Origin of the sequence: Serratia sp. NPDC078593, from assembly GCF_050268245.1 — a bacterium.
Taxonomy (GTDB): domain Bacteria; phylum Pseudomonadota; class Gammaproteobacteria; order Enterobacterales; family Enterobacteriaceae; genus JBNNGK01.
On record NZ_JBNNGK010000011.1, the window covers coordinates 115,344 to 164,945 of the forward strand.

The window sequence follows — 49,602 nt, forward strand, 5'->3', positions numbered from 1 at the left end:
CAGGATGTTTCAGGATTGAAACCAAGGACACCTCCAGGATGGAGATTGAGAGCCGGCAAAGGAAGGTTGGTGGGTCAGGAAGACTAAGGAACCACATCAGGACGATGTTTAAAGGAATATAGCAAGGATTGTTTGGTCAGGATGACTGAGGGAAAAGTTTTCAGGGATCGAGCAGGGAGCACACTTTGTAGCGGGATAGCTATAAAACGAACCGGGGGCACTGTTAACGCAGTGCCCCCAACTTTTTGCGCCTATCTGATGGCTCCCTAGAGCAATGCATTGGCGAGATATGTCACATGCTGCTCGGCTTATTTTGCAACCAATACCGCGCGGTTTATCTGCTCGGCACGTAATGCCCCCCTCCTAAGGCGCTGTTGCGCTGAATCGTTAGCCCCTGGTTCGTGCCTTTATCGTCTGACTCGGCGTGTCTATCCTTAGTGTTGTCGCAACGCTACGCTTGGCAGTTTGGATAGTTGGGCTCTGGCAGGTTAAATGCTATGCTCTGCCGCCATTCAGCCGCTGCGCTGAGCTTTAGGGTTAAACAGATCGGGAATGCAGATGAGTATACAAAATCAGGTTCGCCATAATTTGCAGGCGATAGAACAATCCATGCGTGACTTGGCGTTGTGGCAGGCGACTCCTCCTGCACCTGAGGCGTTCAGCAGCACTGAGCCATTTTGCATTGATAGCATGCAGGCGGAGGAGTGGTTGCAGTGGGTTCTGTTACCACGAATGTATGCATTGCTGGACGCAGATGCTCCGTTGCCAGTTCGCTTCGCTATTACTCCCTACTTCGAAGAAGCGTTAAAAGATAAAGAGCCAAGCTGTCTGCCATTGCTGGTGTTGCTACAGCGTCTGGATACGACGCTGAATAAAGATGCGCAATGATGCTAGAGATACTTTATCAGGATGAGTATTTGGTTGCGGTGAATAAACCCGCGGGTTGGTTGGTGCATCGTAGTTGGCTCGATCGCCACGAAACGGTGTTTGTGATGCAAACGGTACGCGATCAGTTAGGTCAGCATGTCTTTACCGTGCACCGTCTCGATCGGCCTACATCTGGCGTGTTGCTGATGGCGCTGTCCAGTGAGGTTGCGCATCAGCTGTCGCAGCAGTTTGAACAGCATCAAGTAGAGAAAACGTATCATGCCGTTGTACGCGGTTTTGTGAATGAAGCGGCGCGGCTTGATTATCCGTTGACACAAGAGTTGGATAAAATCGCCGATAAGTTTGCTGAGGCAGATAAAGCACCGCAGCCTGCAGTGACGCATTATCGCGCGTTAGCACAGGTAGAAATGCCCGTCGCCATCGGCCGTTATGACACCGCGCGTTACAGTCTGATGGAGTTGCGCCCGGAAACGGGGCGTAAGCATCAATTACGGCGTCATATGACCCATTTACGCCATCCCATTATCGGTGACAGCAAGCATGGCGACCTACGCCAAAACCGGGGAATGGCGCAGCATTTTGGCTGTTCGCGGCTGATGCTACATGCGAGTCATTTGCAGCTTACACATCCTGTCACCGGCGCACCGTTAACTATTTCCGCCGGTTGGGATGAGCCTTGGCAAAGCGTGATGGCTCAGTTTGGCTGGCAGCAGGTTGTCCCTGAACTTGGCAGGGTTGAGTTTCCCGCAGCTTACGGTCAGGATATGCACTAATTTTACTGTGTAACAAGGGGGAACGATGGCTCAGATCGGTATTTTCGTTGGAACGGTGTACGGTAATTCTCTGCTGGTAGCGGAAGAAGCGGAAAATATCCTCAAAGAGCAGGGCCACGAGGTCAAGCTGTTCGAGGAGGGATCGCTGGAAGCCTGGCAATTTTATCGCCAGCATTTTGCGCTGGTGATTACATCTACCACGGGGCAGGGCGATCTTCCTGACAGTATTGCCCCCTTGTTCGCCGCCATTCGTGACCAAATCGGCTATCAGCCGGAATTGCATTATGGCCTGATCGCCCTTGGTGATAGCAGTTACGATAATTTCTGCGGTGCCGGACGGGCGTTTGATGCCTTGCTGCAAGAGCAGGGGGCAACACGCGTGGGTGAAGTGTTGGAAATTGATGCGATGGAGCAACCAGAACCGGAGTCGTTTGCCTGTCCGTGGGTGCAGCAATGGGCAACGTTGCTCAAATAAGATATGCCTGCTCATTGTAGCAATGAGCAGGGGCAAGTATTGCGATCGCTTTCTTACGTTATTCACGCTTTATAACATGAAGGCGACCGCGAATTGGTCGATTCTGGCGCGGAAGGAGCGCGGTTCGAGTCAATAGTGCTAAGCAAGGGTGAAAAGATGCACATGGCCTTGAGGAGCGTTCCGGGGTAGGATAAGTACAAAAAATGCCGAACAGGCTTTAACTGAACGGCATGTTGAAGACTGGATACCCTGCTGCAATAATATCTGCGGCGAATTATTTACCGCGGGTTAGCTTCTCCAGATCGGATTCGATTTCTGCGATCTTGTTTGATACAACGGCTTCCAAGTGGTGCAGATCTTCTAGGATCTTACGTTTCAGATCGACTTCCACCCGATCGCGTTTGCACAGTTTATCCAGCTCGTCGATGACATAACGCAGGTTGGGATTAATCTCGTGGATTTCTTTGTAACCCTGGCCTGAATTATCTGCTACCACGGTTTTGCGCTGGCGCGGATATTTGAACTTCACGCTTTTGGCAAAAAATTCGCCTTTGTCCTTACGAAAATAAATCTTGAGAATATCGTTATTGGCCTCTTGTCGCAGGCTATAGCGATCGATATCTTCCGGTTGATTAATGCCCAAGCTTTTCAAGTTATCGTACATATGGCGCCCCTCTAATAAGTTTTATTCCACGGTATTACCCTGATGACGTGCCGCGATAGCGTTGTAACCGTCTTGCTGCAACACCCATTGCATCAGATATCATTATGGCGAAAATATGATGCTGTAACGGTGACGGCGTCTGAAATGCAGGCAAAAAAATAGCGGGTAATTCACCCGCTATGTCAGTTTAGTCGATAGTACGTAATAACTCATTAATACCGACTTTACCACGCGTTTTGGCGTCGACTTTCTTGACGATGATGGCGCAGTAGAGGCTGTAGGAACCGTCTTTGGAAGGCAGGTTGCCTGAAACCACCACAGAACCGGCTGGGACGCGGCCGTAATGTACTTCACCCGTTTCACGATCGTAGATTTTGGTGCTTTGGCCGAGGTAGACCCCCATCGAGATCACGGAGCCTTCTTCGACAATCACACCTTCTACGACTTCAGAGCGTGCGCCGATGAAGCAGTTATCTTCGATGATGGTGGGATTCGCCTGTAGTGGCTCAAGCACGCCACCGATGCCGACGCCACCTGACAGGTGAACGTTTTTACCGATCTGAGCGCAAGAGCCAACGGTAGCCCAGGTGTCGACCATTGAACCCTCGTCAACGTAAGCGCCGATGTTGACATAAGAAGGCATCAATACGGTGTTGCGTGCGATATAGGCTCCTTGACGGACGCTGGCCGGTGGCACAACGCGGAAGCCTTCTTTCTGGAAACGCGCTTCGTCGTAGTCGGCGAATTTCATGGGTACTTTATCGTAATAACGGGTTTCTGCACCGTCCATGACCTTGTTGTCGTTGATGCGGAAAGAGAGCAGCACGGCTTTTTTTAGCCATTGATGGGTAACCCATTGACCATCGATTTTTTCGGCAACGCGCAATGCGCCGCTGTCGAGCAGGCCAATAACTTGGTTTACCGCTTCACGCGTTACGGTGTCAACGCTTGCTGGTGTGATATCCGCTCGGCGTTCGAAGGCGCTTTCAATAACGTTCTGTAATTGCTGCATTCTGTTTTCGTCTCGTCTTGATGTATTTAGCTAAAATTTACCGGTTTACCCAAAAGATTTCGAGTGGCAGCTAACGGCACTGCCGCTTGAAAGATGAAGGATATATCACATTTTATCGTTTGGATTGAGTGCCTCTGTCAACCGTTGTTCCAACTTTCTACGCGTCTCGGCATTCAAGGCGCGCCGTTCGCCATCGGCCAAAATAAATAAATCCTCAACCCGTTCGCCGATGGTGGAAATGCGCGCACCGTGTAGCGAAAGGCCCAGATCGGCAAACACTTCGCCGACTCTTGCCAGCAGGCCCGGCTGGTCTAACGCGGTCAATTCGAGATAGCTCCGCCGGTCGGTATGGGTCGGCAAGAAACTGGCCTCGGTCGGTACGCTGAAGTGTCGCAGTTTTGACGACGGGCGGCGCATCCGTGGCGGCTGATAATCCCGTTGGGTCACCGCCTGTAGTAATGCCTGACGGATGGCCGCGTGACGATCTTGTGCCAGCGGACTACCGTCGGGTTCCAAAACGATAAAGGTGTCCATCGCCATACCGTCGCGGTTAGTGAAGATTTGCGCGTCGTGTACGCTAAGATTGCGCCGATCCATTTCACCGGCCACGGCGGCAAAGAGGTAAGGGCGGTCTGGACTCCAGATGAATATTTCCGTGCCGCCGCGTGTTGCTTGGCGGCTGACTAATACCAACGGTTCGGTTGAATCATGAGCCAGTAAGTGACGCGCATGCCAGGCTAGCTGGTTTGGTGAGTGGCGTAGGAAGTAATCAGCGCGACAGCGGCTCCAGATACGGTGTAGAGCCTCCTCATCGATATTGTCCATGCGCAGCAACGCTAAGGCTTGTAAACGGTGATGCCGCACGCGCTCGCGCAGATCTGGGCTATTTTGCATGCCGCGGCGCAGTTGTTTTTCGGTGGCGAAATAGAGCTCGCGCAACAGGCTTTGCTTCCAACTGTTCCACAGCGTTTCATTGGTGGCACAAATATCAGCGACCGTTAGGCAGACCAGATAACGTAGCCGAGTTTCGCTCTGCACTTCGGCGCTAAACTGTTGTATCACGGTGGGATCTTGAATATCGCGGCGTTGGGCAGTCACCGACATCAGAAGATGACAACGCACCAGCCAAGAGATCAGTAGTGTCTCGCGCGAGTTCAGGCCATGCAGTTTGGCAAATTCAATCACATCTTCTGCGCCAAGAATGGAGTGATCGCCACCGCGCCCTTTGGCGATATCATGAAACAGCGCGGCGATAAGCAGCAATTCCGGGTGAGGCAGGCGTGGATACAGTTCGACACACAAAGGATGGCGTGGGCGAGTGTCTTCATCGGCAAAGCTTTCCAGTTTTTGCAGTACGCGAATAGTGTGCTCATCCACGGTATAAGCATGGAACAGGTCGAACTGCATTTGGCCGACGATTTTCCCCCACTGCGGCATATAAGCCCATAGCACACTGTGGCGATGCATCGGCAGCAATGCGCGTGAAACGGCCCCTGGATGGCGAAGGATCGCCATAAACAACTCACGAGCCTCCGGGATAGTGCACAACGGTTGTTGGAGATGGCGACGCGCGTGGCGTAGTTGCCGCACGGTGGTGGAATAGATGCCTTTAATTTCGCGGTTGTGCACCATGAGGTAAAACATTCGCATAATGGCTTCAGGCTGGCGGATAAACAGCGTTTCATCACGTAAGTCAATCAACGCACCGCGCAGTTGGAAATCATCGTTTAACGGACGTGGCTTCTCTGTGGCGTCCAGTGCCAGAATGGCCTCATCGAATAGTTGTAGCAGCATGTGGTTCAGTTCGCTGACGCGGCGCGTCATGCGATAAAAATCCTTCATCATGCGTTCGACAGGTTCGTTGCCTTCCCCCTCATAACACAACAATTGCGCGACGCTAAGTTGACGATCGAACAATAAGCGGTTGTCGTAGCGCGTCAACATGAGGTGAAGCGCAAAACGAATGCGCCAGAGGAAGCTCTGACATTCGTTAAGTTCGTTGCGCTCGGCTTGCGTCAAGAAGCCAAAACCGACCATTTCATCTAGCGAGGTTGCGCCAAAGTGACGGCGCGCAACCCACAGCAAAGTATGGATGTCACGTAAGCCGCCTGGGCTGCTTTTGATGTCAGGCTCGAGGTTATAACTGGTGCCGTGATAGCGTTGATGGCGTTCCTGCTGTTCGGTGATTTTCGCATCGAAGAACTCAGGCGATGGCCAAAAGCCGTCGCTGAAGATGTGCTTTTGCATTTGTAGAAACAGCGCAACGTCACCGCAGATCATGCGGGACTCAATCAGATTAGTGGCGACGGTTAAATCAGCCAATCCTTCGAGCAAACACTCTTCTAGCGAGCGAACACTGTGGCCGACTTCCAGCTTCAAATCCCACAGTAGCGTGATGAATTCGCCAACCCGTGAGGCTTGGCTGTCACTCAGGCGCTGCTGGCTGAGTACCAGCACATCGATGTCTGAAAGCGGGTGAAGCTCACCGCGTCCATAGCCGCCAACGGCTACCAGCGCGACCTCAGGAAAGGTATCAAAACCGTAGAACGTCCATAGCCGCCGCAACAGGCGATCGATAAATTCACTGCGTGCCGCTATCAGGCATTCGGCCGTTGAGCCGCAATTAAACGCCGCCGCCAACCATTGATGAAACTGTTCCAGCCGTTGTTTTAGGGCAACGCAGTTAATCTCCTCATCGCTATACACGTTGGGATAATCAGGTTGCGTCAGTTCGGCCTGTGGCGGAATGGCCGAAGTCGCTTGCTCTCGAAAGTGATCAGACATTGGATGCCCCATAAAAAAGGCCGGCAAAAGCCGGCCTATTATGCATTCGTAGTGCGCCGAAGCCGCACTTACATCTCATGCGTAATGATGTTGGGGATGGTGTCATCCTTCCGCAACGTCATTATCTCGCAGCCGTTTTCAGTGACCACAATAGTATGCTCATACTGCGCCGACAAGCTGCGATCTTTAGTTTTTACCGTCCAACCATCTTTCATGGTGCGGATACGGAAATCGCCCGCATTCACCATCGGTTCAATGGTGAATGTCATACCCGGTTGCAATACTACGCCACCGTCATCCGCGTCATAGTGCAGTACCTGCGGTTCTTCGTGGAATACTTCACCAATGCCGTGACCACAGTATTCACGCACTACGGAGAAATTCTCTGCTTCTACGAACTGCTGAATGGCTTTACCCAACGCACGCAAGCGGATACCAGGCTTGACCATTTTTAAGGCCAGATACAGGCTTTCTTGCGTGATGCGACAAAGACGCTCGCCAAGGATGGTCGGTTTACCTACCTGGAACATTTTCGAGGTATCACCGTGCCAGCCATCTTTAATAACGGTGACATCAATATTGACGATATCGCCATCTTTTAGCGTCTTGTCATCGCTTGGGATGCCGTGGCAGACCACTTCGTTGACTGAGATACACACCGACTTAGGGAAACCGTGGTAGCCCAGACAAGCTGAGATGGCCTGCTGCTTTTCGGTAATGTACTCGTGACAGATACGATCCAGCTCGCCGGTGGTCACGCCAGGAATGACGTAGGGTTCGATAATCTCCAGCACTTCGGCTGCCAGACGGCCGGCCACGCGCATTTTTTGGATGTCATCAGGTGTTTTGATTGAGATTGCCATGAAATTCGTCCGCAGGTGTGTCGAGAGTGCCGACAACAATAATAATAAGGGCAGATGATTATGGTATCAGCCCGGTGGGGCGCTGCCAAATTTCATTTCCTGCTGGCATCGATGGCGGGAGAATCCCCACCCAAAACAGGGTACCTATCACGGAAACAGGCGATGTTAGTGTGGGAAAGGTGAGCACAGGCAGGAGGCGGTTGGTATCTAAGGCGGCGTTCATCATACCGTTGGCTAGGGGACAGACGACCTAAACGTGCCCCCTGACCGCTCTATATCGGCCGAACGAAGCGCGGTGAAGGCGCAACAAAAGTTGGAGTTGGTGACGGGTTTATGGTATAAAGCGCGCCGGCGATCCGCTCTTCGTCCTAGTGACGAGGGCAGAGATTGTCGAAAATACTTTAACTGCACTCACATTGTGTAAATAACACACACGTATCGGCACATACGCCGGGGTGCCTCAAGTGAAGCGTTTTATCACTCTGGGGTCGGCGTTATGGGATACGTGGAGGCATAACCCCAATTAATCTATAGAGGTTTAATCATGGCAACTGTTTCCATGCGCGACATGCTCCAGGCTGGTGTACACTTCGGTCACCAGACCCGTTACTGGAACCCGAAAATGAAGCCTTTCATCTTCGGCGCTCGTAACAAGGTTCACATCATCAACCTGGAGAAGACCGTACCAATGTTCAACGAAGCTCTGGCTGAGTTGACCAAGATTTCTTCCCGTAAAGGTAAAATCCTGTTCGTTGGTACCAAACGCGCAGCAAGCGAAGCGGTAAAAGAAGCTGCACACAACTGCGACCAGTTCTTCGTGAACCATCGTTGGTTGGGCGGCATGCTGACTAACTGGAAAACCGTTCGTCAGTCCATCAAACGTTTGAAAGATCTGGAAACTCAGTCTCAAGACGGCACCTTCGACAAGCTGACCAAGAAAGAAGCGCTGATGCGTACTCGTGAATTGGATAAGCTGGAAAACTCTCTGGGTGGTATCAAAGACATGGGCGGTCTGCCAGACGCGCTGTTTGTTATCGATGCCGATCACGAGCACATCGCGATCAAAGAAGCCAACAACTTGGGTATCCCGGTATTCTCTATCGTTGATACCAACTCCGATCCAGACGGCGTTGACTTCATCATTCCGGGTAACGACGACGCAATCCGTGCAGTTAACCTGTACCTGACCGCCGTTGCTGCTGCTGTTCGTGAAGGTCGTTCTCAAGATCTGGCCGTTCAGGCGGAAGAAAGCTTCGTAGAAGCTGAATAATAAGGCAAGCTCGAACGCGAGCCCTTATTAACCAGGTATTGACATATGTTGGTTAGGGGGGCCCCTTAAAGGCCCCCTTTGCTTATCTGAATGAGAACCCTACCCAATATTCGAGTTGCGGTAAGTCGGCAACTGAGCCCTCCGCCAGCCGCTTGGTGAGCCAAGTGACTGGGTTGAGAGACGGTTGTAAACCCAGCGGCGGCTCGAAAGATGAAGGGTAAATCTCCGAGCGAGATAACCGAGGAATAAAGAAATGGCTGATATTACCGCTGCCCTGGTAAAAGAACTGCGTGAGCGTACTGGCGCAGGCATGATGGATTGCAAAAAGTCGCTGGTCGAATCCAATGGCGACATCGAGCTGGCAATCGAAAACATGCGTAAATCTGGTGCGATCAAAGCTGCGAAAAAAGCAGGCAACGTTGCTGCTGACGGCGTGATCAAAACCAAGATCGAAGGCAACTACGGTGTGATTCTGGAAGTTAACTGCCAGACTGACTTCGTTGCTAAAGATGCTGGTTTCCAGGCGTTTGCAGATAAAGTGTTGGATGCCGCGGTTGCTGGCAAAATCACTGACGTTGACGTGCTGAAAGCTCAGTTCGAAGAAGAGCGCGTAGCGCTGGTGGCAAAAATCGGTGAGAACATCAACATTCGCCGCGTTGCGTCCCTGGAAGGCGATGTGCTGGGTAGCTACCTGCACGGTGCTCGTATCGGCGTTCTGATTGCCGCGACAGGCGCAGACGAAGAACTGGTTAAGCAGCTGGCAATGCACGTTGCAGCAAGCAAACCAGAGTTCGTTAAGCCTGAAGATGTGTCTGCTGAAGTGGTAGAGAAAGAGTACCAGGTTCAGTTGGACATCGCGATGCAATCTGGCAAACCGAAAGAAATCGCAGAGAAAATGGTTGAAGGCCGCATGAAGAAATTCACCGGTGAAGTTTCTCTGACCGGTCAGCCTTTCGTTATGGATCCAAGCAAAACCGTTGGTCAACTGCTGAAAGAGCAGGGTGCAGACGTTGTTAACTTCATCCGTTTCGAAGTGGGTGAAGGCATCGAGAAAGTTGAAAGTGACTTTGCTGCTGAAGTTGCAGCAATGAGCAAACAGTCTTAATGCCTGTTGATGGGGCCGCCTCCGGGCGGTTCTATTTTATACCCCTTATACTGCGTTATTTGGGGTATAACTTTATCCAGCCAGATTTACTCCGATGGCGAGCCCTGCTGGGTTATACTCTGCGCAGGTGTATTTCATCGGTAAAAACCCCCAATACTATTACTGCTGCTTAGGACAGACTAACCATGGCAACCAATGCAAAACCCGTATATCAGCGTATCCTGCTCAAACTGAGCGGCGAGGCCCTGCAAGGCGCAGAAGGTTTTGGGATCGACGCTAGCGTTTTGGATCGCATGGCTCAGGAAGTAAAAGAGCTGGTCGAACTGGGAATTCAAGTTGGTGTAGTTATTGGCGGTGGCAACTTGTTCCGTGGCGCGGGCTTAGCACAAGCCGGTATGAACCGCGTAGTGGGCGACCACATGGGAATGCTGGCTACCGTGATGAACGGCCTGGCTATGCGTGATGCACTGCACCGTGCCTATGTGAACGCCCGCCTGATGTCGGCTATTCCGCTGAACGGCGTGTGTGATAACTACAGTTGGGCAGAGGCGATCAGCCTGTTGCGTAACAACCGCGTGGTCATTTTTTCTGCCGGTACCGGCAACCCGTTCTTCACCACCGATTCTGCGGCCTGTTTACGCGGGATTGAAATTGAAGCAGATGTGGTATTGAAAGCCACCAAAGTAGATGGTGTATACTCCGCTGATCCGGTCAAAAATCCGGATGCAACGCTATACGAACAGTTGACCTATCAAGACGTCTTAGAGCGCGAGCTGAAAGTGATGGATCTGGCGGCGTTTACGCTGGCGCGCGATCACGGTCTGCCAATCCGTGTGTTCAATATGAACAAACCAGGCGCACTGCGCCGCGTCGTGATGGGTGAGAACGAAGGTACATTGATCAGCAAGTAATTGCTGCTCAATACTGATTGAGCGGGGCGGGTGGCGACTTGCGCGCCTGTCCCCTACAAGTAAAATTCACGGGCTATAATAAGCCTGCCAAGTAACCCGCTTCCAAAGGTTCGCAACGTGATTAACGACATCAGAAAAGATGCTGACACACGCATGGAAAAAAGCGTTGAAGCATTCAAAAACCAAATCAGTAAAATCCGCACCGGCCGTGCTTCACCCAGCATTCTCGACGGTATTATGGTTGAATACTACGGTGCTGCAACGCCGTTGCGTCAACTGGCGAGTATCACGGTAGAAGATTCTCGTACGTTGAAAATTAACGTATTCGATCGTTCACTGAGCCAAGCCGTCGAAAAAGCGATCATGAGCTCCGATCTCGGTCTGAACCCGTCTTCTGCGGGTACTGACATTCGTGTGCCATTGCCTGCGTTGACTGAAGAGCGTCGTAAAGACCTGATCAAAGTGGTACGTGGTGAGGCAGAGCAAGGCCGTGTTGCTGTACGTAACGTGCGTCGCGACGCTAACGATAAAATCAAAGCGCTGCTGAAAGATAAAGAAATCAGCGAAGACGACGAACGTCGTGCGCAAGATGATATCCAAAAAATGACAGATGCTTACATCAAGCTGGTCGAAGCCGCGCTGGCTGAAAAAGAAAAAGAGCTGATGGAGTTCTAATCCGTTCTGTATAAGAAATAAGCGTCGCCTAGGCGGCGCTTTGTTTTTTGCGCTGCAGATCCCGTTTTATCGTACTGAAAGATCATGGACAACGGGTGTACAAGGTTTCACACTGAGGCACTTCCGATCTCATCAGACAGTTATTCAGAGCGAACCCATGAAGCAACTGACTATTCTTGGTTCCACCGGCTCCGTCGGTACCAGCACGTTGGCCGTCGTCAGAGAAAATCTCGAACTTTTCGCCATTAAGGCGCTGGTTGCCGGTCATAATGTGACGGTGATGGCGCAGCAGTGTCTGGAATTCCGTCCTGCTTATGCCGCGATGGCTGATGAAGCAGCCGCGAGCGAATTACGCCGTATCTTGGCGGAAAACGGTGTGAAAACCGAGGTATTGGCAGGCATCAAGGCAGCCTGCGAACTGGCTGCGTTGGATGACGTTGATCAAGTAACGGCGGCGATTGTCGGTGCTGCTGGGTTGTTGCCAACGCTCGCGGCAATCCGCGCGGGCAAACAGGTTTTGTTGGCCAATAAAGAGTCGCTGGTGACCTGCGGGCGCCTGTTTATGGACGCAGTGCAAAAAAGCCGAAGCAAGTTATTACCGCTCGATAGTGAACATAATGCTATTTTTCAGAGTTTACCTGAGAATATTCAGCGTCAGTTGGGATACTCTTCATTAGAAGAACATGGTGTGTCACGTATTGTTCTGACCGGCTCTGGTGGGCCGTTTAGAACGACGCCACTGGCGCAATTTGCTGTGATGACGCCGGATCAGGCGTGTGCCCATCCTAACTGGTCGATGGGGCGCAAGATCTCAGTAGATTCTGCCACCATGATGAATAAAGGTCTGGAATATATCGAGGCGCGCTGGCTGTTTAATGCCTCGGCCGAACAAATGGAAGTGATTCTGCATCCGCAATCGGTCATACATTCGATGGTACGTTATGTGGATGGGAGCGTGCTGGCGCAGTTGGGGACACCGGATATGCGCACGCCAATTGCTCATGCAATGGCCTATCCACAGCGGGTAAACTCCGGTGTTGCTGAACTGGATTTCTGCCGCATTGGCGAGTTGACCTTCGCTGAGCCTGAGCGCGAACGCTATCCCTGCCTGTATCTGGCCATTGATGCTTTCGATGCCGGGCAAGCAGCAACGACCGCGCTTAATGCCGCTAACGAAGTGGCCGTTGCCGCATTTTTGCGAGCGCAGATTCGCTTTACTGATATCGCTGTCGTCAATCAAAAAGTCGTCGAACGGCTGGCTTTACAGGAACCGACCTGTATTGAGGCGGTCTTAGACATTGACCGTCAGGCGCGTGATGTGGCTGCCGGGGTGGTGCGAGGACTCAGTGCTTGATTGGGCGATATTATCTGATTTTGTTGGTTAATTGCGCTCGCCTTAATGGGCCTGTTTGTTCAGGCATCGCTGAGGTGATATAGTCTGCGCCACCTGTCAGCGGTTATGCTGTTGAATAATGGCCTGATTGGCATCCCGAATGCCTTTGCTCCCAGCGTTTATTTGGGCGCGCGGGTGGTGCTGACTGAAAAGCCGTGTCGGGCACACGGCTTTTTTTGCGCGCAAGGACTTGATGTTCCAGAAAGGTTGTTGTGTTTCTATCGAGGAAATAAGTACGAGTTATGTCGTCCGCAAATCAACAAGAGGCTATTCCGCCCATCTCTGGGCCGCGTCATGTCGCTATTATCATGGACGGCAATGGGCGTTGGGCCAAACGTCAGGGCAAGTTACGCGTCTTCGGTCATAAAGCAGGGGTGAAATCGGTGCGTAAAGCCGTGAGCTTTGCCGCTAGCCATCATTTGGATGCGCTCACGCTTTATGCCTTCAGCAGCGAGAACTGGAATCGTCCGGCGCAGGAAGTCTCAGCGTTAATGGAGCTTTTTGTACGTGCCCTGGACAGTGAAGTTAAAAGTCTGCACAAACACAATGTCAGGCTGCGTGTGATTGGTGATGTCAGCCGTTTCAGCGCCCGTTTGCAGGAGCGAATTCGTCGCTCTGAGCAACTGACAGAAAATAACGATGGTCTGACTCTCAACATTGCTGCAAATTACGGTGGTCGTTGGGATATCATTCAGGGAGTGAAGTATCTGGCTGAACAAGTGCAGGAAGGATTACTGCGCCCGGATCAGATTAGTGAAGAGTTATTGGGCGAGCAGGTTTGCATGAGCGAGCTGGCTCCGGTGGATCTGGTAATCCGCACCGGTGGTGAACACCGTATCAGTAACTTTTTATTATGGCAGATTGCTTATGCCGAGCTTTACTTTACTGATGTACTCTGGCCTGATTTTGATGAACTTGTCTTTGAAGGTGCGCTGAATGCATTTGCACAACGCGAGCGTCGCTTCGGGGGAACAACACCTATCGGCGCAGATGCGTCCTAGGGGGAACTTTTGCTGAAGTATCGCCTCATAACAGCTCTGATTTTAATACCGCTCGTTATCGCAGCGTTGTTCTTGTTGCCACCCGTGGGCTTTGCCCTGGTAACGTTGGTGGTCTGCATGTTAGCCGCCTGGGAATGGGGGCAATTAGCCGGTTTTCCCTCGCGTTCTCAACGTATTTGGTTGGCGATATTGTGTGGCTTTTTGCTTGCGCTCATGCTGCTTTGTGTACCCGCTTATCATTACTCCGTTCACCTTTCGCTGGTGAGTGGCCCGTTGTGGGCCTCGCTGGGCTGGTGGATAGCCGCATTGCTACTGGTGTTATCCTACCCTGGCTCTGCGTCGTTATGGCGTCACTCCCGTTTGTTGCGTCTGGGCTTTGGCGTATTGACCATCGTGCCATTTTTCTGGGGCATGATGGCGTTGCGCCAATTGGGTTACGAAGAGAATCATTTTACCGGCGCTTGGTGGCTGTTGTACGTAATGCTGTTGGTATGGGGTGCGGATTCCGGCGCCTATATGTTCGGTAAACTGTTCGGTAAGCATAAATTGGCACCCAAGGTCTCCCCCGGTAAAACCTGGGAAGGGTTGATCGGCGGATTGGTGACCTCAGCGTTAATATCATGGCTGTTTGGCCGTTACGCGCCGTTAAATGTGATTCCAGCGACCTTATTGGTTTGCTCAGTGATCGCCGCGTTGGCTTCTGTGCTAGGCGATCTCACTGAAAGCATGTTTAAACGTGAAGCAGGCATCAAAGACAGTAGCCATCTGATACCGGGTCATGGTGGGATACTTGATCGCATCGACAGTCTGACCGCAGCAGTGCCAGTATTTGCCTGCTTGATGCTATTAGTGTTTTAATCCGTCAGTGACGGGGAGTGAAGGGATGATGTTCAGCGTACTCTGGAACCTGATAGCGTTTATTATTGCACTCGGCATCTTAATCACCGTGCATGAGTTCGGCCACTTTTGGGTGGCTCGACGCTGTGGCGTCCGCGTTGAACGCTTCTCTATCGGTTTTGGTCGCGCATTATGGCGACGTATCGACCGTCATGGCACCGAATTTGTTATCGCATTGATTCCGTTGGGCGGTTACGTGAAGATGCTCGATGAGCGCGTCGAGACGGTTGCGCCGGAACTACGCCATCACGCTTTTAACAATAAAACGGTCTATCAGCGTGCCGCTATCGTGAGTGCTGGCCCAATCGCTAACTTCCTTTTTGCTATTCTAGCCTACTGGTTGGTATTCATTATCGGTGTTCCTAGCTTCCGCCCGGTGATTGGCGAAATTTCGCCACAATCCATTGCGGCTGAAGCTCAAATTTCACCAGGAATGGAACTAAAGTCTGTTGGCGGTATCGAAACGCCTGATTGGGAATCAGTTCGTTTGGCGCTAGTGACGAAAATTGGTGATGTGCAAACCGAGGTTGGCGTTGCGCCGTTTGGTTCATCACAGGTCGTTAATAAAATGCTGGATTTACGCCAGTGGCATTTTGAGCCAGACAAGCAAGATCCCGTGGTTTCGTTGGGGATTATCCCACGCGGCCCGCAGATAGAATCGGTGCTAGCTGAGGTGCAAGCGGGGTCAGCTGCACAAAAAGCCGGTTTGCAAGCAGGAGATAGGATCGTTAAAGTCGATGGGCAATTGTTAGGCCGTTGGCAGACGCTGGTTAAGCGGATTCACAATGCGCCTGGGCAACCACTGGCTTTAGAGATTGAAAGAAATGGCGAGCCCTTGTCTTTAACGCTCATACCGGATACAAAATCGGTGGGCAAAGGCAACACGGTTGGGTTTGCCGGTATTATTCCGAAGGTGTTACCACTGCCGGATGAGTACAAGACAATACGCCAGTATGGCCCGTTCCCTGCGTTGTATCAGGCTGGGGACAAAACCTGGCAGTTGATGCGCCTTACGGTCAACATGCTGGGTAAATTAATAACCGGTGATGTAAAACTGAATAACCTGAGCGGCCCGATTTCCATAGCACAGGGAGCAGGGGCATCAGCCGGGGTTGGGTTTGTGTATTACTTGATGTTTCTGGCGTTGATTAGCGTCAACCTGGGGATTATCAACCTGTTCCCATTACCGGTGTTAGATGGTGGGCATCTCCTTTTCCTGGCGATAGAAAAGCTGAAAGGGGGGCCGGTTTCCGAGCGAGTACAAGACTACAGTTACCGCATAGGTTCGATCTTGTTGGTACTGTTAATGGGTCTTGCACTTTTCAATGATTTTTCTCGCCTTTAGGGGCGGGGATAGGTTAGGAAGAACGCATAACAACGATGGCGATGAAAAAGTTGCTCATAGCGTCGCTGCTGTTTGGCAGCGCCACCGTATACGGTGCAGACGGGTTCGTAGTGAAAGATATTCATTTCGAAGGCCTGCAGCGAGTCGCCGTCGGTGCGGCGTTACTCAACATGCCGGTTCGCGTAGGCGATACCGTCACTGATGATGATATCAGTAATACCATTCGTGCTTTGTTTGCCACTGGCAACTTTGAGGACGTACGCGTTCTGCGTGATGGTAATACGTTGATCGTTCAGGTTAAGGAACGTCCTACCATTGCTAGCATCACTTTCTCCGGCAATAAGTCGGTGAAGGATGACATGCTCAAGCAAAACCTAGAGGCCTCTGGCGTCCGGGTTGGCGAAGCGCTCGACCGCACGACGATTTCCAGCATTGAAAAAGGTCTGGAGGACTTCTATTACAGCGTCGGTAAATACAGCGCCTCGGTGAAAGCCGTTGTGACGCCATTACCGCGTAACCGTGTCGATCTGAAACTGGTCTTCACCGAAGGGGTTTCTGCCAAAATTCAGCAAATCAACATTGTGGGTAATCATGCTTTTACCAATGATGAGCTGATTTCACGCTTCCAATTGCGTGATGAGGTGCCTTGGTGGAACGTGGTAGGCGATCGCAAATATCAGAAGCAGAAGCTGGCGGGTGATCTTGAAACCTTGCGCAGTTTTTACTTGGATCGCGGATACGCACGTTTCAATATTGATTCGACGCAGGTTAGCCTGACGCCGGATAAGAAAGGTATCTATATCACCATCAATATTACCGAAGGCGATCAGTACAAGCTTGCCGATGTGGTGGTGAACGGTAACCTAGCGGGGCACTCTGCTGAGGTTGCCCAGTTGACCAAAATTGAACCCGGTGAACTGTATAACGGCAGCAAAGTGACCAAAATGGAAGACAACATCAAGAAGATGTTGGGTCGTTATGGTTATGCCTATCCGCGTGTTCAAACACAGCCTGAAATTAACGACGCGGATAAAAACGTTAAATTGCACGTCAACATTGATGCGGGCAACCGTTTCTACGTTCGTCGTATCAAGTTTGAAGGCAATGACACCAGCAAAGATTCCGTACTGCGTCGTGAAATGCGTCAGATGGAAGGTGCGTGGCTGGGCAACGACCAGGTTGAGCAGGGTAAAGAGCGTCTGAACCGTCTCGGTTATTTTGAGACTGTCGATGTTGAAACCCAGCGCGTTCCGGGTACGGCTGACCAGGTTGATGTCACCTATAAAGTTAAAGAGCGTAACACCGGTACCTTTAACTTCGGCGTGGGCTATGGTACAGAAAGCGGCGTCAGCTTCCAGGTTGGCGTGCAGCAAGACAACTGGCTGGGAACAGGGTATTCAGTGGGTGTCAGCGGCACCAAGAACGATTACCAAACGTATGCCGAATTGTCTGCTACCAACCCTTACTTCACCGTTGACGGTGTGAGCTTGGGCGGTCGTCTCTTCTATAACGACTTTAAAGCAGATGATGCCGATCTGTCTGATTATACCAACAGCAGTTATGGTGTTGATGGCACACTGGGCTTCCCAATCAATGAAAACAACTCATTGCGTGCTGGCCTAGGTTATGTGCATAACAGCCTGTCGAAAATGCAACCTCAGATCGCGATGTGGCGCTATCTGCAGTCGATGGGCGAAAACCCGAACACCATGGATCGTGCCAGCTTCAAGGCGGATGATTTCACGCTGAATCTGGGTTGGACTTATAACAATCTGGATCGTGGTTATTTCCCAACTTCAGGTAACCGGACTACCTTGAACGGTAAAGTCACGATTCCTGGCTCAGACAACGAATACTACAAAGTGACGTTGGACAGTGTGCAGTACCTGCCGATTAACGACGATCGTACTTGGGTACTGTTAGGGCGTGGCCGTTTAGGCTATGCCGATGGTCTGGGCGGTAAAGAAATGCCGTTCTATGAGAACTTCTATGCCGGTGGTTCTAGCACCGTGCGTGGCTTCCAGTCCAATACTATTGGTCCGAAAGCGGTGTATTACAATTCCAATTCCTACAGCTGTAGCAATGGAACCAAAATTTGTAGTTCTGACGATGCGGTTGGCGGTAACGCCATGGCTGTTGCCAGCATGGAGTTGATTACGCCGACGCCATTCATCAGTGAAAAATATGCTAACTCGGTACGCACGTCACTGTTTGTTGATGCAGGGACCGTGTGGGATAGCAACTGGGAGAAAAACCAGACATCAGGTTTCGATATACCAGACTACAGCAAGCCGGGTAACATTCGTGTTTCCGCCGGTATTGCGCTGCAATGGATGTCGCCGCTTGGGCCGTTGGTGTTCTCTTACGCGAATCCGATCAAAGATTACGAAGGCGACAAATCCGAACAGTTCCAGTTTAACATTGGTAAGACTTGGTAACGGGTCGCACTTTTGTGTGTAGCAGTAACTAAGAATCACAACTGCCAGACTGTCTAAGATAGAGAGAAAGAAAAGTCTCATTGTATATCGAGGCAAGTCTGGCAAATTGTGTATTTCAAGTGTCATATGACACAAACGGGTGATGGTAAGGAGTTTATAGTGAAAAAGTGGTTGTGTGCCGCAGGCCTCGGTTTAGCAATGGCTGCTTCAGCAGGCGTTCAAGCAGCTGACAAGATCGCTGTCGTTAACGTTTCCAGCATTTTCCAACAGTTGCCAGCACGCGAAACCGTGGCGAAACAATTGGAAAGCGAGTTCAAAGGCCGTGCGAGTGAACTCCAGAATATGGAACGCGCCTTGCAGACGAAAATGCAGAAATTGCAGCGTGATGGTTCTACCATGAAGGCGAGCGAGCGCAGCAAGCTGGAAAAAGACGTGATGGCTCAACGTGAGAAGTTCTCTCAAAAAGCGCAGGCTTTTGAGCAGGATAACCGTCGTCGTCAAATGGAAGAGCGTAATAAAATCCTGAGCCGTATTCAGGACGCAGTGAAATCTGTTGCTAGCAAAGAAGGTTACGACGTAGTCATTGATGCTAACGCCGTTGCTTATGCCGGTTCTTCTAAAGATATTACTGCTGCCGTGCTGAAACAGGTTAAATAACACATGCCTTCAATTCGACTGGCTGATTTAGCACAGCAGTTGGATGCACAATTGCACGGTGATGGCGATCTCGTCATCACCGGCATTGCTTCTATGCATTCCGCGCAAGCTGGCCAAATCACGTTTTTGTCAAACAGCCGCTATCAAGAGCAGCTGTCTTCCTGTCAGGCCAGCGCTGTGGTGCTGACCGAAGCAGACTTACCACACTGCCGTTCTGCGGCGCTCGTGGTGAAAAACCCTTATCTGACCTATGCGCGTATGGCGCAACTGATGGACACCACCCCAGCGCCCGCTCAGGATGTTGCCCCCAGTGCGGTAATTTCTCCTGAAGCGCAGCTTGGTAAAAATGTCGCCGTTGGGGCAAATGCCGTGATCGAGTCCGGAGCGGTTCTCGGCGATAATGTGATTGTCGGCCCAGGATGTTTTATCGGCAAGAATGCGTGCCTTGGTGCAGGCACACGCTTATGGGCAAATGTCACAATTTATCATGAAGTTGAGATCGGTCAGCACTGTTTGATTCAGTCGGGCACCGTGATTGGCGCCGATGGTTTTGGCTATGCGAATGAACGTGGTAATTGGATAAAAATCCCTCAATTAGGGACGGTGATTATCGGCGATCGCGTTGAAATTGGTGCCTGTACAACCATCGATCGTGGCGCCTTGGATAACACTCAGATCGGGAATGGTGTTATCATCGACAACCAATGCCAGATTGCGCATAACGTGGTCATTGGTGAAAACACTGCCGTTGCTGGTGGTGTGATCATGGCAGGCAGCCTGAAGATCGGCCGTTATTGCCAGATCGGCGGAGCCAGTGTGATTAATGGTCATATGGAGATTGCCGATCGGGTCGTTGTGACGGGAATGGGAATGGTTATGCGACCAATCACCGAACCTGGGGTATACTCTTCGGGCATTCCGTTACAACCCAACAAAGTTTGGCGTAAAACCGCCGCGTTGGTGATGAATATCGATGAGATTAGCAAGCGCTTAAAAGCTGTCGAACGAAAAGTCGGAAAAGACTAGTCACCGCCGTCCACCTTAGCCTTACCGGGTAGAAAAACGAAACGCGTTGGTCGACAAGCGACCAAAAGCGCAAAGAGTTATTAATTTGCGGCCTGCCTGATGATCTCCTTTTGGGGTCAAAGCAGGCCGTGTTGTTGATGCCATCAGATTTTAGAGACAGGAAGAGTATTTTGACTACTGACACTCATACTCTAGATATTGCAGAGATTTTAGAGCTGCTTCCCCATCGTTACCCGTTCTTGCTGGTTGACCGTGTCCTTGATTTTGAAGAACATAAATATCTGCGTGCGGTGAAGAACGTTTCCGTAAACGAGCCGTTTTTCCAGGGGCATTTCCCTGGCAAACCGATTTTTCCTGGCGTGTTGATCCTCGAAGCCATGGCTCAGGCCACCGGTATCTTGGCGTTCAAGAGCGTGGGTAGACTGGAACCGGGTGAGCTGTATTATTTTGCTGGTATTGACGAAGCGCGTTTCAAGCGTCCAGTTGTGCCAGGTGACCAGATGATTATGGAAGTCACTTTCGAGAAAACCCGTCGTGGCCTGACGCGCTTTAAAGGCGTGGCGACCGTTGATGGAAAAATTGTCTGCGAAGCAACCATGATGTGTGCGCGCAGCCGGGAGGCATAATCCGTGATAGACAAAACCGCCTTTATCCACCCAAGCGCAATTGTTGAAGAAGGCGCCGTTATCGGCGCTGGTGCGCATATCGGCCCCTTCTGCTACGTCGGCTCCCAGGTGGAAATCGGCGAGGGTACGGTGCTGAAATCTCACGTTGTGGTCAATGGCATCACCAAAATTGGCCGTGAGAATCAGATCTATCAGTTCGCCTCTATCGGTGAAGTGAACCAGGATCTGAAATATGCGGGTGAACCGACACGCGTTGAAGTTGGCGATCGCAACCGCATCCGCGAAAGCGTCACGATACATCGTGGCACTGCGCAGGGTACGGGGGTGACGCAGATCGGCAATGACAACTTGTTGATGGTTAACGTGCATGTTGCTCACGACTGTGTGGTGGGTAATTCCTGCATTCTTGCCAATAATGCAACCTTGGCAGGTCATGTGGAAATTGACGATCATGCGATCATCGGCGGTATGACGGCAATCCATCAGTTCTGCATAATCGGTGCACACGTCATGGTTGGCGGGTGCTCGGGTGTTGCACAGGACGTCCCCCCTTTTGTCATTGCGCAAGGTAACCACGCGACGCCGTTTGGTGTTAACGCTGTTGGTTTGAAGCGTCGTGGTTTTGATAAAGATGAAATGCAGGCGATTCGTCAGGCCTACAAAATTCTTTATCGCAGCGAGAAAACGCTGGATGAAGCCAAAACAGAAATTGAAGCCCTGGCTCAAGTGCAGCCGGTGGTACAGCAGTTCCTCGATTTCTTTGGCCGCTCTACTCGCGGTATTATTCGCTGACCTATGTCTACTCGTCCATTGACTATCGGTTTAGTCGCGGGTGAAACGTCCGGCGATATTCTTGGCGCCGGATTAATTCGGGCACTTAAAGCTCGAATACCTGACGCGCGTTTTGTTGGTGTCGCCGGGCCATTGATGCAGGCCGAAGGCTGTGAAGCCTGGTATGAAATGGAAGAGCTGGCGGTAATGGGCATTGTGGAAGTGCTTGAGCGCTTGCCTCGCCTGTTGAAGATTCGCAAGGATCTCACCCGCCGGTTTAGCGAACTTGCGCCTGATGTGTTTGTCGGTATTGATGCCCCAGACTTCAATATCACGTTGGAAGGCAGCTTAAAACAACGCGGTATTCGTACCATTCATTATGTCAGCCCATCGGTTTGGGCCTGGCGTCAAAAGCGTGTTTTCAAAATTGGTAAAGCGACCGATCTGGTATTGGCTTTCCTTCCTTTTGAAAAAGCGTTTTATGATCGATTCAACGTTCCCTGCCGTTTTATTGGCCATACGATGGCCGATGCGATGCCGATGCAGCCGGATAAGCTGGCTGCACGTGCCGCGCTGGGAATCGATCCGCAGGCACGTTGTCTGGCATTGTTACCGGGCAGTCGCGGGGCGGAAGTGGAAATGCTCAGCGCTGATTTCCTCAGAACGGCAAAGCTGCTACGCACGCGCTATCCCGATTTAGAAGTTATCGTGCCGCTAGTTAATGCCAAGCGGCGTGAACAGTTCGAACGGATCAAAGCAGAGGTCGCGCCCGAACTCCCAGCCCATCTGCTTGACGGTAAAGGGCGCGAAGCGATGATCGCCAGCGATGCCGCCCTGTTGGCCTCAGGAACGGCTGCATTGGAGTGCATGTTGGCGAAATGCCCGATGGTGGTAGGTTATCGTATGAAGCCGTTCACTTTCTGGCTAGCAGAACGGTTAGTGAAAACGCCGTACGTCTCATTACCCAACCTGTTGGCAGGGCGCGAAATTGTCCCTGAACTATTGCAGCATGACTGCACGCCAGACAAATTGGCCGCAGCGTTGCTGCCGCTGTTGGAAGAAAGCCCACAAACGGCACAGTTAACACAGACTTTCCTTGAATTGCACCAGCAAATTCGCTGTGGTGCAGACGAACAGGCCGCTCAGGCTGTGTTGGAGCTGGCAAAAGTATGATTGAACCCTTTATCTATCCCGCCGCCACGTTAATTGCTGGCGTAGACGAAGTTGGCCGTGGGCCATTGGTCGGTGCGGTTGTTACCGCCGCAGTGATCCTAGATCCGGCTCGGCCTATCGTTGGCCTGGCTGATTCCAAAAAACTGAGTGAAAAACGCCGCTTGGCACTGTACGACGAGATCATCGAACGCTCGTTGGCTTGGAGTTTGGGGCGTGCTGAGCCAGAAGAGATCGATCAACTGAACATCCTGCATGCAACGATGTTGGCGATGCAGCGAGCCGTCGCCGGATTAGCTGTTGAGCCGGATATGGTGTTAATTGACGGTAATCGCTGCCCGACGTTGCCGATGCAATCGCAGGCGGTGGTCAAGGGGGATAGCCGCGTGGCTGAAATCAGTGCTGCGTCTATTTTGGCTAAAGTCACCCGCGATCGTGAAATGGCTGAATTAGATCGCCTATTTCCTGAGTACGGTTTCGCGCAGCATAAGGGCTATCCCACGGCTTTCCATCTGGAGAGGTTGGCCGCGCTGGGCGCGACCGAACATCATCGCCGCAGCTTTGCCCCGGTAAGAAGGGCATTGGAGAGATAATCTGCGGGCCTGACTACCTCGTCTGGCAATGCGATAGAATTAACCTGTGCTCAGTATATTGAGCCGCTCATTTTGGTATCTGGATATGGCCGAACCTCGTTTTATTCACCTGCGCGTTCACAGCGACTATTCCATGATCGATGGGCTCGCTAAGGTCGGGCCGTTGGTAAAAAGAGCCGCTGCTTTAGCCATGCCAGCGTTGGCGATTACCGATTTCACCAACCTTTGCGGGCTGGTGAAATTTTATGGTGGCGCGCACGGCGCAGGGATCAAACCGATCGTGGGTGCCGATTTCCATGTGCAAAGCGACGTGCTGGGCGATGAACTGGCGCAACTTACCGTACTGGCGGCCAACAACACCGGTTATCAAAACCTGACGCTGTTGATTTCACGTGCTTATCAACGTGGCTATGGTGCCGCAGGCCCGGTCATTGACCGCGACTGGCTGATCGAACATCGTGAAGGATTAATTTTGCTTTCCGGCGGCCGGATGGGGGACGTCGGCAAATTCATGCTGCGCGGCAACCAGGCGCAGGTGGAACAGTGTCTGGCGTTTTATCAGCAGTATTTCCCCGACAGTTACTATTTGGAGTTGATTCGAACGGGTCGCCCGGACGAAGAAAATTATCTGCACGCTGCGGTGGCTCTCGCCGCCGAACGCGATTTGCCGGTGGTGGCGACCAACGATGTACGTTTCCTGGTGGAAGATGATTTTGACGCGCATGAAATTCGCGTCGCGATCCATGATGGTTTTACGCTCGACGATCCTAAACGTCCTCGTCACTATAGTCCGCAGCAATATATGCGCAGCGAAGAGGAAATGTGTGAGCTGTTTGCCGACATTCCTGAGGCGCTGCTCAACAGTGTTGAGATAGCCAAACGCTGCAACGTAACCATACGCCTTGGTGAATACTTCTTGCCGCAGTTCCCGACCGGGGATATGACCACCGAAGATTTCTTGGTCGCTAAATCTAAAGAGGGGCTGGAAGAACGTTTGGCGTTTCTGTTCCCCGATCCGCAAGTGCGCGCACAACGCAGGCCAGAATACGACGAACGTCTGGACATAGAACTGAAAGTGATCAATCAGATGGGCTTCCCCGGCTACTTCCTGATTGTGATGGAGTTTATCCAATGGTCGAAAGATAACGACGTACCGGTTGGGCCGGGCCGTGGTTCAGGTGCCGGTTCGTTGGTGGCTTACGCGCTGAAAATCACCGATCTCGACCCGTTGGAGTTCGATCTGCTGTTCGAACGCTTCCTCAACCCTGAACGTGTTTCCATGCCTGACTTTGACGTTGACTTTTGCATGGAAAAACGCGATTTGGTGATCGAGCACGTTGCCGACATGTATGGCCGTGAAGCAGTTTCGCAAATTATTACTTTCGGTACGATGGCGGCGAAAGCGGTAATACGTGATGTAGGCCGCGTGTTGGGCCATCCTTATGGTTTTGTTGATCGTATTTCCAAACTAGTGCCCCCCGATCCGGGGATGACGCTGGAAAAGGCCTTTGCTGCCGAACCTCAACTGCCCGAAATCTACGAAGCGGATGAAGAGGTCAAAGCGCTGATCGATATGGCGCGTAAGTTGGAAGGGGTGACGCGTAACGCGGGCAAGCATGCCGGCGGGGTCGTCATCGCGCCAACCAAGATCACCGATTTTGCGCCGCTGTATTGTGATGCAGAAGGCCATCATCCCGTCACCCAGTTTGATAAAAACGATGTGGAATATGCGGGGCTGGTGAAGTTTGACTTCTTGGGGCTGCGTACCCTGACCATCATCGACTGGGCGTTGGAGATGATCAATAAGCGGCGCGCCAAGACCGGCTTAGAGCCGATCGATATTGCCGCGATTCCGCTCGACGATAAGAAAAGTTTCGACATGCTACAACGTTCGGAAACCACGGCGGTTTTCCAGCTTGAATCGCGTGGCATGAAGGATTTGATTAAACGTCTGAAGCCTGACTGCTTCGAAGATATGATCGCACTGGTGGCGTTGTTCCGCCCAGGCCCGTTGCAATCGGGCATGGTGGACAACTTCATTGACCGTAAGCACGGTCGCGAAGAAATTTCCTATCCTGACATCCAGTGGCAGCATGAGTCTCTGAAACCGGTGCTGGAACCGACTTACGGCATCATCTTGTATCAAGAACAGGTGATGCAGATTGCTCAGGTGCTGGCTGGCTATACGCTTGGTGGCGCAGATATGCTACGTCGCGCCATGGGGAAAAAGAACCCGGTCGAAATGGCCAAGCAGCGCGGTGGTTTTGAAGACGGGGCGAAAGCGCGCGGCATCGACGGCGAATTGTCGGTTAAGATCTTCGATCTGGTAGAGAAATTTGCTGGATATGGCTTTAACAAGTCCCACTCTGCCGCCTATGCATTAGTGTCGTATCAAACGCTATGGCTTAAGGCGCACTACCCGGCTGAGTTTATGGCTGCGGTGATGACTGCCGATATGGACAACACTGATAAAGTCGTTGGTCTAGTCGATGAATGCTGGCGCATGGGGCTGAAAATCTTACCGCCGGATATTAACAGCGGCCAGTATCACTTCCACGTAAACGACGAAGGTGAAATTGTTTACGGCATCGGTGCGATTAAAGGTGTGGGTGAAGGGCCGATAGAAGCGATTATTGAAGCGCGTAATAGTGGTGAACAAGGCTACTTCAAAGACTTATTTGATTTGTGCGCGCGCGCTGATATTAAAAAGCTTAACCGCCGTATTTTAGAAAAGTTGATCATGTCAGGGGCGTTCGATCGCCTTGGGCCACACCGTGCCGCGTTAATGAGTGCCTTAAGTGATGCGCTGAAGGCGGCAGATCAACATGCCAAAGCTGAAGCTATTGGTCAGGTTGATATGTTCGGCGTCTTGACTGAAGCGCCTGAACAGGTAGAACAGTCCTACGCGAATGTTGCGCCGTGGCAGGAGCAGGTTGTGCTGGACGGTGAGCGGGAAACGCTAGGGTTATACTTGACCGGGCACCCGATCACCCAGTATCTCAAAGAGATTGAACGTTACGCCGGTGGCCAACGTTTGAAAGATATGCACCCGACGGATCGGGGCAAAATGACCACCGCAGTTGGGTTGGTCATCGCGGCGCGGGTGATGGTGACCAAGCGCGGCAATCGCATCGGAATTTGTACTCTGGATGACCGTTCCGGGCGTTTGGAGGTGATGTTATTTACCGATGCGTTAGAAAAATACCAGCATTTGTTGGAAAAAGACCGTATCCTAATCGCCAGTGGACAGGTCAGCTTTGATGACTTTAGCGGCGGGCTTAAAATGACCGCCCGAGAGCTTATGGACATCAGTGAAGCCCGTGAAAAATATGCGCGCGGGCTTGCTATCTCGCTGACGGACAGGCAAATTGATGACCAGCTTTTGAACCGTCTCCGTAAGTGTTTGGAACCCCATCGCTCGGGGACGATTCCAGTGCATCTCTACTATCAACGGATCGACGCACGTGCCAAGTTGCGTTTTGGCGCAACCTGGCGAGTGACGCCCACCGACCGCTTGCTGATAGATTTGCGGACTCTGGTAGGTAATGAGCAGGTGGAACTGGAATTTGACTAAAATAGGAATGCTATGAGTCTGAATTTTCTTGATTTTGAACAGCCGATTGCAGAGCTGGAAGCGAAAATTGACTCGCTGACTGCCGTCAGCCGTCAAGACGAAAAATTAGATATTAATCTGGACGAAGAGGTTCAGCGCCTGCGTGAAAAGAGCGTTGAACTGACGCGCAAGATTTTCTCAGATCTTGGGGCCTGGCAGGTTGCTCAATTGGCACGCCACCCGCGCCGTCCTTATACCCTGGATTATATCGAACATATCTTCACCGACTTCGAAGAGCTGGCTGGCGACCGCGCGTATGCCGATGACAAAGCTATCGTCGGCGGTATTGCGCGTCTGGATGGTCGCCCGGTGATGGTTATTGGGCATCAGAAAGGGCGTGAGACGAAAGAGAAAGTCCGTCGCAACTTTGGTATGCCGGCGCCCGAAGGCTACCGCAAAGCGTTGCGCCTGATGGAGATGGCGTCTCGCTTTAATATGCCGATCATCACGTTCATCGATACGCCGGGCGCCTATCCTGGTGTCGGAGCAGAAGAGCGCGGCCAATCTGAGGCGATCGCTCGCAACCTGCGTGAGATGTCGCGTCTTCAGGTTCCGGTGATTTGCACCGTAATCGGTGAGGGTGGCTCGGGCGGCGCGTTGGCCATCGGTGTTGGCGATAAAGTAAATATGTTGCAGTACAGCACCTACTCGGTGATTTCGCCGGAAGGCTGCGCCTCTATTTTGTGGAAAAGCGCAGATAAAGCGCCAATTGCCGCAGAAGCTATGGGCATTACCGCACCGCGTTTGAAAGAACTGAAGTTGATCGATTCGGTAATCCCGGAACCATTAGGTTCCGCGCATCGCGACGTACCTGCAATGGCAGCATCGTTGAAAGCGCAGCTGTTGGCGGATTTGACCGATCTCGATGGCTTGAACACGGAAGAGTTGCTCAACCGTCGCTATCAGCGTCTGATGAATTACGGCTATTGCTGATTTCGTTACGCTGAAAAAAACCGCCGCAGGGCGGTTTTTTTATATCTGCTAATTATGTTTAATTAAGTCATTATTGGCCGCCAACTGACCAGGAGCTGCACGATGAATATCATCGCTATCATGAGCCCGATGGGTGTGTACTATAAAGATGAGCCGATCCGTGAGTTGCATAGCGCCTTGTCGGCGATGGGATTTCAGTTGGTTTATCCGCAAGGTAGCGCCGATTTGTTGAAGCTGATTGAACATAATGCACGCATCTGTGGCGTAATCTTTGATTGGGATGAGTACAGTTTGGCGCTGTGCAGCGAAATTAATGAGCTGAATGAATATTTGCCGCTGTATGCCTTTATCAATACTCATTCCACTTTTGATGTCAGCCTGCATGATATGCGTATGGTGCTGTATTTTTTCGAATATGGCCTGAATGTGGCAAATGAGATCGCGCAGCGTATCCGCCAATATACTGACGAATATACGGATGCCATCACGCCGCCGCTTACCAAGGCGTTGTTTACCTATGTGCAAGAAGGAAAATATACCTTCTGTACGCCGGGGCATATGGCGGGGACGGCGTTTCAGAAAAGCCCGGTGGGGTGCCTATTTTATGATTTCTTTGGCGCGAATACGCTTAAGGCCGACGTATCGATTTCGGTGACCGAATTGGGCTCCCTGCTGGATCACACCGGCCCGCATTTAGAAGCTGAAGAGTACATAGCCCGAACCTTTAACGCCGAACAAAGTTATCTGGTGACCAACGGAACGTCGACCGCCAACAAAATTGTGGGTATGTATGCGGCACCGGCTGGCAGCACGGTATTGATTGATCGCAACTGCCATAAGTCACTGTGCCATCTGTTGATGATGAGTGACATCGTCCCTATTTATCTGCGGCCGCTTCGCAATGCTTATGGCATTCTTGGTGGTATACCGCAGCGAGAATTTACTCGCGCAAGCATTAGTCAACGGGTATCAGAAACAGCGAACGCCAGTTGGCCGGTGCATGCGGTGATCACCAACTCCACCTACGATGGTTTGTTGTACAACACGGATGTTATTAAACAGACGTTGGACGTGCCATCGATTCATTTTGATTCGGCTTGGGTGCCTTACACTAACTTTCACCCGATTTATGCCGGTAAGAGTGGGATGAGTGGCGAGCGTATCCCCGGCAAAGTCATCTATGAAACCCAATCAACGCATAAACTGCTGGCGGCATTTTCGCAGGCCTCTATGATTCATATCAAAGGGGATTATGATGAGGGCACGTTCAACGAAGCCTACATGATGCACACCACGACATCACCGAATTATGGCATTGTGGCATCGATGGAGACGGCGGCTGCGATGTTGCGTGGTAATCCAGGGCGGCGAATGATCAACCGTTCGGTCGAGCGGGCGTTACATTTCCGCCACGAAGTGCGGCGACTGCGTGAAGAGAGCGATAGTTGGTTCTTCGATATTTGGCAACCGGAGCACATTGACCAAGCTGAATGCTGGCCGCTGAACCCGGATGAGAACTGGCATGGTTTCGGTAACACGGATCGCGATCATCTGTTCCTTGATCCAATAAAAGTCACCATTCTTACGCCGGGTATGAATCAGCAGGGCACATTGGAAGACAGTGGTATTCCCGCCGCGCTGGTGGCGAAATACTTGGATGAGCGCGGCATTGTGGTAGAGAAAACCGGGCCATATAACCTGTTGTTTCTATTTAGCATCGGCATTGATAAAACTAAAGCCATGAGCTTGTTACGTGGGTTGACCGATTTTAAACGTGCGTTTGATCTTAACTTACGGGTCAAGAATATGCTGCCGGACTTGTACGCAGAAGACCCGGATTTTTATCGGAATATGCGTATTCAGGATCTGGCGTTGGGGATTCACCGCTTAATCGGTCAGCATGACTTACCGCGTTTAATGCAGCGTGCGTTCGATGTGTTACCGGAGATGCGATTAACGCCACATCAGATGTTCCAGCAGCAGGTCCGCGGTAATGTTGAAACCTGCGAGATAGATCAGTTGGTCGGCAAAGTGGCGGCTAACATGATACTGCCTTACCCACCCGGCGTCCCATTGGTGATGCCGGGCGAGATGATTACCGAGGAAAGCCGCAGCGTGTTAGATTTTTTACTCATGTTGTGTTCGATCGGCAAACAGTACCCGGGTTTTGAAACGGACATCCATGGTACTACGCTGACGGAAGACGGCCGTTACTTGGTGAAGGTGCTGAAAAAACCGTTATAAATCGGGATGAGGAGCGCCGTTTGCAACGGCCCCGTATGGGGTATGCCTTCCCCGTAGTGAGAAGAGGAAGAGAGTTATGTTGGCATTACGTCAGGTGCACCATATTGCGGTCATCGCTTCTGATTACACCGTCAGCAAGCATTTTTACTGTAAAATTCTTGGTTTTAGCTTACTGGGGGAATATTACCGGGAAGAACGCAACTCTTGGAAAGCGGATCTGGCGCTGAACGGCCACTACGTCATCGAGCTGTTCTCTTTCCCGTCACCGCCCGCGCGTGTCAGCCAGCCGGAAGCCTGTGGTTTGCGTCATCTGGCGTTTAGCGTGGAAGATATTGACCAGGCTATTGTCCATCTGCAAGCCGCGGGGGTCATTTGTGAGCCCGTGCGTGTCGATCCTTACACGCAGGCGCGTTTTACATTCTTCTGCGATCCTGATGGCTTACCACTAGAATTATATGAACAATGAATGCTTAATCGGCGCGCAGAGACCCAAGTTGCAGGTTGATATGGTATTATCGCGCGCTTGCCTTGGGTCCCCTTTGAGTTATTTCTGCCATGCAACAGCCTGTTTTTCGTGTCGGAGAGTGGCTGGTTACTCCAGCAGACAACCAAATCAGCCGTGATGGGCGTCAAAAGACGCTAGAGCCACGTTTAATCGATATGCTGTTCTACTTTGCTCAGCATCCTGACGTGGTGCTGAGCCGTGATGAGTTGATCGATAACGTCTGGAAACGCAACATCGTCACCAATCATGTCGTGACGCAGAGTATCTCTGAGCTGCGTAAATACCTGAAAGACGGTGATGCGGATAGCCCAGAATACATCATCACGGTGCCCAAACGCGGCTATAAACTGGCTGCCTCAGTGATGTGGTGCGAAGAGGGCGAAATATCGCCACCGAGCGTGCCACAGATCGCGGTGATCATGCACGAGCCGGAGGATGGCAGCGACGAGGATGTAACGGACTACGTACCACCGCGGCCAAATGCAAAAAAACGCCCTCCCGAGACCACCGGAAAACGGTTTTATCAACGTTCGCCATTTTGGGTATGGCTCAGTTTCCTCGCCGCTCTCAGCGCCTGTGTTGCGTTTGTCGGTATTGCTACTCTGTCACAACGTGTTCCGGTCGCGACCATGCCGATGTTGTTGAACCCGCGTGATATCGATATCCGCATTCAAGGCGGCAACAGTTGCAGCAATTGGATGCCGCAGCTCTCCTATGTGGTTGGCCTCAGCGAGCTCATCGCCGATTCGCTTAATACCTACTCCACCTTCTTGGTACACGATCAAACTAACTATAATTACAGTGGCCCCAGCAGTTCGGGCAAATCGCTGACAATCGAATTTGTTAACCAGCGGCACTATCGTGCTCAACAGTGTTTCCTGTCCGTGCGGCTAGTGGATAACGCCGACAGTTCTATCATGTTGGATAAGCGATATTTTATCACCGCCGATAACCAGGTGAAGGTCCAGACAGATTTACTGAATAGTATGTCGGCCGTGCTTAAGCAACCTTGGCCACCGCAGTTGGAAAAACGTTTGAACAGTCTCCTGCCGAAACAGGGGCCCGCGTTACAGCAATTTTATCAGGCGCATCAGTTATTGATTCAGGGAGATATTGATTCGTTGACGCATGCCAGTGAGCAGCTTAGTGAACTGATCAAGGCCTCGCCTGACTTCATCTATATTTCTGCAGAAAAAGTCTTAGTGGATTTATTTCGTAACTCGTATCAGCCATTTGATAGTCAACAACTGAATCAAGTTCGTGAAGAAATTAATCAGTTGGCAACGGTACCCGAATTAAAAGAAACCCCAATATTGCAGCAAATATATACGGTGGATGCGTTAGCGGAAGGCAGAATAGATGATGCCCACCATGCAATAGATAAAGCGATAGAAATGCAAATGTCATGGTTGAATTATGTTCTGTTAGGCAAAGTGTATGAGATGCAGGGGCTAAATCATTTAGCTGCCGACTCTTATATAACAGCCTTCAATTTGCGTCCGGGGGAAAATACATTGCACTGGATCAGAAATGGTGTATTTCAAACCTCAATCACCAGCGTTGTACCTTATTTAGACCATTACACGTCAGATAACTGATTAGACGTATACCGCTAGCCAAGAACGCATGGCTAGCGGTGTTTTAGTAGTGTAATGTTGTGTTGTTTTTTTGTGATTTTTTGAGGTGGTATGTGTTCTCGCTTTTTCCGCATTTTTAACCGTTACTCACCATTCTATCATTATGTTTTAATAGTATATTTATGTTTTCTTGATCTTCCCTTGGTATCTTGATGTGTTAATGGAAAAGCTCAATTTATCATTTGTATGATCATGAGACTAAAATCACTTTATCTTTAGGACTTTATTCCTTTGGCTGATTACCATCCTGAGCATCAAGTCGGGCAGTAAGCCTGTTCTTTACTGGTTTGGCTTATAAAAAATGATACTCAGGAGAAACTGACCATGGCTTCATCCAAGAAAATAGGGCTTATTGCCTGCACCGGCGTTGTTGCCGGGAATATGATGGGGAGTGGGATTGCTTTATTACCCGCAAACCTGGCTAGTCTCGGTTCAATCGCCATTTGGGGATGGGTAATCTCAATTATTGGTGCGATGTCGTTAGCGTATGTTTATGCGCGCCTTGCCACAAAAAATCCACAGCAAGGTGGCCCCATTGCCTATGCAGGTGAAATTTCACCGGCCTTTGGTTTCCAAACTGGCGTACTTTATTACCATGCTAACTGGATTGGTAATTTGGCCATCGGTATTACTGCGGTTTCTTATCTTTCTACATTCTTCCCTGCATTGAATAACCCGGTGCCTGCGGGTCTTGCCTGTATCGCCATCGTGTGGGTATTCACGTTTGTGAATATGCTCGGTGGTTCTTGGGTGAGCCGCTTGACCACGCTTGGCCTGGTATTGGTATTGATTCCAGTGATCGTGACCGCTATTGCTGGTTGGCACTGGTTTGATGCTGCCACCTATCACGCAAACTGGAATACGTCTGGCACCACCGATAGCCACGCGGTAATTAAAAGTATTCTGTTGTGCCTGTGGGCATTCATTGGTGTGGAGTCTGCTGCAGTCAGTACCGGTATGGTGAAAAACCCAAAACGTACGGTACCGCTCGCAACCATGCTGGGGACGGGGTTAGCAGGCATTATCTACATCGCCGCCACGCAAGTGATCAGCGGTATGTTCCCTGCTAGCCAAATGGCCGCCAGCGGTGCTCCGTTCGCCGTTAGCGCCTCCGCCATTATGGGTAATTGGGCGGCGCCGATGGTTTCTGCTTTCACCGCTTTCGCCTGTTTGACCTCGTTAGGTTCATGGATGATGCTGGTGGGGCAAGCCGGTGTGCGTGCGGCCAACGATGGTAACTTCCCTAAAGTGTATGGCGAGTTAGACAAAAATGGCATTCCTAAAAAAGGCCTGCTGTTAGCGAGCTGCAAAATGACCGCATTGATGGTGTTGATCACCGTAATGAGTTCTAGCGGCGGTAAAGCGTCAGACCTGTTTGGTGAACTGACCGGTATTGCCGTGCTATTGACCATGCTGCCTTATTTCTACTCTTGCGTAGACCTGATTCGTTTCGAAGGCGTCAACTTGCGTAATCTGCTGAGCCTGATTGCTTCGGTCTGCGGTTGTGGTTTCTGCTTCATCGCCCTCATGGGCGCCAACTCCTTCGAACTGTCCGGCACCTTTATCGTCAGTCTCATCATCTTGATGTTTTACGCCCGGAAAATGAATACCCGTCAAGTCGCCAAAGCGGCGGCGATTGAAGACGACGCAACGGCCAAAGCGCACTAATTCGCGTCCTCTGACCCATTGATATCACGCAGCCTCTTTCTTTCCGACCTATCTGCCGAGATGGGAAGGGGCTTGCTTTGCCAGGAGAAATGCTTATGAACGTTATCGCCATCATGAATCACATGGGTGTCTACTTCAAAGAAGAACCTATCCGTGAACTGCATCAGGCGCTGGAAAGTCTGGATTTTCGCATCGTTTACCCGAACGATCGTGAAGATTTGCTGAAATTAATCGAAAACAACGCGCGCCTGTGTGGTGTGATTTTCGACTGGGATAAATACAATCTTGAGTTGTGTGAGGAAATCAGCCAGCTCAACGAATATATGCCACTTTATGCGTTTGCAAACACCTATTCTACGTTGGATGTCAGCCTGAACGATTTGCGTATGCAGGTGCGTTTCTTTGAGTATGCACTGGGTGCTGCGCAGGACATCGCCGCCAAGATCAAACAGAACACTGATGAATATATCGACACGATTCTGCCGCCGCTGACCAAGGCGTTGTTCAAATACGTTCGGGAAGGAAAATACACTTTCTGTACGCCTGGGCACATGGGTGGTACTGCGTTCCAAAAAAGCCCGGTTGGTAGCCTGTTCTATGATTTCTTTGGCGCTAACACCATGAAGTCGGATATTTCGATTTCGGTATCGGAACTGGGTTCATTACTGGATCACTCCGGCCCGCACAAAGAAGCGGAAGAGTATATTTCCCGCGTATTTAATGCTGAACGCAGCTACATGGTGACCAACGGCACTTCAACCGCCAACAAAATCGTGGGCATGTACTCTGCACCAGCGGGCAGCACGGTGTTGATCGACCGTAACTGCCACAAATCATTGACCCATCTGATGATGATGAGCGACATCACGCCAATTTATTTCCGTCCGACCCGCAATGCCTACGGTATTCTTGGTGGTATCCCGCAGAGTGAGTTTAGCCATGCGACCATTGCTAAGCGGGTGAAAGAAACGCCAAACGCGACCTGGCCGGCACATGCGGTCATCACCAACTCGACCTATGATGGCTTGCTGTATAACACCGACTTTATTAAAAACACCCTAGATGTGAAATCCATCCACTTTGACTCAGCTTGGGTGCCTTACACCAATTTCCACCCCATCTACAAAGGTAAGTGTGGGATGAGCGGTGGACGTGTGGAAGGGAAGGTGATTTATGAAACCCAATCCACCCATAAACTGCTGGCGGCGTTCTCACAAGCGTCAATGATTCATGTAAAAGGTGATATCAACGAAGAAACCTTCAATGAAGCCTACATGATGCACACCACCACATCCCCGCATTACGGTATCGTGGCCTCCACCGAAACTGCAGCGGCGATGATGAAAGGCAACGCCGGTAAGCGTTTGATTAACGGTTCCATTGAACGTGCGATTAAGTTCCGTAAAGAAATCAAACGTCTGAAAGTGGAATCTGAAGGCTGGTTCTTCGACGTGTGGCAGCCGGAACATATCGATGAGCCAGAATGTTGGCCACTGCGCTCCGACAGTGCCTGGCATGGTTTCAAAAACATCGATAATGAACACATGTATCTCGATCCGATCAAAGTGACTATCCTGACGCCAGGGATGAGCAAAGAGGGTGAGATGCAATCATTCGGTATTCCGGCCAGCATCGTGGCGAAGTATCTGGATGAACGCGGGATTATCGTTGAGAAAACCGGTCCATATAACCTGTTGTTCCTGTTCAGTATCGGTATCGATAAAACCAAGGCACTTAGCCTGCTGCGTGCAATGACCGACTTCAAACGCTCGTTCGATCTGAACCTGCGGGTGAAAAATATGTTGCCGTCACTGTATCAGGAAGCGCCTGAGTTCTATGAAAACATGCGTATTCAGGATTTAGCACAAAATATTCACCAATTGGTCGAACAGCACAACCTGCCGGATCTGATGTACCGCGCGTTTGAAGTGCTGCCAACGCTGGTGATGAATCCATTTAAGGCATTCCAAAAAGAGCTGCACGGCGAAGTTGAGGAAGTGTATTTGGAAGACATGGTCGGCAAAGTGAACGCCAACATGATCCTGCCTTATCCTCCAGGTGTACCATTGGTGATGCCAGGTGAAATGCTGACCGAAGAAAGCCGTCCTGTACTGGAGTTCTTACAGATGCTGTGTGAAATTGGCGCGCACTACCCGGGCTTTGAAACTGATATCCATGGCGCTTACCGCCAGGCAGATGGACGTTACACCGTGAAGGTGCTGAAAAACGATAAATAAGAGCAAGCAGGGGAGGCGTTCGCGCTTCCCTTTTGCTGTTCATCGACTGATGGGAGCAACATATGAAAACACCCTCACAGCCGCGCGCAATCTACTATGTCGTAGCCATACAAATTTGGGAATATTTCAGCTTTTACGGCATGCGTGCATTATTGATTCTCTATCTTACCCACCAACTCGGCTACTCTGACAGCCACGCCATCAATCTCTACAGCGCCTACGCCTCTTTGGTTTACGTCACGCCGATCCTCGGTGGCTGGCTTGCCGATCGGCTGTTAGGTAACCGCATTGCGGTTATTGCCGGTGCGGCATTAATGACTCTTGGGCACATCGTTCTTGGTCTGAGTGCGGTTTCCAGCCACTCACTTTATTTGGCATTGGCGATTATTGTCTGTGGTTACGGTCTGTTTAAATCTAACATTAGTTGTCTATTGGGTGAGTTGTATCAACCGCACGATCCGCGTCGTGAAGGTGGGTTTTCATTACTCTATGCGGCAGGCAATGTCGGTTCAATTTTGGCACCGATTACGTGTGGTCTGGCGGCCGAACATTACGGTTGGCATGTCGGTTTTGCACTGGCGGGTATTGGTATGTTTGCTGGGTTGATCATCTTCCTGTTTGGTCGCCGTCACTTCAGCCAGACTCGGGGTGTCAATGTGCCGTTGATGCATGCCAAAACCTGGCACTTACCGCATTGGGGCTGGTTATTGGCGGCTTTGCTGCTGTCGCCATTATTCTTTACCATGCTGTTTATTCACGATTTAGCCGGATATCTGTTGGCGTTGGTTTGCGTGGTAGCAGTGTTGATGGTGGCGCGTATTCTCTGGCAAGTGGACGGCGAGCAGCGGCGAGCACTGTGGCAAATTGTCGTCCTGATGTTGCTAGGTACGCTGTTTTGGGCGTTTGCACAGCAGGGGGGTAGCTCAATTAGTTTGTTTATCGATCACTTTGTCGATCGGCGTTTGCTGTCCTGGACGGTACCAACGGCGCTATTTCAATCCGTTAATGCCTTCGCGGTCATGTTTGGTGGCGTAGCACTCGCTTGGCTGGTCAGTGGCAACGGTTCAGGTGAGCGTACGCTGCGTATCTGGCTTAAATTCGCTTTTGGCTTGCTGCTGATTGGTGTGGGCTTCATGTTAATGGCGCTCAATGCGCGTTTAGGGCAAATCAACGGGCATGCGTCGATGGGACTGATGATCGCCGGGCTATCGGTGATGGGTTTTGCCGAACTGTTTATCGATCCGGTCGCCATGGCGCAAATCACCCGGTTGAACATTCCCGGCGCGACCGGCGTATTGACCGGGATTTATATGCTGGCGACCGGATCTGTTGCCAACTATTTGGCGGGTATCATCGCCAACCAAACGGCGGAAGATCGGGTCAGCGGTGCGGCCATTCAAGCCTATAGCCGTATTTTCAGCCAGATTGGCTGGGGGGCTGCCAGCTGTGCGTTTGCCGTTGTCGCCGTGCTAGGTGCATGGTGGGCGATCGCGCGTCGCCTTGGCCGGGTGGTTAATGCTTGATTGATCGGGGCAGGCAGCGTTACCGTGTTGCGATGTGAATGTGATAAAGCCTATCAATGAAGAGCAATCAATTAGCAACCCAGTTCGCCCAACAACTGGGGACACATCGGCAATGGCTGGTGGCGTTCAGCGGTGGTCTGGATTCCAGCGTGTTACTGCACTTATTGGTGCAGTTACGCAGCCAGAGACCTGAGCTGCAACTGCGAGCGGTGCATGTGCATCATGGCTTGAGTGAATTTGCCGATCGCTGGGTAGCGCATTGCCAACAACAATGCGCAAACTGGCATGTGCCGCTGGTGGTGCAACACGTACATGTTGATCGTCGCGAAGGCGGTGTTGAAGCCGCGGCACGTCATGCTCGCTATCATGCCATACATGACACTCTGCGCCCGGGTGAGGTTTTACTCACCGCTCAACATCTTGACGATCAATGTGAAACTTTTTTGTTAGCGCTCAAGCGCGGCAGTGGTCCGGCGGGTTTGGCGGCAATGGCCGAGCGTAGCACGTTGGGTGAGTACCCGCTGCTGCGGCCGTTGCTCGGTTTTAGCCGACAGCAATTGGAATATTACGCCCGGCAGCAGCAGCTAAGCTGGATTGAGGATGACAGTAATCAGGATGCACGCTTCGATCGCAATTTTTTGCGTTTGCAGATATTGCCACTGTTGAACCAACGCTGGCCACACTTTGCCGCAGCCAGCGCGCGCAGCGCCAGCCTGTGCGCAGAGCAGGAAAACTTACTTGATGAGTTGCTCGCAGAGCAACTACAGTCGTTGCTTGATGAACAACAATCGCTTGCTATCGAGGGTTTACTACATTGCTCTTCCGCCCGGCGTTTCGCACTGTTGCGTCGCTGGATTGCGCAATGTGGGGGCACTCTGCCTTCGCGCTCACAGTTACAACGCCTGTGGAATGAGGTGGCGCTGGCGCGTGCTGATGCGGAACCACAATTACAACTGGGAACGTATCAAATTCGCCGTTTCCGCCAACGCTTATATCTGTTGCCGCAGATGGCTGATTTGCAAGCGGTGCGTTTATATTGGCAGGGCGACGAACCGTTGCTGCTGCCTGATGGCTTGGGTAGTCTGATCCGTGATGGAAAGGGGATTGAGGTCTGTGCGCCGAGCCCGCACCAAGTGGTTAACGTGCGTTTTGGTGTTGGCGGCACATTGCGCATCGTCGGCCGACAGCATTCAAGAGCCGCTAAAAAACTGTGGCAGGAGTTGGCCATTCCACCTTGGCAACGCGAACGTATCCCACTGGTCTATTATGATGATTGCCTGATTGCGGCGCCGGGTGTTTTTATCACCGAGGCGGGACAGCCCCTGGCGGAGCAACCGATTTGGCGGCTGCGCTGGAATAAAGAATAATAGTTCCCAAGGAATAATGATGAAAATTGTGAGTGCAATGACGGTGATAGCGGGGGTATTCAGCCTGCCAGTATTGGCTGCGGGTAATGCCGTTGCCGGTAAGGATAAGTCGGCCAGCTGTGTCGCCTGTCATGGCGTTGCGGGTAAAGTTTCCGTGCCCATGTATCCAAATCTGGCCGGGCAAAATGCGATGTATCTGGAGCATGCGTTGCAATCTTATAAGGACGGTGGGCGCGCCGGCGGTCAAGCCGAGGTGATGAGGGCATACGTTTCTGGACTGTCAGACGCTGACATCGCCGATCTGGCGGCGTATTACGCCAGTTTAACACCGTGACCGATGACAAAAATGACGAGGGCAGCCAATGGCTGCCCTGTAGTGGGTGTTCGCGGCGTATCAGTCTGACAGACTGACGACGACGCTACCGATTTCGGGATGATTAAAGCGACGGATATGATCCAAACGTAAGCTGCGGAAACTGCCGCTTAGGTCGATAATTAAATATTCAACGCCCTTGGTAAACTTCAGCTCGGTCGCTTTGCCTTCCAACGTTTCGCCGTCGCGTAACTCCAACGTCAGAATATAGTTATGCTGACAGGCGAGTTCCAGGCTTTCATAGTCATCGCAATTGATGGATTGGTACTCATCATTCATCAACATAATCGCTCACCAATAAGTTAGCGGCGGCAAAGGCCGCCTGTTCTCTAACGGAGGACGGAAGTGCAGCATTCGCAGCAACATCGTCCAATGCCTTTAACACACATGCCAGTGCATCCGGCACATAGCCGAGATCGCCACTGCCTATCTCGGCATAAAAACGTCGTACTAACTCACAGTATTGTTGCACAGTCTTCCCCCTTAAGAACCTCTGCGTCATCGACGATCCTGATGCAATGAAACTCAGGCTCCCAGAGTGTTAACCTTACCTACAGGACTATAGCACAGGTGTTATTAAGTTATCAGCACCGCACTGTGTGGATAGCAGCGAGCTTTTTCAGCGGAAATGAGGGAAATCAAGTACACTGTGCGCTAAGAATAATGAGGTAACCCATGGCGTTGAAAGCAACTATTTATAAAGCCACGGTCAATATCGCGGATATGGATCGCCACTTTTATCACGACACGACGCTCACTGTCGCTCAGCATCCATCAGAAACGGAACAGCGTATGATGCTGCGTTTGCTAGCATGGATTTGCCACGCTGATGAGCGGTTATTATTTACCAAAGGCTTGAGTGCTGACGATGAGCCGGAAATCTGGCAGCGTAACGATCACAACGGCTTGGAAATGTGGATCGAAATGGGGCTGCCGGACGAGAAACGTATTAAGAAAGCCTGTAATCAGTCTCCCCGCGTCGTGCTGTATGCTTATGGCGAACGCGCAGCACGCGTATGGTGGCAATCCATGCAGAGTAAAGTTGCCGCCCACAAAAACCTAACCATTCGTTTTCTGGATGATGAACAATTAGCTCGTCTGGCCGCGTTAGTTAGCCGTAATATGACATTGCAAGCGACGTTGCAAGAGGGAACTATTTGGCTATCTGATGCTCAGAGTAGTCTGGAAATTCAGTTTGCCGAGTGGCAACAAGCGCAGGTGTAACGGGTGCTCGAACTGTCAAGAAACGTAGTGATACCGGCCCACGAAATAGAGCTAACGGCGATTCGTGCTCAAGGTGCGGGTGGGCAGCATGTGAATAAAAGCTCAACGGCGATCCATTTGCGCTTTGACATCCGGGCGGCAAGCCTGCCAGAGTATTATAAAGAAAGGCTGCTGGCGCTTAATCATCATTTAATTACCAGTGACGGAGTGGTGATTATTAAAGCGCAGGAATACCGCAGCCAGGAATTAAATCGCGAGGCAGCGTTAGCCAGGTTGGTGGCGCTGATTCGTCAGGCAATGGTGGTGGAAAAAACACGTAAAGCGACCAAGCCCAGCAAAGGCGCGAAAATACGCCGGGTGGAAAGTAAGGTGCGCAAAGGTGCAACAAAAGCGCTGCGTGGCAAGGTTCACCCTTAAGGAACTTAGGTTGTTTTTCGTTGATGGCGAAAAGTAACCATTCTAGGAGAATAACTGTGAAAAAAATAACAACGGTTCTATTTTTGGCTGTTGGCGCGCTCTCTTTATTAGGCTGCAATAATCATTATCAACCTAAAGAGCAACCACTCCAGCCGATGCAGCAAAGTTATCAAGGCCTGCTGCCGTGCGCTGACTGCGGCGGTTTGGAAACCTCACTGTTCCTCGATTCTGATGGCACATATGTCCTGCAAGAAATTTATCGTGGTAGCAAGGATGGCGATCAAGCCTTTGCCAATTATGGCTCGTGGGCGAGGACGGCTGATAAACTGGTGTTAACCGAAAATAACGGCAATAAACGCTATTTCCATCCGGTAGGGAAAAATCTGGAGATGCTGGATCAAACCGGCGCACCTATTGAGTCTACGCTGAATTATCAGTTACAGCCGGTTGAGAAAAAATTGCCACAGACTCCGATGGCGTTGCGCGGCAGTTACACCTATATGGCAGATGCTGCCGTGTTTAAAGACTGTGCCACAGGCAAGACTTTCCCGGTAGATAACACCATTGAACTGGAACGGGGCTACGCCAAGGCGGGAGCGCAAGGCGGCGAGCCGGTATTTTTGATGCTTAACGGCCACTTTAGCGTACAGCCATCGATGGAAGAAGGGATGATGGAGAAAGCGTTAGTACCGGATGGTAATATCCGCTTCGACAAGAATAAAAGCTGCGATAACTGATCGCGGTATAAGCCCCACCCAAGCCCTATCATTGCCTGATAGGGCTTTTTTATTGCCGATAGGCTTGCGCCATCACATTTTCCTGCTCGTCGATGGTGGGGAGAGGTTGGGGGGAATGTTTAGTCAATGCTCTTGTGCGTAAATAGATGCCTGGTTTGATGTGGCCGATATAGGCCAGCGACTGACTGGGTGGCAGAGTAGCGATATCTCCTTCCCGCATATGCAAAAGATCGCCAGGGCTTATCCAGCCGGATTCAGCTTGGGTCAGCGGGTATCCTACTTGTTGATAGGCGGCAAGGACGAACTGTGAGCAGAAATAGCTAGATTCCCCGCCCGTCGGCGTACTGAGTTGCGACGTAGCCAATCCCTGCACGCATTGCTGCCGGAAATCCTGTGAGAAAGGATTGAGCGAACAAAGTTGTTTGGTCATCATAAAGGGCATCATTTGGATAATCCCCCGGTAGTTATAGCGGCTACCTGTCTTTTGTTTGGCGAATGCCACGATTTGAGCCGCTTGCTCGCGGGTTAATCCCGGCATGCGTAATGCAAACAATTTGTCGCTATGGGCTAATGCGTGCTCCAGGCTGACAATTTGAACGCCATTACCGACCGCTTCGGCAACTTGACCTTGACCGACATAGATTGCGACATGGCTGACAGAAGAGGCGCTGAACAGGCGGATGCCAAGTGAACTCAAGCCGATGGTGGAGGAAAATAACAGATCACCCGCTTGCAGCGCAGACGGATCGATTTCCTGGAAGCTGTCACCCGGCGCGGAACTGACGGCCTGAAACTGGATGTTGAGTGGCCGCAGAGGCGTGAATGCTTCTCTTTCAGGTAAGGCTATATTCATGGCGCAGCCTGTCAGCAAGGCTGCAGGAAGTAAAGCAAACAACGCGGTGGTCGATGACATTGCTTAATCCTTTAAGTAATGGCTTCCCTAGCAAATCGCCCAGAGCGACAAGGGCGGCGAATAACCAAGCCGTCATGTGGCTGAGGCATCGGAGCTGTGGTCGTGATAAGGGTTATGGAACCTATCCTTTGTCCCCCCCAACGGCCAACTTTAGTGAGTATTTGCTCCCGGTAAATTTGGCTGGCGGCTTGCGCCGCTATGAGCGCATCGCTACCCGGTAACCCGCGTTGTCAGTTCTGACATCTTGAGTTACCGGGCACGATATATCGTGTCAGATGAGCTTAGCGTTTGATCTGCTCGACCAGATAATCAACGATGTCGCCTGTTTTTAACATCTGTTTCTCACCGATACGGCGATTTTTATATTCGATCTCATCATTGTCCAAGTTGCGGTCACCAATAACGATCGAGTGCGGTACACCAATCAATTCCATATCAGCAAACATTACGCCAGGGCGTTCTTTACGATCGTCGAGGATAACGTCGATACCGTGGCTACGCAATTCGCTGTACAGCTTTTCCGCAAGCTCTTGCACGCGGAATGACTTATGCATGTTCATTGGCAGAATAGCAACCTGGAACGGGGCAATCGCATCCGGCCAGATAATGCCGCGTTCATCGTGGTTCTGCTCGATGGCTGCTGCGACGACGCGCGTCACGCCAATTCCGTAGCACCCCATGGTTAACAACTGGTTACGCCCATCTTCGCCCTGTACGGTGGCCTTCATCGCTTCCGAGTACTTGGTACCCAATTGGAAGATATGACCCACTTCGATACCGCGTTTGATCAGTAGCGTTCCTTGACCATCAGGACTCGCGTCGCCTTCCACGACGTTTCGAATATCCGCTACCTGTGGCAAGGGCAGGTCACGCTCCCAGTTGATACCGAAGTAGTGTTTCCCGTCAACGTTAGCACCAGCGCCAAAATCGCTCATTGCGGCCACACTACGGTCAATTACTACAGGCACCGGCATATTAACTGGGCCTAATGAGCCCGGGCCTGCGCCGACGACAGCACGAATGTCGTCTTCATTGGCGAAAGTAACTGGCACCGCGACCTGTGGTAACTTCTCTGCTTTGATTTCATTTAATTCGTGATCGCCACGAACCAGCAGGGCAACCAGTTTATGGCCGCTTTCTTCTGTTGCATGTACCAGCAGCGTTTTCACGGTTTTTTCTACCGGTAATTGGAATTGCTCGACCAATTCGGCGATAGTTTTCGCATTAGGCGTATCGACAAGACGGAGCGTTTCGCTTGCTGCTGCGCGTGGTGTTGCTGGAGCCACCGCTTCTGCCAGCTCAATGTTGGCGGCATAATCAGAACCGGTTGAGAACACAATATCGTCTTCACCGCTGTCTGCCAGCACTTGGAATTCATGCGAAGCGCTGCCGCCGATTGAGCCGGTATCGGCTTGTACCGGGCGGAAATCCAGCCCCATACGGTTGAAAATCTTGCTGTACGCTTCGTACATGGTGTCGTAAGTCGCCTGCAGCGACTCTTGCGTGGTATGGAATGAATAGGCATCTTTCATCAGGAACTCGCGCGAACGCATCACACCAAAACGCGGGCGTACTTCATCGCGGAATTTAGTCTGAATCTGGAAGAAGTTCAGCGGCAATTGTTTATAAGAACTGATTTCGTTACGAATCAGATCGGTAATAACTTCTTCATGTGTTGGACCAAGTACAAATGGACGCTCGCCACGATCGACAAAGCGCAGCAGTTCCGGGCCGTACTGTTCCCAACGGCCACTTTCCTGCCACAGATCTGCAGGTTGAACTACCGGCATTGAAACTTCGATCGCATTGGCATTGTTCATTTCTTCGCGAACGATATTTTCAACTTTCTTCAGAACCCGCAGGCCTGTCGGCAACCAGGTATAAAGGCCTGAGGCCAGTTTGCGAATCATCCCGGCGCGCAGCATCAGCTGGTGGCTGATCACTTCGGCATCGGCAGGTGTCTCCTTCAAGGTGGAGAGCAGATATTGGCTAGTACGCATGGTGTTTTGGTTCCGTTAGAACTGCAAATTGCAACGGGCAGCCAGGGTGGCGGCCGAAATTGTCAAAAGTGATTTAGTTTAACAGCGTGTGCCGGTTGTCAAAAGAGAGACAGCGGAATTTTAACGAGGCTCAAGTGACAGTACTTCAGTCTGGCCGTTAACCACGCGCCAACGCACATTAAATTCGAGTAACCAAACGGCATAATCGCGCTGGTTTTCTTCTGCCTTACGATAAGCAGGGCGCGGATCTTGGGCTAGCACCTGGCTGATAAATCGGCGTAAATTAGGGTACCGCCGTTGGTTTTTTTCTAGTTGTTGTTGAGCCAGTGGCGAAAAACACACCGGCATGTCGGCAGACGGGGCATGCTGAGCAAAACTGGCTAGCGCCTGTGGTTGGCTTTCTACGAACGGTAGATAAGGTTTGATATCCACGACGGGGGTTCCATCAACCAGATCCAAACTACCCAGTTCGAGAATCACATCACATCCTTGCGTACGTATGCCTTTCAACTCAACCAGCGACATACCCAGCGGATTAGGGCGAAACGTTGAGCGGGTAGCGAAAACGCCTACGCGAGCATTACCGCCAAGGCGGGGCGGGCGCACCGTGGGGCGCCAACCGCCCTCCAGCGTCTGATGAAAGATAAACATTATCCATACATGGCTGAAATCGCTGAGGCCGCGAACAGCTTCTGCCTGATTGTATGGCGGCTGCAGTATTAGCTCTCCGCCACCGTCTTCGACTAAGCCCGGCTGGCGGGGAACCGCGAACTTTTCTTTATACGGCGAGCGGATGATGCCGATCTGATTGAAAACAAACTCGGTCATTTGGCCGAGACATTAAGTGCAGAACCTTGGCAAACTGCCTGTCGGTAACAGCCAGCCGCGCCGCTAACAATTTGGCAGTCGTGTAATAACACCGCATTTGCTTTCATATAAGACGCGCGGATTTGCATACGCTTACGTGCGGTCGCCAAATTCGGTGGTGAATCTTGAACGGACGTTTGGCAAGACTCACCCGAAACTTCGCCCAGATCGCGGAATGGTTTACCGACTAACTCTTCGGCATTTTTATACAATTTTACCGGGGCTGGACGCGCTACGGGAGTGGTTTTAGCCGGCGTCGTCGTGGTCGGTTTGTTGGTACTGTTTGTTGGGGTAGGCTCGGTGTGTAGCATGGAACAACCGCCCAGCGTCAGCGCTAACAAACAGAGAGGTAAAGCACGCATAGAGATTCCTCTGCTTTCTGTAAAATAAAGTGGCGCTATTGAAGCAATCTATGGTGGAAATAACAAGACGGGCCGGAGCCCGTCTTGCAAATATAGGAATAAAATAGCGTAGTGGGCCGCATTATCCGGCAATCATTACCGTCATGCGTCCGTCATCCCCAATCGTTTTAGCGTAGGATTACCAGCCTTTTACTGCGCCACCGTTGAAGATTTTATTCGCTGCGTCGTTAACTTCATCAGACTGATAAGCTTGTACGAATTTTTTTACGTTTTCTGCATCTTTGTTGTCTTCGCGGGCAACCAAGAGGTTAACGTAAGGTGAGTTTTTACCCTCAACAAACAGGCCGTCTTTAGCAGGTGTCAGGCCGATTTGGCTGGCATAGGTGGTATTGATAACTGCCAATGCTATTTGCTGGTCGTCTAGCGAACGCGGCAACTGTGGGGCTTCCAGCTCAACCAGTTTCAGTTTTTTCGGATTATCGGTAACATCCAGCACCGTAGGCAGCAAGCCAACACCGTCTTTCAGTGTGATCAACCCTTCTTGCTGCAGCAGCAAGAGTGAGCGGCCCAGGTTGGTTGGATCATTAGGTAAGGCGATTTGTGAGCCCGGTTGCAGTTCGTCCAGCGTCTTGATTTTTTTGGAGTAACCGGCGATTGGGTAAACGAACGTATTACCGACGGATATCAACTTATAGCCACGATCTTTGATCTGCTGATCCAAATAAGGTTTATGTTGAAAAGCGTTCAGATCAATATCGCCTTTGCTCAACGCCTCATTGGGCAGAACGTAATCGTTGAATGTTACCAACTCAACGTCGAGGCCGTATTTTTCTTTGGCGACCTTCTGCGCTACCTCAGCAACCTGCTGCTCAGCACCGACAATAACGCCCACTTTGATATGGTTTGGATCTTTTTCATCTTGACCGCAGCCTGTCAGAGCCAGAGTGCCGATCAGTGCGCCGATTGCCGCGATGGATTTAAATTTTAACGACATATCTCTTCCTCATTAGACTCGTATAAGTAATACGCTCGAAAGCGCGTTGCTGTGAAACTTATTTATGGGTAACGGTTTTAACAATCCGATCGCCACAAAACTGAATCAGATAAACTAACACTACCAGCAAGACTAAAACCGTATTCATTACTGTGGCGTTATAGCCAATATAGCCGTATTGATAACCAATTTGCCCCAAACCACCGGCACCGACTGCCCCGCCCATTGCTGAGTAACCGACCAGCGTAATTAAGGTAATGGTGGCCGCGTTCACTAAACCCGGCAACGCTTCGGGCAACAGCACTTTTTTGATGATCTGCATGGGGGTTGCGCCCATAGCACGAGCTGCTTCTACCAAGCCGGATGGAATTTCCAACAGGGCATTTTCAACCATACGTGCAATAAACGGTGCAGCTCCTACGGTCAGCGGAACGATAGCGGCCTGTAAGCCGATCGACGTACCGACAATCATGCGGGTAAAGGGAATCATCCAAACCAGCAAAATAATGAACGGGATCGAACGGAATATATTCACCAAACCAGACAATACTTTATATAGCGTTGGGTTGGCGATAATTTGCCCCGGGCGGGTAACATACAATAGCACGCCAACTGGCAGACCGATGACGAAACCGAAGAAGCCGGAGACAAAGGTCATCATGACGGTTTCCCACACGCCACGTGCCATTAACCACATCATTGCCTCAGACATAACCCAGAACCTCTACTTTAACCTGATTATCTTGTAGGAATTTAATCGTTGCCAGTGCGTCTTCGTCGCTGCCGTGTAGCTCAGCCAGCATCACGCCAAATTTCACACCGCCGGCGTAGTCCATTTGTGCACTGATAATGTTGTTATTCACGTTGAAGCGGCGAGCGGCTTCTGACAGCAATGGTGCATCAACTGACTGACCGGTGAACTCCAATCGCAGCAAAGGTTGGCGCTCGCCAGTACGATCCGGGCTCAGCCGCAATGCGTAATCTTCTGGAATGTCCAAGTGAAGCGTAGACTGGATGAATTGTTGCGCCAACGGTGTTTTCGGATGGGAGAAAACTTCACTGACGCTGTCTTTTTCGATCAGTTGGCCTTGGCTAATCACGGCAACCTGATCACAGATGCGTTTTACCACATCCATTTCATGCGTAATCAGCAAGATAGTCAGGCCAAGACGACGATTGATATCCTTTAGCAGCTCCAGAATGGAACGCGTGGTCGCCGGGTCAAGTGCGCTTGTCGCTTCGTCACACAGCAGCACCTTCGGATTGCTGGCGAGCGCGCGTGCTATCGCTACACGTTGTTTTTGCCCACCAGACAGATTGGCGGGATAAGCGTCATGTTTGTCTGACAGACCCACCAATTCCAGTAATTCACTAACGCGTTTTTTAATTTCAGCACGCGGGGTGTTATCAAGTTCCAGCGGCAGAGCAACGTTGCCAAACACCGTGCGGGATGACAGCAGGTTAAAATGCTGGAAGATCATGCCAATCTGACGCCGTGCACGCGTGAGGTCACGTTCTGACAGTGAGGTCAGATCTTGGCCATCAACCAATACTTGGCCGGATGTAGGACGCTCAAGCATGTTAGCACAGCGGATAAGCGTGCTTTTACCGGCACCAGAGGCACCGATAACGCCGTAAATTTGCCCGGCAGGGACGTGGAGAGTCACGTCTGAAAGCGCAGTAATAGTGCGCGAACCCTGCTGAAACACTTTGGTGATGTTTGAAAGTTTAATCATATTTTTCTTATTTTAGCGTGGTTGCCCGTGGCTAGATAAAAGTAAACCTTGGTGTGGAACCAAGGTATGGTCAGATGCTAAGGCGTCTAGACGTCTAAGTCAACGGAAAAGGACGTTCTCTGGCATTCTCAGTACAATAGAAAACATGCGATACTGTGCGCGTTTACAAGCATCCAGGAGCAAACCGGTGACACAACGCGTCCCAGCTATTTTCTTAGATCGTGATGGTACAATTAATGTCGATCATGGCTATGTCCACGAAATTGACAATTTCCAATTTATTGACGGTGTCATTGATGCATGTCGTGAGCTCAAACAAATGGGCTTTGCGCTGGTATTAGTGACCAACCAGTCCGGCATCGCCCGCGGCATGTTCAGTGAAGATCAATTCATGCAACTGACCGAATGGATGGATTGGTCGCTGGCAGACCGTGGCGTTGATCTTGACGGTATCTATTTCTGCCCGCATCTGTCTGATGCGCCTGTTGTGGAATATCGTCAGAACTGTGATTGCCGCAAACCGCAAGCGGGCATGTTATTGCAGGCACAAAAAGAATTGGACATTGATATGTCTGCTTCTTATATGGTTGGCGATAAAGTGGAAGATATGTTGGCGGCGGCATCGGCCGGTGTGGGTACTAAAGTATTAGTGCGTAGCGGGAAGCCAGTGACTCAAGAGGGTGAAAATCAGGCTGACTGGGTGCTTAATAGCCTGGCGGAACTCCCCAAAGCCATCAAAAAGCGACATTAATAAGCATTATGCCTGAATAGTGACCGGTTAGAATAAAAGTGAATATTAATCCTTGTTATTCTGAACCAGCTCCCTATAATGCGCCTCCATCGACACGGCGCAAGTGATTCACTTCACAAAGCGGCCGGGAAGAAAGAGAAAAAATCCTGAAAAAATGGATTGAC

45 protein-coding genes are annotated in these 49,602 nt (G+C 51.1%); 32 read left to right on the forward strand and 13 right to left on the reverse strand.

The window, feature by feature from the left end; all coding sequences use genetic code 11:
* Nucleotides 1–558: 558 nt before the first annotated feature.
* Genes ACQKDS_RS13725 through ACQKDS_RS13735 form a run of 3 tightly spaced genes read left to right on the forward strand, consistent with a single transcriptional unit; the run spans nucleotide 559 to nucleotide 2,136 of the window.
* Complete coding sequence (locus ACQKDS_RS13725) at nucleotides 559–888, forward strand: YqcC family protein (RefSeq protein ID WP_399671472.1); 330 nt, start codon at nucleotides 559–561, stop codon at nucleotides 886–888.
* The gene (gene truC / locus ACQKDS_RS13730; protein WP_399671595.1) at nucleotides 888–1,661 is read left to right on the forward strand and encodes a tRNA pseudouridine(65) synthase TruC; all 774 of its coding nucleotides are present in this window, start codon (nucleotides 888–890) and stop codon (nucleotides 1,659–1,661) included. Before ACQKDS_RS13725 ends, truC begins: the two co-directional genes overlap by 1 nt.
* 25 nt (nucleotides 1,662–1,686) lie before the next feature.
* A complete protein-coding gene (locus ACQKDS_RS13735) occupies nucleotides 1,687–2,136 on the forward strand; it encodes a flavodoxin (protein WP_399671475.1) in 450 nt (149 codons plus the stop codon).
* Nucleotides 2,137–2,410: 274 nt separating this feature from the next.
* On the opposite strand, the gene ACQKDS_RS13740 is transcribed toward ACQKDS_RS13735, so the two are convergent.
* The 4 genes from ACQKDS_RS13740 to map all read right to left on the reverse strand — a co-directional run bounded on the left by ACQKDS_RS13740 (nucleotide 2,411) and on the right by map (nucleotide 7,459).
* Nucleotides 2,411–2,800: a DUF3461 family protein gene (locus ACQKDS_RS13740; RefSeq protein WP_399671478.1), complete on the reverse strand. Its 390-nt coding sequence runs from the start codon at nucleotides 2,798–2,800 to the stop codon at nucleotides 2,411–2,413.
* A gap of 187 nt (nucleotides 2,801–2,987) precedes the next feature.
* Complete coding sequence (dapD, locus tag ACQKDS_RS13745) at nucleotides 2,988–3,812, reverse strand: 2,3,4,5-tetrahydropyridine-2,6-dicarboxylate N-succinyltransferase (protein WP_399671480.1); 825 nt, start codon at nucleotides 3,810–3,812, stop codon at nucleotides 2,988–2,990.
* A gap of 105 nt (nucleotides 3,813–3,917) precedes the next feature.
* Nucleotides 3,918–6,608, reverse strand: a complete 2,691-nt coding sequence (gene glnD, locus ACQKDS_RS13750; RefSeq protein ID WP_399671598.1) for a bifunctional uridylyltransferase/uridylyl-removing protein GlnD — start codon at nucleotides 6,606–6,608, stop codon at nucleotides 3,918–3,920.
* A gap of 56 nt (nucleotides 6,609–6,664) precedes the next feature.
* Nucleotides 6,665–7,459, reverse strand: coding sequence for a type I methionyl aminopeptidase (map, locus tag ACQKDS_RS13755; protein ID WP_399671483.1), 795 nt, complete (start codon nucleotides 7,457–7,459; stop codon nucleotides 6,665–6,667).
* A gap of 544 nt (nucleotides 7,460–8,003) precedes the next feature.
* Between map and rpsB the strand changes: the two genes are divergently transcribed.
* The 25 genes from rpsB to ACQKDS_RS13880 all read left to right on the forward strand — a co-directional run bounded on the left by rpsB (nucleotide 8,004) and on the right by ACQKDS_RS13880 (nucleotide 39,398).
* A complete protein-coding gene (gene rpsB, locus ACQKDS_RS13760; RefSeq protein ID WP_399671486.1) occupies nucleotides 8,004–8,729 on the forward strand; it encodes a 30S ribosomal protein S2 in 726 nt (241 codons plus the stop codon).
* A gap of 253 nt (nucleotides 8,730–8,982) precedes the next feature.
* Nucleotides 8,983–9,834, forward strand: a complete 852-nt coding sequence (tsf, locus tag ACQKDS_RS13765) for a translation elongation factor Ts (RefSeq protein WP_399671489.1) — start codon at nucleotides 8,983–8,985, stop codon at nucleotides 9,832–9,834.
* Between the two features lie 185 nt (nucleotides 9,835–10,019).
* Nucleotides 10,020–10,745 (forward strand): UMP kinase, encoded by a 726-nt coding sequence (gene pyrH / locus ACQKDS_RS13770; RefSeq protein ID WP_004931940.1) that lies wholly within the window; start codon nucleotides 10,020–10,022, stop codon nucleotides 10,743–10,745.
* Nucleotides 10,746–10,862: 117 nt separating this feature from the next.
* Nucleotides 10,863–11,420 (forward strand): ribosome recycling factor, encoded by a 558-nt coding sequence (gene frr, locus ACQKDS_RS13775; RefSeq protein WP_399671492.1) that lies wholly within the window; start codon nucleotides 10,863–10,865, stop codon nucleotides 11,418–11,420.
* A gap of 157 nt (nucleotides 11,421–11,577) precedes the next feature.
* The gene (gene ispC, locus ACQKDS_RS13780; RefSeq protein WP_399671495.1) at nucleotides 11,578–12,774 is read left to right on the forward strand and encodes a 1-deoxy-D-xylulose-5-phosphate reductoisomerase; all 1,197 of its coding nucleotides are present in this window, start codon (nucleotides 11,578–11,580) and stop codon (nucleotides 12,772–12,774) included.
* A 281-nt stretch (nucleotides 12,775–13,055) separates the two neighbouring features.
* Nucleotides 13,056–13,814 (forward strand): (2E,6E)-farnesyl-diphosphate-specific ditrans,polycis-undecaprenyl-diphosphate synthase, encoded by a 759-nt coding sequence (ispU, locus tag ACQKDS_RS13785; RefSeq protein ID WP_399671498.1) that lies wholly within the window; start codon nucleotides 13,056–13,058, stop codon nucleotides 13,812–13,814.
* A gap of 9 nt (nucleotides 13,815–13,823) precedes the next feature.
* Nucleotides 13,824–14,672 carry a phosphatidate cytidylyltransferase gene (cdsA, locus tag ACQKDS_RS13790; RefSeq protein WP_399671501.1) on the forward strand — a complete coding sequence of 283 codons (849 nt, stop codon included), beginning with the start codon at nucleotides 13,824–13,826 and terminating at the stop codon, nucleotides 14,670–14,672.
* Between the two features lie 28 nt (nucleotides 14,673–14,700).
* Complete coding sequence (gene rseP, locus ACQKDS_RS13795) at nucleotides 14,701–16,056, forward strand: sigma E protease regulator RseP (protein WP_399671601.1); 1,356 nt, start codon at nucleotides 14,701–14,703, stop codon at nucleotides 16,054–16,056.
* 35 nt (nucleotides 16,057–16,091) lie between these two features.
* Nucleotides 16,092–18,494, forward strand: a complete 2,403-nt coding sequence (gene bamA / locus ACQKDS_RS13800; RefSeq protein WP_399671504.1) for an outer membrane protein assembly factor BamA — start codon at nucleotides 16,092–16,094, stop codon at nucleotides 18,492–18,494.
* Between the two features lie 159 nt (nucleotides 18,495–18,653).
* Nucleotides 18,654–19,151, forward strand: coding sequence for a molecular chaperone Skp (skp, locus tag ACQKDS_RS13805; RefSeq protein WP_399671507.1), 498 nt, complete (start codon nucleotides 18,654–18,656; stop codon nucleotides 19,149–19,151).
* Between the two features lie 3 nt (nucleotides 19,152–19,154).
* Nucleotides 19,155–20,177, forward strand: coding sequence for a UDP-3-O-(3-hydroxymyristoyl)glucosamine N-acyltransferase (gene lpxD / locus ACQKDS_RS13810; RefSeq protein WP_399671510.1), 1,023 nt, complete (start codon nucleotides 19,155–19,157; stop codon nucleotides 20,175–20,177).
* Nucleotides 20,178–20,347: 170 nt separating this feature from the next.
* On the forward strand, nucleotides 20,348–20,803 hold the full coding sequence (fabZ, locus tag ACQKDS_RS13815; RefSeq protein ID WP_399671513.1) for a 3-hydroxyacyl-ACP dehydratase FabZ: 456 nt from the start codon (nucleotides 20,348–20,350) through the stop codon (nucleotides 20,801–20,803).
* 3 nt (nucleotides 20,804–20,806) lie between these two features.
* On the forward strand, nucleotides 20,807–21,595 hold the full coding sequence (lpxA, locus tag ACQKDS_RS13820; protein WP_399671516.1) for an acyl-ACP--UDP-N-acetylglucosamine O-acyltransferase: 789 nt from the start codon (nucleotides 20,807–20,809) through the stop codon (nucleotides 21,593–21,595).
* 3 nt (nucleotides 21,596–21,598) lie between these two features.
* The gene (lpxB, locus tag ACQKDS_RS13825; RefSeq protein WP_399671519.1) at nucleotides 21,599–22,747 is read left to right on the forward strand and encodes a lipid-A-disaccharide synthase; all 1,149 of its coding nucleotides are present in this window, start codon (nucleotides 21,599–21,601) and stop codon (nucleotides 22,745–22,747) included.
* On the forward strand, nucleotides 22,744–23,337 hold the full coding sequence (gene rnhB / locus ACQKDS_RS13830) for a ribonuclease HII (RefSeq protein WP_399671522.1): 594 nt from the start codon (nucleotides 22,744–22,746) through the stop codon (nucleotides 23,335–23,337). The genes lpxB and rnhB overlap by 4 nt, the downstream gene beginning before the upstream one ends.
* 85 nt (nucleotides 23,338–23,422) lie before the next feature.
* Nucleotides 23,423–26,911: a DNA polymerase III subunit alpha gene (gene dnaE / locus ACQKDS_RS13835; protein ID WP_399671604.1), complete on the forward strand. Its 3,489-nt coding sequence runs from the start codon at nucleotides 23,423–23,425 to the stop codon at nucleotides 26,909–26,911.
* A 12-nt stretch (nucleotides 26,912–26,923) separates the two neighbouring features.
* On the forward strand, nucleotides 26,924–27,883 hold the full coding sequence (gene accA / locus ACQKDS_RS13840; protein WP_399671524.1) for an acetyl-CoA carboxylase carboxyl transferase subunit alpha: 960 nt from the start codon (nucleotides 26,924–26,926) through the stop codon (nucleotides 27,881–27,883).
* 102 nt (nucleotides 27,884–27,985) lie between these two features.
* Entirely contained in the window at nucleotides 27,986–30,127 is a 2,142-nt protein-coding gene (locus ACQKDS_RS13845; protein ID WP_399671527.1) for a lysine decarboxylase LdcC, read from the forward strand.
* Nucleotides 30,128–30,203: 76 nt separating this feature from the next.
* On the forward strand, nucleotides 30,204–30,593 hold the full coding sequence (locus ACQKDS_RS13850) for a VOC family protein (protein WP_399671530.1): 390 nt from the start codon (nucleotides 30,204–30,206) through the stop codon (nucleotides 30,591–30,593).
* A gap of 89 nt (nucleotides 30,594–30,682) precedes the next feature.
* Nucleotides 30,683–32,230, forward strand: a complete 1,548-nt coding sequence (gene cadC, locus ACQKDS_RS13855; protein WP_399671533.1) for a lysine decarboxylation/transport transcriptional activator CadC — start codon at nucleotides 30,683–30,685, stop codon at nucleotides 32,228–32,230.
* 363 nt (nucleotides 32,231–32,593) lie between these two features.
* Nucleotides 32,594–33,937: a cadaverine/lysine antiporter gene (gene cadB, locus ACQKDS_RS13860; RefSeq protein WP_399671536.1), complete on the forward strand. Its 1,344-nt coding sequence runs from the start codon at nucleotides 32,594–32,596 to the stop codon at nucleotides 33,935–33,937.
* A gap of 95 nt (nucleotides 33,938–34,032) precedes the next feature.
* Nucleotides 34,033–36,174 (forward strand): lysine decarboxylase CadA, encoded by a 2,142-nt coding sequence (cadA, locus tag ACQKDS_RS13865; protein WP_399671539.1) that lies wholly within the window; start codon nucleotides 34,033–34,035, stop codon nucleotides 36,172–36,174.
* A 62-nt stretch (nucleotides 36,175–36,236) separates the two neighbouring features.
* The gene (gene dtpD / locus ACQKDS_RS13870) at nucleotides 36,237–37,697 is read left to right on the forward strand and encodes a dipeptide permease DtpD (RefSeq protein ID WP_399671542.1); all 1,461 of its coding nucleotides are present in this window, start codon (nucleotides 36,237–36,239) and stop codon (nucleotides 37,695–37,697) included.
* 56 nt (nucleotides 37,698–37,753) lie between these two features.
* Entirely contained in the window at nucleotides 37,754–39,064 is a 1,311-nt protein-coding gene (gene tilS / locus ACQKDS_RS13875; protein ID WP_399671545.1) for a tRNA lysidine(34) synthetase TilS, read from the forward strand.
* A 16-nt stretch (nucleotides 39,065–39,080) separates the two neighbouring features.
* A complete protein-coding gene (locus tag ACQKDS_RS13880) occupies nucleotides 39,081–39,398 on the forward strand; it encodes a c-type cytochrome (RefSeq protein WP_399671548.1) in 318 nt (105 codons plus the stop codon).
* Between the two features lie 60 nt (nucleotides 39,399–39,458).
* Here the strand turns inward: ACQKDS_RS13880 and rof are convergent, their stop codons facing one another.
* Both rof and ACQKDS_RS13890 read right to left on the reverse strand, forming a co-directional pair.
* Nucleotides 39,459–39,722, reverse strand: a complete 264-nt coding sequence (rof, locus tag ACQKDS_RS13885) for a Rho-binding antiterminator (RefSeq protein WP_399671551.1) — start codon at nucleotides 39,720–39,722, stop codon at nucleotides 39,459–39,461.
* Nucleotides 39,709–39,909, reverse strand: coding sequence for a YaeP family protein (locus ACQKDS_RS13890; protein ID WP_399671554.1), 201 nt, complete (start codon nucleotides 39,907–39,909; stop codon nucleotides 39,709–39,711). The genes rof and ACQKDS_RS13890 overlap by 14 nt, the downstream gene beginning before the upstream one ends.
* Before the next feature lie 203 nt (nucleotides 39,910–40,112).
* Between ACQKDS_RS13890 and ACQKDS_RS13895 the strand changes: the two genes are divergently transcribed.
* From ACQKDS_RS13895 to nlpE, 3 genes are read left to right on the forward strand one after another with little or no spacing between them, the layout of a single operon-like run.
* The gene (locus ACQKDS_RS13895) at nucleotides 40,113–40,661 is read left to right on the forward strand and encodes a YaeQ family protein (protein ID WP_399671557.1); all 549 of its coding nucleotides are present in this window, start codon (nucleotides 40,113–40,115) and stop codon (nucleotides 40,659–40,661) included.
* A 3-nt stretch (nucleotides 40,662–40,664) separates the two neighbouring features.
* Nucleotides 40,665–41,078: an alternative ribosome rescue aminoacyl-tRNA hydrolase ArfB gene (gene arfB, locus ACQKDS_RS13900; RefSeq protein ID WP_399671560.1), complete on the forward strand. Its 414-nt coding sequence runs from the start codon at nucleotides 40,665–40,667 to the stop codon at nucleotides 41,076–41,078.
* A gap of 56 nt (nucleotides 41,079–41,134) precedes the next feature.
* Nucleotides 41,135–41,815, forward strand: a complete 681-nt coding sequence (nlpE, locus tag ACQKDS_RS13905) for an envelope stress response activation lipoprotein NlpE (RefSeq protein ID WP_399671563.1) — start codon at nucleotides 41,135–41,137, stop codon at nucleotides 41,813–41,815.
* Nucleotides 41,816–41,864: 49 nt separating this feature from the next.
* Here the strand turns inward: nlpE and ACQKDS_RS13910 are convergent, their stop codons facing one another.
* The 7 genes from ACQKDS_RS13910 to metN all read right to left on the reverse strand — a co-directional run bounded on the left by ACQKDS_RS13910 (nucleotide 41,865) and on the right by metN (nucleotide 48,687).
* Nucleotides 41,865–42,728, reverse strand: coding sequence for a YaeF family permuted papain-like enzyme (locus tag ACQKDS_RS13910; RefSeq protein ID WP_399671566.1), 864 nt, complete (start codon nucleotides 42,726–42,728; stop codon nucleotides 41,865–41,867).
* A gap of 281 nt (nucleotides 42,729–43,009) precedes the next feature.
* Nucleotides 43,010–44,728: a proline--tRNA ligase gene (gene proS, locus ACQKDS_RS13915; RefSeq protein WP_399671569.1), complete on the reverse strand. Its 1,719-nt coding sequence runs from the start codon at nucleotides 44,726–44,728 to the stop codon at nucleotides 43,010–43,012.
* Nucleotides 44,729–44,848: 120 nt separating this feature from the next.
* Entirely contained in the window at nucleotides 44,849–45,556 is a 708-nt protein-coding gene (gene tsaA, locus ACQKDS_RS13920; RefSeq protein ID WP_399671572.1) for a tRNA (N6-threonylcarbamoyladenosine(37)-N6)-methyltransferase TrmO, read from the reverse strand.
* A complete protein-coding gene (rcsF, locus tag ACQKDS_RS13925; protein WP_399671575.1) occupies nucleotides 45,553–45,957 on the reverse strand; it encodes an Rcs stress response system protein RcsF in 405 nt (134 codons plus the stop codon). Before rcsF ends, tsaA begins: the two co-directional genes overlap by 4 nt.
* A 178-nt stretch (nucleotides 45,958–46,135) precedes the next feature.
* Entirely contained in the window at nucleotides 46,136–46,951 is an 816-nt protein-coding gene (locus ACQKDS_RS13930) for a MetQ/NlpA family lipoprotein (protein WP_399671578.1), read from the reverse strand.
* Nucleotides 46,952–47,009: 58 nt separating this feature from the next.
* Nucleotides 47,010–47,663 (reverse strand): methionine ABC transporter permease MetI, encoded by a 654-nt coding sequence (locus tag ACQKDS_RS13935; protein WP_399671581.1) that lies wholly within the window; start codon nucleotides 47,661–47,663, stop codon nucleotides 47,010–47,012.
* A complete protein-coding gene (metN, locus tag ACQKDS_RS13940; RefSeq protein ID WP_399671584.1) occupies nucleotides 47,656–48,687 on the reverse strand; it encodes a methionine ABC transporter ATP-binding protein MetN in 1,032 nt (343 codons plus the stop codon). The genes ACQKDS_RS13935 and metN overlap by 8 nt, the downstream gene beginning before the upstream one ends.
* 187 nt (nucleotides 48,688–48,874) lie before the next feature.
* Here metN and gmhB point away from each other — a divergent pair, with 187 nt between their 5' ends.
* The gene (gmhB, locus tag ACQKDS_RS13945; RefSeq protein WP_399671587.1) at nucleotides 48,875–49,438 is read left to right on the forward strand and encodes a D-glycero-beta-D-manno-heptose 1,7-bisphosphate 7-phosphatase; all 564 of its coding nucleotides are present in this window, start codon (nucleotides 48,875–48,877) and stop codon (nucleotides 49,436–49,438) included.
* The last annotated feature ends 164 nt before the right edge of the window (nucleotides 49,439–49,602 follow it).

Coding starts and splice junctions, on each gene's coding strand:
- tsf (WP_399671489.1), top strand. CDS start 8,983: ATGGCTGATATTACCGCTGCCCTGGTAAAAGAACTGCGTGAGCGTACT.
- ACQKDS_RS13740 (WP_399671478.1), bottom strand. CDS start 2,800: ATGTACGATAACTTGAAAAGCTTGGGCATTAATCAACCGGAAGATATC.
- bamA (WP_399671504.1), top strand. CDS start 16,092: ATGGCGATGAAAAAGTTGCTCATAGCGTCGCTGCTGTTTGGCAGCGCC.
- dtpD (WP_399671542.1), top strand. CDS start 36,237: ATGAAAACACCCTCACAGCCGCGCGCAATCTACTATGTCGTAGCCATA.
- ACQKDS_RS13735 (WP_399671475.1), top strand. CDS start 1,687: ATGGCTCAGATCGGTATTTTCGTTGGAACGGTGTACGGTAATTCTCTG.
- tilS (WP_399671545.1), top strand. CDS start 37,754: ATGAAGAGCAATCAATTAGCAACCCAGTTCGCCCAACAACTGGGGACA.
- ACQKDS_RS13880 (WP_399671548.1), top strand. CDS start 39,081: ATGATGAAAATTGTGAGTGCAATGACGGTGATAGCGGGGGTATTCAGC.
- lpxD (WP_399671510.1), top strand. CDS start 19,155: ATGCCTTCAATTCGACTGGCTGATTTAGCACAGCAGTTGGATGCACAA.
- ACQKDS_RS13930 (WP_399671578.1), bottom strand. CDS start 46,951: ATGTCGTTAAAATTTAAATCCATCGCGGCAATCGGCGCACTGATCGGC.
- metN (WP_399671584.1), bottom strand. CDS start 48,687: ATGATTAAACTTTCAAACATCACCAAAGTGTTTCAGCAGGGTTCGCGC.
- ACQKDS_RS13845 (WP_399671527.1), top strand. CDS start 27,986: ATGAATATCATCGCTATCATGAGCCCGATGGGTGTGTACTATAAAGAT.
- ACQKDS_RS13910 (WP_399671566.1), bottom strand. CDS start 42,728: ATGTCATCGACCACCGCGTTGTTTGCTTTACTTCCTGCAGCCTTGCTG.
- ACQKDS_RS13935 (WP_399671581.1), bottom strand. CDS start 47,663: ATGTCTGAGGCAATGATGTGGTTAATGGCACGTGGCGTGTGGGAAACC.
- truC (WP_399671595.1), top strand. CDS start 888: ATGCTAGAGATACTTTATCAGGATGAGTATTTGGTTGCGGTGAATAAA.
- ACQKDS_RS13895 (WP_399671557.1), top strand. CDS start 40,113: ATGGCGTTGAAAGCAACTATTTATAAAGCCACGGTCAATATCGCGGAT.
- pyrH (WP_004931940.1), top strand. CDS start 10,020: ATGGCAACCAATGCAAAACCCGTATATCAGCGTATCCTGCTCAAACTG.
- dapD (WP_399671480.1), bottom strand. CDS start 3,812: ATGCAGCAATTACAGAACGTTATTGAAAGCGCCTTCGAACGCCGAGCG.
- proS (WP_399671569.1), bottom strand. CDS start 44,728: ATGCGTACTAGCCAATATCTGCTCTCCACCTTGAAGGAGACACCTGCC.
- tsaA (WP_399671572.1), bottom strand. CDS start 45,556: ATGACCGAGTTTGTTTTCAATCAGATCGGCATCATCCGCTCGCCGTAT.
- map (WP_399671483.1), bottom strand. CDS start 7,459: ATGGCAATCTCAATCAAAACACCTGATGACATCCAAAAAATGCGCGTG.
- ACQKDS_RS13725 (WP_399671472.1), top strand. CDS start 559: ATGAGTATACAAAATCAGGTTCGCCATAATTTGCAGGCGATAGAACAA.
- dnaE (WP_399671604.1), top strand. CDS start 23,423: ATGGCCGAACCTCGTTTTATTCACCTGCGCGTTCACAGCGACTATTCC.
- ACQKDS_RS13850 (WP_399671530.1), top strand. CDS start 30,204: ATGTTGGCATTACGTCAGGTGCACCATATTGCGGTCATCGCTTCTGAT.
- accA (WP_399671524.1), top strand. CDS start 26,924: ATGAGTCTGAATTTTCTTGATTTTGAACAGCCGATTGCAGAGCTGGAA.
- rcsF (WP_399671575.1), bottom strand. CDS start 45,957: ATGCGTGCTTTACCTCTCTGTTTGTTAGCGCTGACGCTGGGCGGTTGT.
- rnhB (WP_399671522.1), top strand. CDS start 22,744: ATGATTGAACCCTTTATCTATCCCGCCGCCACGTTAATTGCTGGCGTA.
- rpsB (WP_399671486.1), top strand. CDS start 8,004: ATGGCAACTGTTTCCATGCGCGACATGCTCCAGGCTGGTGTACACTTC.
- rof (WP_399671551.1), bottom strand. CDS start 39,722: ATGTTGATGAATGATGAGTACCAATCCATCAATTGCGATGACTATGAA.
- cadB (WP_399671536.1), top strand. CDS start 32,594: ATGGCTTCATCCAAGAAAATAGGGCTTATTGCCTGCACCGGCGTTGTT.
- ispC (WP_399671495.1), top strand. CDS start 11,578: ATGAAGCAACTGACTATTCTTGGTTCCACCGGCTCCGTCGGTACCAGC.
- rseP (WP_399671601.1), top strand. CDS start 14,701: ATGTTCAGCGTACTCTGGAACCTGATAGCGTTTATTATTGCACTCGGC.
- lpxB (WP_399671519.1), top strand. CDS start 21,599: ATGTCTACTCGTCCATTGACTATCGGTTTAGTCGCGGGTGAAACGTCC.
- cadA (WP_399671539.1), top strand. CDS start 34,033: ATGAACGTTATCGCCATCATGAATCACATGGGTGTCTACTTCAAAGAA.
- ispU (WP_399671498.1), top strand. CDS start 13,056: ATGTCGTCCGCAAATCAACAAGAGGCTATTCCGCCCATCTCTGGGCCG.
- cadC (WP_399671533.1), top strand. CDS start 30,683: ATGCAACAGCCTGTTTTTCGTGTCGGAGAGTGGCTGGTTACTCCAGCA.
- glnD (WP_399671598.1), bottom strand. CDS start 6,608: ATGGGGCATCCAATGTCTGATCACTTTCGAGAGCAAGCGACTTCGGCC.